The sequence below is a fragment of the Cupriavidus phytohabitans genome (assembly GCF_017815025.1).
Taxonomy (GTDB): domain Bacteria; phylum Pseudomonadota; class Gammaproteobacteria; order Burkholderiales; family Burkholderiaceae; genus Cupriavidus.
Map to the genome: position 1 here is coordinate 56,947 of NZ_JAGIQB010000020.1, position 54,762 is coordinate 111,708.

Here is a 54,762-nt window from a genome sequence, read left to right on the forward strand (position 1 = left end):
CTACGAACGTTGCCGCGCCATGCTCAATGAAGCCGAAGCCGCGCGCGAAGTGATCGAGCAGGCGCGCGAGCAGCCCGGCGGCACACTGCGCGTGAGCTGCCCGGTGGCGATTGCACAGATCCTGCTGGCGCCGGCCATCGGGCATTTCATGCGGGCCAACCCCGCGGTGCGGATCGAGCTGGAGGCCACCAACCGGCGTGTCGACGTGATCGCGGAAGGCTTCGACCTCGCGCTGCGAGTACGCGAGGTGATGGAGGACTCAAGCCTGGCCGTGCGCACCTTCGGCGAGAGCCAGCTGATGCTGGTGGCGAGTCCCGGGCTGCTCGACAGCATCGGCCGGCCGCGCACGCCGCAGGCGCTCGACGGCATGCCCGGCGTGGGCCAGCACCCGCATGACGGCAAGCACGTCTGGACGCTGCGCTGCAAGCCCGGCGAGACCATCCAGATCGCCTACGACCCGCGCCTGGTCACCGATGAATTCGCGCTGCTGCGCGAGGCCGCGATCGCCGGCGTGGGCGTGGCCATGCTGCCGCGCATGTACTGCCGCGACGCCATCGACAGCGGCCAGCTTGAACTGCTGCTGCCCCAATATGAGATGCCGGTCGGCACGCTGCATGCGGTCTTCCCGTCGCGCAAGGGCGTCACGCCGGCGACCCGGCGCTTCCTCGATTTCCTGGGCGAAATCCTGCCCGAGTGCGCGCGCAAGGCCGGCATGGTCGAAGCGAGGCAGCCGGCCATGCACAGGGTGGTCTAGCGCCACCGACTTGCCGGGTACGTCTGGCGCGATCGGCAAGAGCGCGGATGCGGCACCCGGACTATGGCCTTGGGTCATCGGCGCAGCGCAGGTAAGTCTGACAATTGCGGCTTTACCTTCACGCCGGCTCGCACTAAGGTACAGGGGCGGCAGCCAGCGCGTGAGGGTAAAGGCGCATGGAAGCCGGACCGTTCCCGTACAACTCGGCAAGGAGAATGGCCATGGGTGGCTCTCAGGGTTCCCAGGATTTGGGCAAGGCGTTGCTGCGCATCGTGCTTGGCGTGCTGATTCTGATGCACGGCATCGCCAAGGTGACCGGCGCATCCGGCATCGGTTTCGTGTCGAAGGTGGTCGCCGATGCGGGATTGCCGGCCTGGGTCGCCTATGGTGTCTATATCGGCGAGCTGCTGGCGCCGATCCTGCTGATCATCGGGTTGTGGAGCCGGCTGGCGGCGGTCGTCGTCGCCGCCAACATGCTGTTCGCGATGTTCCTGGTGCACAGCAAGCAGTTCGGCATGCTGGCCGATACCGGCGGCTGGGCGCTGGAGCTTCAGGGCATGTACCTCGGCGCAGCACTGGCCGTGGCTCTGCTGGGCGCTGGCCGGCTCAGCGTGGGCGGCATCAGCGGGAAGCTCAACTAGCTCCCTGTGGGGCAGGCGCCGCGCGCAAGCATGACCGTGCCCTCTGGAGACGTATCGTGAAATCCTTCCGGCTGTCCTTTCCGCTGGTGTCAGTGGCGCTGACCGTTGCAGGCTGCGCCAGCGCGCCCGACATCAAGACCGACTACAACCGCTCGACCAACTTCGGCGCCTACCGCAGTTTCGGCTTCGTCGAGCATCCGGGCACCGACCGACAGGGGTACGAGAGCCTGACCACCCAGTACCTGAAGGGCGCGGTGCAGCGCGAGATGACAGCGCGCGGCTACCGCTATGCGCAGCAGTCCCCGGACCTGCTGGTCAACTTCAATGCCCGGTTGCAGGAAAAGGTCCAGGTCAGCCCGGCGCCGGCGCCGATGATGGGCTATTACGGCTATCGCGGCGGCCTCTATGCGCCGTGGCCCGGCTATGGCTTCTACAACGACGTCTATACCTATACCGAAGGCACGCTCAATATCGACCTGGTCGATGCCCGCGAAAAGAAGCTGGTGTGGGAAGGCGTGGCGGTGGGCAGCGTGGATACCGGCGACAAGGCCAATGCGCAGCAGCGCATCGACAAGGTCGTGGGGCAGATCTTCGCCAAATATCCGTTCCGCGCGGGGCAATAGCCCGCGCCAGGCCGCGCTAGCCGGGGCGCGGCGCGCGCTCGATCGCCTCGGCGATAAAGGCGTCAATGGGCTTGGGTGCCGACCACAGGTAGCCCTGGCCGAGCGGGCAACGCAGCGCGCGCAGCGCGGCCCGCTGCGCTTCCGTTTCCACCCCTTCGGCAACGCATTCCAGCCCCAGGTCGCGCGCCATCGCGATCATGTGGCGGCAAATGGCTTCGCGCTGGCCGTGGCCGTCGATCTGCGCGACGAAATAGCGGTCCAGCTTGAGCTGGGTAAAGGGCAGGTCCGCCAGCAGCTTGAGCGTGGCGATGCCGATGCCGAAGTCGTCGATTGCCACGCCGTAGCCCTTCAGCCGTAGCCGGTTCAGCGCGACCGACAGCGCCACCGTGTCGGGCACGGGATAGCCTTCGGTCAGTTCCACCGTCAATGCACGCGGCGGCACGCCGCTGGCCGACACCAGCGTATCCAGCCGTTCCAGCACGTCTGGCCGGCACAGGGTTTGCGCCGAGGCGTTGATGCCCAGCGTGATGTCGATGCCTGCGGCTTGCAGTTGCCGCTGTGCCGCCAGGCACTGGCGCACGACGAATTCAAACACCAGGTGGGCGGCGTCCAGCGCTTCCAGTCGCGGGATAAAGGCATCGGGCCGCAGCAGTCCGTGGACCGGATGGCGCCAGCGCACCAGCGCTTCGGCACCGGCCAGGCGGCCGCTGGCAAGATCGTGCTGCGGCTGCAGCATCACCAGCAGCCCGTCACCGGAGCGCGCCGCGGCGGTCAGCTCGGCATCGTCGGGCAAGCCGGCGGGCATCTGTGCGTCGTCTTTCGGGCCGGGCGCCAGCGCGGCGGCCAGTACCTCTTCCACGGCATCGCGCGACAGCGGCTTGCGCAACGCATGCACGTGCGCAATGCCCGCGGCATGCGCCAGGCTCCGGTTCGATTCCAGGATGTCTTCGGCCAGCGCGGTAACCCAGACCCAGACCGGCGGCGCCGCGGCATACGCGTGTGCGCCGCGGCGATGCAGTTCGGCGATCAGTTCCGGGCCATTGCCGCCGGGCATCTCGATGTCGCACAGCACGGCGTCGAACGGCTGGCGCCCAAGCAGTGCCGCGGCCTGCATGCCGCTCTCCGCCGAAACCACGGTCTGCACGCCCAATTGCCGCAGCAGTCCCTCGGCCGCGAGCCGCTGGAACGGGTGGTCTTCGACAACGAGGATGCGCAGGGTAGCGTAACGGATCGGCATGGCAGGGGAGGGCGCGGCGAGCGCATCCGGGCATGGTAGCGCGGCGTCGGCGTGCCGGCCAGCGGTGGGGCGAGCATGCCGGCGGCGCTACGGATCTGTCGCCATGACGCAGCGAAACCGGCGATAAAAGCCGGTGAAACGCGCTGCGTTACGAATATTTGCGCTTTCCGGTTCAATGACCCGCTGCCATACCCGCTACAATCGCTGCCCGTAGTTTTGAACATGGCATGTCGATAATGGGTTTGGGCTGGTTCGGATTCTCGACTTTCTGGGTGCTGCCGCTGGTCTGGCGGATGGCCGGGCGCTGGCTTGCCGGTGATCGCCGGCTGGCCGGGCCGGGTTCGCTGCGTACCTGGCTCGGTACGCTGGCAGTGCTGTGTGCCAGCGCCTCCCTGGAGGCGCTGACCGGCGGGGCCGATCCGGAGTCCACCGCGGGCGGTTCCGCCGGCCGCGCGCTCGCCGGCATGTTCGGCAACCTGTTCGGTTGGACCGGTGCCTTGCTGCTGATGCTGGGCGTGCTGGCGCTGGCGGCACCGATGGTGTTCGGCGAAACCTGGCGCGGCCTGTTCGCGCGCAAGCCGCGCCGCGCGGCGGCCGCTGATGCCCCGGCGGACGAGCCGGCGCCTGCCTTCACCAACCCGTTCGCCAATACCTTCACGCCGCAGGTGCCGCGCGACGCCGAGCGCCGCGAGGCCGCCACCGCCGCTCAGGGCAACTGGAGCGCGCCGCCCCAGCGCCACCGCAGTTTCGAAGCGGTTTCGGCGCGGCGCCAGCCCGCGTGGCAGCCGCCGCGGCGTACCCGTGAATCGCCGCCGCAGCCGGGCGAGCTCTGGCTGCATGCTGCCGATGCGCCGGCGGCGGGCAAGACCGTGCGCGCCGCGGGAACCTCCGCCGCGATGGGCGCGGCCCAGGCCGTTGTGCAAGCGGTGCCGGTGCCAAGGCCCGCACCGGCGCCGGTTCCGGTGCCGCGCAAGCCGGCAGCGGCTGCAGCGCCGGCACCCTCGCCGGCACCGGCGGCCGCACGTTCTGCGCAAGCCCCGCGCGCGACCGTGGTCAGCAGTCCGTTCCGACAACCGCAGCCACTGGTGCGCTCGTCAATCACGACATTGCCGGAGTCGCAGGCCAAGGCGGTGGCAACTGCGACAGCGGCGCAGTCGGCGGCCCTCACGCCTGCCGCCGCGGCCAGCGTTGTGCAGGCAGCGGTCGAGCCGGCGATTGCCGTCGCCGAGCCGGCGGTGCCGGATACGGCGGTGGCCGAGGCCAGCGTGGATGTCGCAGCTGACGCGGTCGTGATCGAGCCCGACGCCGCGGCGCCGGCTGCCGCGCCGGAGGAGTCGGCTGCGCTGCCAGCCATCGACAAGGACATTGCCGACACCGATGCCGCCACGCTGACAGCGATCCGGCAGGAAGCACTGGAGCTGTTGGCGGAATTGCAGGCCCTGGCGGGCAAGGCCGGCACGCTGCCCGCGCCCGCCCAGGAAGTCGCCGAAGCCCCTGAGAGCCCTGCAGTCACGCCGGCGGTGGCCGACGTTGCCGACGCCACGGCTGTTGTGGCGGAGATCGATGCTGCGCCGAAGGCCGAGGCAGCCGGCCTGGTCCAGGCAGACGAAATACCGCCGGAAATCCAGCCAGTCGGGACATTGCCGTCTGACGACATTCACGATGCCGGTGCCGTGGCACAGGCTGTCGCTATCTCGGCGATGGAGGAGGGGAGCGAGGCTGCTCCGGTTTCGGCCGAAGCTGCCGCTGACCGCGGCGCGGAAGCGCTGATGGACGGCAACGGCCTGGTCGGCGAAGCCGTTGCCGATATGGACGCAGGCGAACTTGCTGCCGAGGCGGAGGTCGTCGAGGCCGTTGAAGCCATTGAAGCCATTGAAGCCATTGAAGCCGCTGAAGCCGCTGAAGTAGTTGAGGTCGCTGAGGTCGCTGAGGTCGTTGAGGTCGTTGAGGTCGTTGAGGCAGTTGAGGCAGTTGAGGCAGTTGAGGCAGTTGAAACAGTCGAGCCAACCGAGGTCATCGAGCCAGAGGAAGAAGTGGCGGCCGCCGCGTTCGAGGCGGCAGCAGGACCTGCGGAAGCAACCGTCGCATCCGAGCCGGCTCCGCCCGTGATCGCCGCGCCCGTGGCCAAGCCCCGCATCGTGCTGCCGGCGGTGGTCGGCCGCACGGTGCCGCTGGCCATGAGCCAGCCCGCTCCCGCTCCCGCACCCGCACCGGTTCCCGAACCGCCCGCGCCGCGCCCGCCGGTCGACTACCGCCTGCCGCCCGCCGACCTGCTGGAAAACCAGCTCGACAGCGCCGAACAGGTGTCGGAAGAGCGCCTTCGTGAAACTGGTGAACTGATCGCGCAGCGCCTGGCCGAGTTCAAGGTGCCCGTCGCCGTGGTCGGCGCCGATGCCGGCCCGGTCATCACGCGTTTTGAGGTGGAGCCCGCCATGGGCGTGCGCGGCGCACAAGTCGTGGGCCTGATGAAGGACCTGGCCCGCGCGCTCGGCGTGACCTCGATCCGTGTGGTCGAGACCATCCCGGGCAAGACCTGCATGGGCCTGGAGCTGCCCAATGCGCGCCGGCAGATGATCCGGCTGTCCGAGATCGTGCAGGCCGCCTCGTTCCAGGCGCACCATTCGCGCCTGGTGCTGGCGATGGGCAAGGACATCACGGGCAATCCGGTGGTCACCGACCTGGCGCGCGCGCCGCACCTGCTGGTGGCAGGCACCACCGGCTCGGGCAAGTCAGTCGCGGTCAACGCAATGATCTTGTCGATGCTGTACAAGGCCACGCCGGAAGATGTGCGCCTGATCATGATCGACCCCAAGATGCTCGAGCTCTCGGTCTATGAGGGCATCCCGCACCTGCTGTCGCCGGTGGTCACCGACATGAAGCAGGCCGCGCACGCGCTCAACTGGTGCGTCGGCGAGATGGAAAAGCGCTACAAGCTGATGTCGGCGCTGGGCGTGCGCAACCTGGCCGGCTACAACCAGAAGATCCGCGCCGCCGAGGCTGCCGAACGCAAGGTGCCCAACCCGTTCTCGCTGACGCCGGATGCGCCGGAGCCGCTGTCGCGGCTGCCGATGATCGTGGTGGTGATTGACGAGCTGGCCGACCTGATGATGGTCGCCGGCAAGAAGATCGAAGAACTGATCGCGCGCCTGGCCCAGAAGGCCCGCGCCGCCGGCATCCACCTGATCCTGGCGACGCAGCGCCCGTCGGTCGACGTGATCACCGGGCTGATCAAGGCCAATATCCCGACGCGTGTCGCGTTCCAGGTTTCGTCCAAGATCGATTCGCGCACCATCCTCGACCAGATGGGCGCCGAGAGCCTGCTCGGCCAGGGCGACATGCTGTTCCTGCCGCCGGGCACCGGCTACCCGCAGCGCGTGCATGGCGCCTTCGTCGCCGACGAGGAAGTGCACCGCGTGGTGGAGCACTGGAAGCAGTTCGGCGAGCCGGATTACGACGAAGCCATCCTGGCCGGCGACCCGGCCGAGGCTGGCAGCACGGACCTGTTTGGCGAAGGCGGCGGCGATGGCGAAGCCGACCCGCTGTACGATGAAGCCGCGTCCTTCGTGCTGACCAGCCGGCGCGCCTCGATCTCGGCAGTGCAGCGCCAGCTGCGCATCGGCTACAACCGCGCCGCGCGCCTGATCGAGCAGATGGAAGTCGCCGGGTTGGTATCGTCGATGGGCCGCAACGGCGCGCGCGACGTACTGGCGCCGGGGCCGGCGGACTGAGTCAACGTAACCTGCGGAGACGGTGATGGCGCTCGAGCATGGAAGCCTGCTGGCCGATGTGCCGGTGAACCAGGCGGAAGAAGTGTTCCAGCCGCTGCTGGCGCGGCCTGGCCTGAAGATCGAGCGGATTGTCTCCAACGGGCAGGCCAGCCCGGCAGGGTTCTGGTATGACAGCGCGGAAGCCGAGTGGGTGCTGCTGGTCAGCGGCAGTGCTGCGCTGGAAGTGGAAGGCGAGTCGGCATTGCGGGTGATGCAGCCGGGGGAATGGCTGCATCTGCCCGCGCATTGCCGGCATCGCGTGGCGTGGACCGATGCGGCGCAGCCTACGGTGTGGCTGGCGGTGCATTACGATGCCGGCGACAAGGCGCCAGCGCCTCAGCCCTTAGCCTGATCCGGAAACACCGGCTCCCCAAGATTCAACATCAACCGGTTCGCCCACGCGAAGATCGCGACCGAGTGGATCAGGTCGAGGATCTCCGCATCCGTCACCCCCGCATCGCGCAGCGGCTTGAGCTGTGCCGCGGTCACCTCCGCCGGCCGCTCCGTCAGCGCGATCGAAAACTGCGCAATCGCCTTTTCCCGCTCGGTAGTGCCGGCGGTGCGCGGGTCCTCGAACACTTCCCTGATCACGTCGTTGCGCTTGGCCAGCTGCTCGAAGCGCTGCGCATGCACCGAGGCGCAGTACACGCAGCCATTGATGCGCGACACTACCGTGGTCGCCAGCTCGCGCTCGGCGCGCGGCATGCCGCCGGGCGCGTACATGATGGCGTTGAAGGCGGTGGAGCGCTGGCGCAGGATCTCGGGCTGGTGCACCAGGAAGCGGTAATAGTCCTGCACCTTGGCCTTGGGATGGCTTTCCTCGAGCACGGCGATTTGCTCGGGCGTGGCCTGGTCCAGTTCGACGATATCGAGCCAGGCCTTCCAGTCCAGCACTTCGTTGGTAAAGCCGTGGGATTGGATGATCTCGCTCATGCCTGGGCTCCTGCGGTGTCGTTCAATGCTTTCAAGGCGTCCAGGCCGGCTACCAGCCGAACCTGGTACGACAGGAAGGCAATCAGCTGCGCCAGCGTGACCACGGCGGGTGTGCTCAGTCCCGCTGCGGGCAGCGCCTGCAACGCGGCCTTGTCGCCTTCGACAGGCTTTTCGATCAGTGTGCGGGTGAATACCAGCATTGCGCGCAGGCGCGGCTCGGTGATGTCCTGAGGCTCGCCTTCGGCTGCGGCGCGCACGTGCGCTGCAGCGGCGCCCAGTTGTTCCAGCCGCGCGCGGTAGTGCGCCGCCAGCGCCGCGGACGGCGTCAGGCGCGCCGCGTACAGCGCGACCAGCAAGCGTTCTTCGAGCGACAGGCCGGGCAAGGCCGGGTCGAACAGGGCGTCATGGCTGCCCTGGGTGGCGGCCACGACCTTGTTGCGCTGGTGGCGCAGCGCATGCGTGGCGCTGCCGGGCGCCAGGCCGGTGAGCTGGTCGATCAGGTCGACCGCGGGGGCGGAGGTCTGTGTCATCGGACTCTCTTGGTTCGGGTATCGGTTCAAAGGTTTACGGTCAGGCATGCGCGGTGCGATGTGCCGGCGGCAGCGCCGGGGTCCATTCGTCGCCGAAGACTTCCGGCTCGGCAAAGGCCTGCAGCGCGGCGTAGTGCAGTTCGACGTCTTCCTGGTACAGCAGCGCGGCGATGCCCTGGCCGAGCCGGCGCGCGCCGTCGCTGATCGCCGGGATATCGCCGGAAATGGTGCCGTGGGACAGCGCCGCCGGGTAGCAGAAGCAGTGGATGCGCGACAGGCCCGGGCACGCGCCCTGGGTCTTTTCCTGGAATTCAAACGCTTCGCCCAAGTCTGGCGAGTCGGACAGCTCGCGGTCTTCCTGGCCTGCCGGCGGCACATAACGGTCGCGCCAGTAGCGGATATGCGGGGCAAAGGCGGCAAATTCCGCCCGGGTTTCCAGGTCGATGCGGAAGCCCGTCGAGAAGATCAGGAAATCGAGTTCGTACGTGCCGCGCGGCGTCCCGATGTGCAGCACATCGCCACACACTTCGACCGATTCCAGCGCCGCGCCCAGATTGAAATGCGCATTGGCGTGGCGCGACACCCGTAGCGTGCTGCCGCGCGGCGGCGGCACCTGCTCGGTGTTGATGTAATTTCGCAGCCGCCATTTCCAGGCATCCGGGAGGCCATAGTGGCCGTGGGTCAGCCCCGGGTTGCCGGCGTCCTTGCTCTTGTTGACGCGCGGGATGTCCTGGCGCCGCACCAGCAGCTCGACGCTGGCCGCGCCGGCTTCGAGCGCGGTGGCGGCGCTGTCCATCGCCGACGCGCCGGCGCCGACCACGCCCACGCGCTTGCCGCGCAGCGTGGCGTAATCCATCTCGTCGGACGAGTGCGCCCACAGGTGGCGCGGCAGCGCCCCCGCCAGCGGCGGCACGTAGGCGCCGCCGAGGCCGTCACGCCCCGTCGCCAGTACCACACGGCGCGCGAGGACAGTCAGCGGGCCTTCGGAGGACTGCATCGACAGTGACACCAGGCCATCGGCGCGCGGCACGATCTGTTCGACACGGTGCTCGTTGCGGATATCGAGGTCCAGTACCTGTCGATACCAGCGCAGGTAGTCCATCCATTGCAGGCGCGGAATCTTGTCCAGCGCCTGCCAGGCGGCCTCGCCGAACTGCGCCTCGAACCAGGCGCGGAAGGTCAGCGCCGGCAGGCCCAGCGCGGGGCCGGTCAGCTGCTTGGGCGAACGCAGGGTTTCCATGCGCGCCGTGGTGGCCCATGGGCCTTCGAAACCAGCCGGCGCGCGGTCAAAGGCGCGCACGCGGATGCCAAGGTGCGCCAGCGTGGCGCTGGCCGCCAGGCCGGCCATGCCGGCGCCGATCACGGCGACATCGAGCACGTCATGGCCGCCGTGGGTACGCGGCATGGTCCACGGCCTGGCGGGCAGGTCCAGCCAGGACAAGTCCTGGCGCAGGCGTGCCTCGAGTCCGGGCAGGCCGGCGGGGGTGGGAGTGGTGCGGTCAGTCATGGCTGGGAAGATCGGTGTCCGGTGAAAACATGTCGGTGCCGGCGCCGGTGTCGCCGTACAGCGATTGCAGCAGTGCGCCGTGCTCGGCCGGGTCGCGCATCAGCAGGTCGGGCAGCAGCGCCGCGGCGGCATCGGCCACCGCCTGCACCAGCGCCAGCACCGCGGTGCTGGCCGGGCGCGCCTGCGGCGTGATGACGCCGAAGTAGAACGGGATATCCGCGTCGATCGGGCGCACCGCGATGTCGGCCAGCGGCAGCCCGCGCGCGGTCACGGGCTCCAGCAGCGCAATGCCAAGGCCGGCGCGGACCAAAGTCAGCGCGTTGATCGAGGTGTTGGTGTCGATCACCCCGGCCGCGGGCACGCCCGCACTGGCCAGCGCCCGGTCCACACGGCGGCGTAGCCGGTAGGGGTTCTGCATGGTGACGATGCGGCGCGCGCGGCAATCCCGCAGCGAGATCGACGCTCGCGCCGCGAGCGGATCGTCGCCGCGCACCGCCGCCACGCATGCCGACTGGCCGATCCAGTGCACGTTCACGCCGCGGTGTTCCAGCGGCAGGCTGTTCAGCCCGATGTCTGCGGCGCCGGTCAGCACGGCATGCACGACCTGTTCCGGCGATACGCCTTGCACGGCCACCCGTTCCGGCGCGCACAGGCCGCGTTCGAAGGCCAGCGCCAGCGCGGGCGGCAGCAGGCCGGCGGCCAGTGCCGGGGTGGCCGCGATGCGCAGTGGCCGGCCGTCGCCGCGCGCCAGCGCCGCAGCCCGGTTGCGGATCTGCTGCATGCCAGCCAGCGTCTGCTCGACCTCGTCGTAGAGCAGGAAGCCCTGTTCCGTCGGACTGACGCGCGGGCCGCTGCGGGTGAACAGCGCAAAGCCGAGTTCGGCCTCCAGCTCCTGGATCAGGCGCGTGATGGCCGGCTGCGAGCGGCCGAGCAGGCGGCCCGCGGCGGTAACGCTGCCGGTGGTCACGACGGCGGCGAAAGCTTCCAGTTGCCGGATTTCCATTGGCGTTGGCGATGTATGTGTAATCTGGATTCTGACGGGTTCATCATGCAAATGGCAAATACTATTTCGGGATAAGGCTATGCCACCGCTATGATGTAGAGATGCCGGGCGCACACCGGCCCTACCAAAAGGACGGATGTGTTGGCCTGGCTCAGTGGCCTCAGTGGCAATCGGCAGATCCATGAAAAACCCACGCTGTGGCGTGTGGTCCTATGGATGCTTGCTGCAGCACTTGTCGGGGCGGAGCCCGCGCAGGCCGCCGACACATTGCGCGTCGGCTCCAAGCGCTTTACCGAGTCCTACATCCTTGGCGAACTGCTGACGCAGGCCGCCGGCCCGCGCGGCACCGCGCAGCACCAGCAAGGGCTGGGCAATACCGCGATCGTGTTCGAGGCGCTCAAGGCCGGCAGCATCGACCTCTATCCCGACTACACCGGCACGCTCGCCGCGGAGATCCTGAAGCTGCCGCCAGGCGCCGGACTGGACGCCATCCAGCGGGCGCTGGCCCCGCTGGGATTGGGTGCCGCGATGCCGCTCGGCTTCGAAAACACTTACGCACTGGCCGTCTCCGACACCCGCCCGCCCAACCTGCGTCGGCTCAGCGACCTGGCCGCGCAGCCGCGGCTGCGGCTGGGCCTGTCGCACGAATTCCTCGGCCGGGCGGACGGCTGGCCCGGTCTTGCCAGCCGCTATCGCCTGCCGCAGCAGCCGGTCGGGCTGGACCACGGCGTTGCCTATGAGGCGCTGGCAGCGGGGCAGGTGGATGCGATCGACATTTATTCGACCGACGCCAAGATCCTCAAGTACCGGCTGCGCGTGCTGGAGGATGACCGGCGCTATTTCCCGCGCTATGACGCGGTGGTGGTGTACCGGCTGGACGTGCCGCAGCGCTTCCCGCAGGCGTGGCAGGCGCTGCAGCGCTTGTCGGGCCGCATCAGCGCGGCTGACATGGTGGCGATGAACGCCGCGGCGGAGATCGACCGCAAGCCGTTCGATGTCGTCGCGCGAGAGTTTCTGGCGCGTGGCTCGAACCCCGGCACGGAACCGGGCGCGGCGCCGGCGTCCGCAGCCGCGGCGGCGGGCAGCAGCGATCGCCGCCTGCTCAGCGCGCTGCTTGGTCCCGACACCAACCGGCTGGCGCGGCGCCACGTCGGCCTGGTGGCCGGCGCGGTCGGCGCTGCCACGCTGGCCGGCGTGCCGCTGGGCATCCTGGCCGCGCGCCGCCGGCGCACCGGGCAAGTGGTGCTGGGCGCCGTCAGCGTGCTGCAGACCGTGCCGTCGCTGGCCTTGCTGGCGATGCTGATCCCGTTGCTGGGCCGCATCGGCGTGTGGCCCGCGCTGGTCGCGCTGTTCCTGTATGCGCTGCTGCCAATCGTGCGCAACACCGCCACCGGGCTGGAGCAGGTGCCGCCGGGCATGCGCGACGCGGCCCGCGCGCTCGGGCTGCGTGGCGGCCAGGTCCTGCGCTACGTGGAACTGCCGCTGGCGCTGCCGGTGCTGCTGGCCGGCGTCAAGACCGCCGCCATCATCAGCGTGGGTACGGCCACGATCGCGGCCTTCGTCGGCGCCGGCGGCTTTGGCGAGCGTATCGCCACCGGGCTGGCGCTCAACGACACCACGCTGCTGCTTGCCGGCGCGATTCCGGCCGCGCTGCTGGCGCTCGCCGTGCAGGCCGCGTTCGAGACGCTCGAATGGGCGCTGCGCCGCCACCGCGACACGCGCTGACAGCGTTCAGGCGGACTGTTGCGCGATCAGCTGCCCAAGCGAGGCGATTGCCGCCTCCGCTTCGTCGTTCCACAAATGCCCATAGTTGAGCCGGATGCAGTTGCGGTAGCCCTGCCGCGCCGAGAAGATCGGCCCCGGCGCCAGTCCGATGCCGGCCTCCAGCGCGGCATGGTGCAGCGCCAGCGCATCGAATCCGGGCGCGAACTCGACCCACAGGAAATATCCGCCATCCGGCCGCGATACGCGCACGCCCTCGGGGAAATGCCGTCCGATGGCGTCGAGCATCTGGCCCTGCTGCATTTCCAGCACATGGCGCAGGCGGCGCAGGTGCTTGTCATAGCCGCCGTGCTGCAGGTACTCGGCCAGCGCCACCTGGGTGGGCACGCCGGCCGAGAGCGTGGTCATCAGCTTGAGCCGCTGGATCGCCTCGCCGAAGCGGCCCGGCGCCACCCAGCCGATGCGGAAGCCCGGCGACAGCGTCTTCGAGAACGAACTGCAGTGCATTACCAGCCCCTGCGTATCGAAGGCCTTGGCCGGCAGCGGGCAGCGGTTGCCGAAATAAAGCTCGCCATAGACATCGTCCTCGATCAGCGGCACCTGATGGCGTGCGAGCAGCGCCACCAGCGCCTTCTTCTTGTCCTCCGACATGCTGGCGCCGAGCGGATTCTGGAACTGCGTCATGAACCAGCAGGCCTTGACCGGGTGGCGCGACAGCGCGTTGTCGAGCGCGCCCAGGTCGATGCCCTCGGCCGGATCGACCGGGATCTCCAGTGCCTTGAGGCGCAGCCGTTCCAGCGCCTGCAGCGCGGCGTAGAAGCCCGGCGATTCGATCGCAACCACATCGCCCGGCTGGGTCACGGCCATCAGGCACAGGTTCAGCGCCTCCAGCGCGCCGTTGGTGACGACCAGGTCCTCGGCCGGCTGCGGCGCGCCCGCGCCGAGGTAGCGCAGTGCAATCTGCCGCCGCAGCGCCGCGTTGCCGGGCGGCAGGTCGTTGACCGAATGCCACGGATCGAGCGCACGTCCGGCCCGCGCCAGCGACTTGCCCAGCCGCTCCCACGGGAACAGTTCGGGCGACGGGAACGCCGAGCCGAACTGCACCAGCTTGCGGTCGCGCGCGCCCTCCAGCACCGCGAACACCAGCTTGGAAATGTCGACCTGGGTCGAGGCCTGCCGCGACGGCCGGGCCTGCGGCTGCGGCAGGTCGCGCCGCGCCGCCCCGGCGACGTAGTAGCCCGAACGCTCGCGCGCGCGCACGAGGCCGCGCTCTTCCAGCCGGTAGTAGGCCTGAAACGCGGTGGAAGGGCTGACGCCGTATTGCGCCACGGTCTTGCGGATCGATGGCAGGCGGGTGCCGGGCGGCAGGCTGCCGTTGCGGATATCGGCGGCCAGGGTTTCGGCGAGGGCTTCGTACCGTTTCATGGGGCGCTGGCGGGGGCGGGGTGCGTCGCGCCATTATCGCCCCGGCCCGGCAACTGATACGTAAATTTTCCGGGTATCTGATGCTGTTATGGCTGGCGGGTGGCCGCCATAATCGCTTGTCGTCGCCAAAGGCTTTTCGTGCAAGGAGAGACCATGAACCCGTTGAGGCTGCTGCGGACCGTGCTGTGGGGCTTCCTTGGCCTGCGCAAGGGCCAGGAACACCAGCGCGACCTGGAGAACCTGCGCCCCGTGCCGCTGATCCTGACCGGCGTGGCCGTGGCCGCCGGGCTGGTGGCCTGCCTGGTGCTGGCCGCCAACTGGGCCGTGTCGAGCGCGTCGGCGGCGAGCGCCGTGCCGGCCATGACGATAGCCTGAGCAGCGGCGTCGCGTTACATTCCCATCACAACAACAAGCTGATCGACCCCATGTCTTGCCCGACCGGGCGGCGTCGCGCCGCCGCTTTGCTGCCGGTGCGACGGCTGCCCTGGCTGCCCTGGCTGTGGCTTTCCCTGGCGCTGCTGGTTGCCGGCCCGCTCCGTCCGGCGCTGGCCGCGGGCACCCCCGAGGCGCAGCAGGTCGAACGCGGCCGCTATCTCGCGCGCATCGGCAACTGCGCCGCATGCCATACCGCCGAAGGCGGCAAGCCGTTTGCCGGCGGGTTGCTGATCCGCACCGCCGTCGGCACCCTCCACTCGACCAATATCACTCCCGACGCCGCCAACGGAATCGGCGCCTATACGCTGGCCGAGTTTGACCGCGCGCTGCGCCAGGGCGTGGCGCGCGACGGCAGGCGCCTCTATCCGGCCATGCCGTACCCCTCCTACGCCCGCATGCGTGCCGACGATGTGGCCGCGCTGTATGCCTACCTGCGCGCGGAGGTCGTGCCGGTGGCGCAGCGCAACCCGGCGCCGCAGTTGCGCTTTCCGTACGGCATGCGCTCGCTGCTATCGGTGTGGAACCTGCTGTTTCTCGATGATGACCCGGTTCGCATCGAGCCCGCGCGCGGCGACGCTTGGAACCGGGGCGCCTACCTGGTGCAGGCGGTGGCCCACTGCGGTGCCTGCCACACACCGCGCGGCCGGTTGTTTGCCGAGAAAGGCCTGGACGAGCGCAGCCGCCACTTCCTGTCCGGCGCCAGCGTGGAAGGCTGGTCGGCGACCAACCTGACCGGCGACCAGGTCACCGGCCTCGGCGCATGGTCGCGCACGGACATTGCCGAGTTCCTGCGCACCGGGCGCAACGGGCACGCGACCTCGTTCGGACCAATGTCCACTGTCATTTCCACCGCCACGCAATACATGAGTCAGGGCGACCTCGATGCCGTGGCGGCCTACCTCAAGTCGCTGCCCGGCGCGCGCGGCGAGGACAAGCCGTTCCGCCCCGATCCGGCCACCGCGCAGCAACTGCACCAGGGCCGCTTCGACCTGCCGGGCGCACGCCAGTATGCGGTGTTCTGCATGCCGTGCCATGGCGCAGATGGCAAGGGCTTTGCACGCGTGTTCCCGCCGCTGGCAGGCAACCCGACCGTGGCCGATCCCGATCCGGCGTCGCTGGTCAACCTGCTGCTCGATGGCGCCGTGACCGCGCGCGTCGGCACCGCCGCCACCGACTACCACATGCCCGGCTACGGCTGGACGCTGGACGACCAGGAACTGGCCAGCGTGCTGACTTTCATCCGGCGCGGCTGGGGCAACCGTGCCGGCCCGGTGACCGAAGCCGACGTGGCCGCGCGGCGCAAGGCCCTGGCGACACAGCCCTGAGACGAAGCGCCCCGGCACGCACCGCATTTTGATGAGCATCCGATGACGATCACGCGCAGAGACTTCCTCAACGGCACGGCGCTGACCATTGCCGCCGGGCTGACACCGGCGCAATGGCTGCACGCGCAGCAGGTCGGGGCGGCAAGCACCGGCTATCCGCCGGCCCTGACCGGGCTGCGCGGCAACCATGCCGGCACTTATACGCTGGCCCACGGCCTGGCGCGCGAGGGTGCCAAGTATCCCGTGGTGCTGGCGCGCGAGGCCTTTGACCTGGTCGTGGTCGGCGGCGGGCTGAGCGGACTGTCGGCGGCGTGGTTCTACCGGCGCCGTTTCGGCGCCGCCCGGCGCATCCTGATCCTCGACAACCACGACGACTTCGGCGGCCACGCCAAGCGCAACGAATTCACCGTCCGCGGCCAGCGGCTGGTCACCTATGGGGGCAGCGCCGAGATGCCGCCCGGCGCGGCCAGCGACACCGCCATGCGCGAGCTGCTGGCCGGCATCGGCCTCGATCCCGCGCGTGCGCCGGCCGCGCCGCCGTCCGACCCTTATGCCGCGCAGGGCATGGGCCGTGCCGTGTTTTTCGATGCCGAGCATTTCGGCCGCGACCAGTGGATCGGCGGCGATCCGTTCGGCGAGCTGGCCGATGCGCGCAATGGCCTGCGCGCGCAGGGTCCCGACGCCGCGGGCCTGCAGCGCTTTCTCGAGCAGGCGCCGCTACCCGCGGCGGACCGCGCCGCGCTGGCCCGACTGGCGGCCGGCACCACCGACTACCTGCCCGGGCTCGACGGCGCCGCACGCGCCGCTGCACTGCGCACCATGCGCTACGCCGCCTTCCTGCGCGACAAGGCCGGCCTCGGCCTGCCGGCGCTGCGTTTCCTGCGCAGCCGCAGCAACGATGCCTATGCGCTCGATGCCGACGGCATATCGGTGGCCGATGCGACCGCGATCGGGCTGCCCGTCGGCGCCAACATGCCCGCGCCGGCGCCGAACCCCCGGCTGGGCAAGTCTCCGGCCTCGCGCCTGTGGTTCCCGGACGGGAATGCCTCGCTGGCGCGGCTGCTGGTGCACAGCCTGGTTCCCGGCGTGGCGTCGATTGCCACCCCCGCCGACGTGGCCGCCGCCGCGTTCGACTACAGCCGGCTGGACCGCGACGGCGCGCCGGTGCGGCTGCGGCTGAACAGCACCGCGATCGCGGTCGAGCCCGATGGCAACATCACTCGCGTGACCTACGGCTGGCGCGGCAACCTGCACCGTGTCGAAGCGCGCCACGTGGTGCTGGCCGGCTACAACATGATGATCCCGTACCTGCTGCCGTCGCTGCCGGTGGCACAGAAGGCGGTCCTGCGCGACGAGGCCAAGGCTCCGCTGGTCTACACCAAGGTGGCGCTCGATAACTGGCAGGCCTTCGCCGCGCTGCGCGCGCGGCGCATTCACGCGCCAGCCATGACGTACACCGACCTGTGGCTGGAGCCGCCCGCGGGATCTCGCCCGTCCGACCCGGCGGTGCTGCACATGCTTTATGTGCCTACCGTGCCCGACAGCGGCATGCGCGCGCGCGACCGCTTCCGAGCCGGCCGGGCCTTCCTGCTCGGGACGCCCTTCGAGGCGCTGGAGCGCGACATCCGCGCGCAGCTGGACCGGATGCTGGGGCAGGCCGGCTTCAGCGCCAGCAAAGTGATCCGCGGCATCACGGTGAACCGCTGGGCGCACGGCTACAGCTATATGCCGGACAGCGTGGCCGGCGAGAACGTGGCGGCCGACGCGGCCTGGCCGAATCTGGCCGGGGTTGGCAACATCAGCATTGCCAACAGCGACAATGCCGGCAGCCCGTCGGTGACGGCGGCGGTCAGCCAGGGCAAGCGGGCGGTGGAGCGGCTGCCGGAGTAAGAGGGCGGCGGAGGGCGGCGGCCGGCTGATGCGCGCGCGGTCAGTCGTCGCGCCGGGTCGTCAGGGCCTCGATCTCGTCGTCCTTGGACTGCCACTGATGCGCCAGCCAGTGGTGGAATTCCGTGCGGAACGCCTTGTCGGTGGTGTAGTCGGCCTCGCAGAACGCCGGTGGCACCTCCAGCTGGTGCATGCGCACCACCACCATGCCGGCGCGGCCGCATGCCAGGTCCCAGAAGCTCGGTATGCCGTCGGGATAGGCGATGGTCACGTCGATCATCGAGCGAAAGCGCGTTCCCATCGCATTCAGCGCCACCGCCAGTCCACCCGCCTTGGGCTTGAGCAGGTGACGATACGGCGACGCCTGCGCGGCGCGCTTGGCCTCGCTGAAGCGCGTGCCCTCGGCAAACACCATCACGCTGGTGGGCACCAGCGAGAATTTCTCGCACGCGCGCCGCGCCGTTTCCTGGTCCTGGCGCCGCAGCGCCGGATTGCGGCGCAGTTCTGTCTTGCCATGGCGCTTCATGAACGGAAAGTCCAGCGCCCACCACGCCAGCCCGATCACCGGCACATAGATCAGCTGCTGCTTCAGGAAGAACTTCAGCAAAGGGATGCGGCGGTTCAGCGCGCGCTGCAGCACAAAGATATCGGCCCAAGACTGGTGGTTGCAGTTGACCAGGTACCAGTCCGCGTAGCGCAGCCCGGTGTTGCCCTGGACATCCCACGGCGCCTGCTGGATGCGCGCGAACCAGCCGGCATTCCAGGAGATCCACCCCGTGGCAATGCCGTTGAGCACCGGATCGATGCGCCGGCGGACCGCGGCGAACGGCAGCACCAGCTTCAGCAGCGCCAGCGGGAACAGCAACAAGCACCAGAACAGGGTGCTGGCAATCAGCACGATCCAGCTGACGATGCCGGTGATCCAAGAAAGACGCCCGCGCGGCAAGGGCAGGGGGCGATGGGACCTGGGCGAGGCGCTGGATTGGCCAGCGTTGCCGGCACGGGGCGTGCCGGATGGCGAGGTAGGAAAAGTCATGGACGACAGTTTGCTAGCGCTCGGCAGATAAGGGCTTGAGCAGAGTCAAGGCGGGCACTACGAACATGGAATCGCACGGTTCAGTGCGGCGGCAGTGCCTAGTGTACGACAGGAAGCGGATCCGGAATGGCCCCGGAGGCACCTGCATCGCCGGGGCAAACCGGATCAGGCTGCGCCTTGCTGAAGACGCAAACCAACGCCGGCGGGAGCGTCTATGCTTTGATAATGGGCATGCCGGACGCAATGCGGGGCTACGCTGGCACCACGGCCCTGCATACGCTCCCCGCCACGCACAACGGTATGGCGGTGACGGCATGAAGCGCGTTTACGCCCTGATCGCGGCCAGCACGATGCTGGCTGCCTGCGTTTCGACGGGCGTCGACGTCCGGCAGGAGCACCTGGAGAACTTCCTGCTCGACTTCTCCACGCTCGACGACGTGACCGCGCAGCTGGGCAAGCCGACCTCGCAGACGACGCTCAGCAACGGCTCGACCATCCTGGTCTATTCCTTTGCTAGCTCCCGGCCGCATCCCGAGAGTTTTATCCCCTTCATCGGGCCGTTGTTTGCCGGCGGGTCCATCAAGTCGTCGATGGTGCTGCTTGAGTTCGACGAGAACGGCGTACTCAGGAGCCAGCGCAGGACCATGTCGACCAGCGCGTCGGGGTTAAGCGTGTTGCCGGCGGATGGGTTGCCTTAAGGGCGTCCTGCATTTCCTGCGGCAGAGGCGAAATATCAGCGTCCGCGGCGCCAGTAGCCGTTGGCAATCCCTTCTATGACATCTGCGCCCAAGAGCCTGATGCGTGGTGGCGCGTAATGAACCCGATTCAGGCCAGCGCGTGCATTGCTTGCCGCCGGGACATGGCCGTCGGCTCGGGCGGGCCGCCGCGGTACCCCGCCGCAAACACCATCCGCCCCGCCGACCACGTATGGGTGACCATTGGCTGGCCGGCCACGCTGGCTACGGCGATCACGTCGGCGCGCAGGCCCGGCGCCAGCCGGCCCCGGTCGCGCAGCAGGCAGGCTTCCGCGGGGTTTGCCGTCACCAGCGCGAGCGCTTCATTCAGCGGCAGTTCGGCCTGCCGGGCGGCGGCATAGGCCGCTGCAATCAGCGTTGACGGCTGGTAGTCCGAGCACAGGATGGTGCCGACGCCGGCGTGGATGGCGTCGATGGCGCGCATCGAGCCGCTCTGGCTCTTGCCGCGCAGCACGTTGGGTGCGCCCAGGATGGTCGGCAGTGCCTGTGCGCACGCGGCTTGCGCGGTCTCCAGGTTGATCGGGAACTCGCTCATGCGCACGCCCAGCGCCTGCATGGCGGCGATGCGCTGCGGCGAATCGTCGTCATGGCTGGCCGTGGGGATGCCGAGGCGGTGCGCCTGTGCCACCAGCCGGTTGACGCGTTCATGCGCGCCGTCCAGCGCGGCAGCTTTCTTGTCGGCGGCGTCGGCGGCTTCCTCGCGGGTCATGCCGTGGTTGCCGATCATGTAGGCGAGGTAGGCGTCCAGCGTCTTGAACTGGCCCTGGCCCGGCGAGTGGTCCATCACCGACAGCAGGTCGACCACATCCTCGGCCATCAGCTTTTCCAGCACCGGCACGGCGCTGGCATCGGTCACTTCATAGCGGCAGTGGATGCGGTTGTCGACCAGGCTATGGCTGCGGAACGCGGCCACGGCGCGCACCAGCGTGGCGGCGGTGTCGACGTTGCGCACGCCGAAGTGGTTGCCGGCAAAGGAGAGCGCATGGTACGGCGTGGTGATGCCGGCCGCGGCGTTGCGGCGGTCGACCTGTGCCACGGCGAAATCCAGCGGGAACAGCACGTTGGCACGCGGTTCCACCTCTTTCTCGATGGCATCGCAATGCACGTCGATCAGCCCGGGCATCACGGTGTGGCCGCGCAGGCCGATCACGTCGGCGTTTGCAGGCGCGGCAGACGGTTCGATGGCGGCGATATGGCCGTCCTCGATCAGCAGCGCGCTGTCGTGCAGCACACGGTCGGGCAGTACCAGGGTGGCGTGCGTCAGGTAGGTTGCGGTCATGTCCGGCTCCGTTGTTCTGGACAGTTACTGGCAGTTGGGGGCGAGGGCAGTGGCGGGCTGCAGCGGCAGCAGGCGCGTGGCCACGGCATCGCGTACCGCCTCGTCGTGGAAGATGCCGATCAGCGCGCGGCCGTCGGCCAGTGCTTCGCGGATCAGCTCGACCACGACCGCGCGGTTGTCGGCATCGAGCGAGGCGGTCGGCTCGTCGAGCAGCAGGATCGGGTGCCCGCCGATCAGGCCGCGGGCGATGTTGACGCGCTGCTGCTCGCCGCCGGAGAACGTTGCCGGTGGCAGTTCCCACAGCCGGCGCGGCAGGTTGAGCCGTTCCAGCAGCACCTCGGCGCGCGCGCGCGCTTCTTCATGGCTGGTGCCGCGCTGCTGCAGCGGATCGGCCACCACGTCCAGCGCCGACACGCGCGGGATCGCGCGCAGGAACTGGCTGACATAGCCGATCACGTCGCGGCGCAGCTTCAGCACGCGCTGTTCGGGGGCGCTGTTCAGTTCGACCCACGGCTCGCCGTCGGCGCTGGTGTCGCGCAGGCGGATGCTGCCTTCGGTGGCCAGGTAATTGCCATAGAGGCAGCGCAGCAGCGTGCTCTTGCCGGTGCCGGAAGGGCCCGACAGCACCAGGCATTCGCCGCGCGCGGCGTCGAAATCGATCGCGTTCAGCACCGGCAGGCGGATGCCGCCCTGGTTGTGCAGCGTAAACATCTTGCCGAGGCCGCGCACCTCAACCAGCTTCTTCAGCTTCTGTGCATTGTCTGCTTGCATTGTTGTCAGCCTTGCAGGATGGAAGAGACCAGCAGCTGGGTGTAGGGGTGCTGCGGGTCGTCGAAAATCTGGTCGGTCAGGCCTTGCTCGACCACGCGGCCGCCCTGCATCACCAGCGTGCGGTGCGCCAGCAGGCGCGCGACGGCGAGGTCGTGCGTGACCAGCACGGCGGCCAGGCCGAGATCGGAGACCAGCCGGCGCAGCAGATCGAGCAGGCGCGCCTGCACCGAGACATCGAGCGACGCGGTGGGCTCGTCCATGAACACCAGCCGTGGATGCGTGACCAGGTTGCGCGCGATCTGCAGGCGCTGCTGCATGCCGCCGGAGAACGTGCCGGGGACATCGTCGAGGCGGGCCAGGTCGATCTCCATTTTTTCCAGCCAGCTGCCGGCGACTTCGCGCAGGTTGCCGTAGTGGCGCTCGCCCACCGCCATCAGGCGCTCGGCGATATTGGCGCCCGCGCTGACCTGCATGCGCAGGCCGTCGCGGGCATGCTGGCGCACGAAGCCCCAGTCGGTGCGTGCCAGCAGCCGCATGCGTGCGCTCGACAGCGTGGCCAGGTCGGTCAGGCCGGACTCGCGCATGTCGTAGCTGACGCTGCCGCGCTGCGGCGGCGCCTGCATCGACAAGGCCTGCAGCAGCGTGCTCTTGCCCGAGCCGGATTCGCCGACCACGCACAGCACTTCGCCGGGATAGAGGTCGAAGCTGACGTCATGGCAGCCATGCAGGCCGTCCCAGGTGCGCGTCAGGTTGCGCACCGACAGCAGCGGGGTCGTGCTCATCGTGCACCTCCCGCGGCGTGCTTGACCGCTTGCCCGGCCTGGCGGTCGGCGCAGTACTCGGTGTCCGAGCAGACGAACATGCGCGTGCCCGCATCGTCGGTGATGATCTCGTCCAGGTAGCTGTCGGTGGCGCCGCATTGCGCGCAGCAGCTCGTCCACTTCTCGACCGTGAACGGATGGTCGGCGAAATCCAGGCTCTTTACCGAGGTGTACGGCGGCACGGCATAGACGCGCTTCTCGCGCCCTGCGCCGAACAGCATCAGCGCGGGGCTGCGGTCGAGCTTGGGGTTGTCGAACTTGGGAATCGGCGACGGCCGCATCATATAGCGCTGGTTGACGATCACGGGATAGTCGTAGGTGGTGGCGATATGCCCGTGATGGGCGATGTCTTCATAGAGCTTCACGTGCATCGCGCCGTACTCGGACAGCGCATGCATGGTGCGGGTCTCGGTCTCGCTCGGCTCCAGCCAGCGCAGCGGCTCGGGGATCGGCACCTGGAACACCATGGTCTGGCCCGCGCGCAGCGGCGTTTCCGGAATGCGGTGGCGGGTCTGGATGATGGTCGCCTCGGCGGTGCGCTCGGTGGTCTGCACGCCGGTCACGCGGCCGAAGAAGCGGCGGATATTGATGGCGTTGGTGGTGTCGTCGGAACCCTGGTCGATCACCTTGAGCATGTCGGGCTTGCCAATGATGGCGGCGGTGACCTGGATGCCGCCCGTGCCCCAGCCGTAGGGCAGCGGCATTTCGCGGCTGCCGAACGGGACCTGGTAGCCGGGGATCGCCACGGCCTTGAGCAGGGCGCGGCGCAGCATGCGCTTGGTCGATTCGTCGAGGTAACCGAAGTTGTAGTGCTCGTCGCGGGCGATGCCCGTGGCGGCGGATGCGTTCGCGGCGGTCATGCCAGCGTCTCCTCTTGCGGCCGGGGCTGTGGATGCGATGCGGGTTGCATGGGTTGCATGGATTGCGAATCGGCCGGCGCGGCGGCGGCATTCGTGCCTTCCTGTTCGCCCCGCAGGCGACGCAGCAGTTCCAGGTTGGCCTGGAAGTCGACGTAGTGCGGCAGCTTCAGGTGCTGCACGAAGCCGGAGGCCTCGACATTGTCGCTGTGGTACAGCATGAATTCGATATCGTTGGCCGGGGCGTCGCCGGCCTCGCCGAGTTCGGCGGCGCGCATGGCGCGGTCGGTCAGCGCCATCGACATCGCCTTGCGCTCGTTGTAGCCGAACACCAGGCCGTAGCCACGCGTGAAGCGCGGCGCTTCGTCGGCGTTGCCGGTGAACTGGCTGACCATCTGGCATTCGGTCAGCTCGATTTCGCCGATCGACACGGCGAAGCCGAGTTCCTCGACGAACAGCTCGACCTCGGCGCTGCCAAAGCGGATTTCCGCCGCGAACGGATGCGAGTTGCCATAGCCGCGCTGCGTCGAATAACCCATCGACAGCAGGAAGCCTTCATCGGCGCGCGCCAGGTTCTGCAGGCGCGCGGCGCGGCTGGCCGGAAAGGTCAGCGGTTCGCGCGTCAGGTCGGGCGGGGCGGGGTCGCCGGCAGTGATCTCGTCGGCTTCGACCAGTTGTTCCGCCTCCAGCAGGCCGGTCACGCGCGGCATGCTGGCGGGCAGCGGCTCGGCCGAAGGCGGCAGCGGTGCGGGATCGCGGCCGGCTTCGAGCGAAAAGTCCAGCAGGCGCTGCGTGTAGTCGTAGGTCGGCCCGAGTACCTGCCCGCCGGGGACGTCCTTGAACGTCGACGAAATCCGGCGCTGCAGGCGCATCGCGCCGGTATCGACCGGCACGGTATAGCCAAAACGCGCCAGCGTGGTCCGGTACGCGCGCAGCAGGAACACTGCCTCGATCTGGTCGCCGGCGGCCTGCTTCAGCGCCAGCGCGGCCAGGTGCGGGTCGTACAGCGAGCCCTCGGCCATCACGCGCGACACCGCCAGCGGCATCTGCTCGCGGATCTGCGCCAGCGTCAGCTCGGGCAGTGCGGTGTCGCCGCGGCGATAGGCGTCGAGCATCTGGTAGGAATTCAGGATGGCACGTTCGCCACCTTTGACGGCTACATACATATCAGGCCTCCATCTGCGTGGTGCGCGTCAGCGCGCAGAACCGGTCGCCGCTGGCGAGCAGCAGGTCGACGCCCAGCGGAAAGCGGTCGTTGTTGGCGCGCCAGGCGCCGCGGAAGTCGGCCTCCAGGCCGGCCACGCGCAGCGTCTGCGTGTGTTCGATACCGGGGCCGCGCAGCGTGAAGATGTCGCCGTCGCCGAGCGACGCGACTTCCACCAGCAGCGTGGCCGAACGGTCCGGGAACGCGGGCTCGCCCTGCGCGCAGTCGGCCAGCGCCGGCATGGCGTGGCCGGCGGGCACGCATACAAAGGTGGCGGCGCGCAGGTCGTCGGTCAGCGGGCAGCCGCAATGGAAGCGCAGGAAAGCGCGCGCGGCGGCGGGTACGCCCGCCGGCAGCCACACCGGGGTGTCGGGATCAGCCAGCGTCAGGAGCAGCGCGGCAAGCGCCGGCGACAGGCCGTCAGGCAGGCCGGTGGTCGCGGGCAGTGACTGGACTTGTCCGGGATGGGCAAAGGCATGCAGCGTGGCGCGGAAAACCTGCTGGGCGTCGTCGACCGGGTTGTCGAAGCCCGGCACCAGCGAAGTGGCGGCGGAAGGCATCGGGGTGGCGGATGTCCTGGTGGAAATCATGTCAGTCCTCTCCCCGGACCATGGTGAAGAACTCCACGCGCGTTTGCGCGGCGGTAGCTGCCTGCTGCGCCGCCCGAGCGGCATGGGCATCGGCCAATGGCGCCAGCACGGCGTCGTGCACGCGCTGGTGCCAGGCCGGCCGCTGCAGCAGCGCGTCCAGCACCGCCGCCTGCTGCGCGTGTTGCGTGCTGCGGCCCTGCACATAGGCGACGCCTACCGTGCCGCCGGCAGCGCCGTCATCCAGCACGATGGCGCAGCGCGTGACCGTAATTTCGCCGAGGTTGAACTGCGCTCCGGTGCCGCCGGCACGCGCGCGCACCATCGCCATGCCGGATTCAGGCTTGCGCAGCAGGCGCCACGCGGGCAGGGCCGCTGCCTGGCCCAGCCGGGCATAGGCAGCATCGAGCGCCTCGGTTGGCGCCATTGCCAATATCCGCAGCCACGCAGCGCGGGCCGGGTTCGCATCGGTCATTGCCGGACCGGCGGTTTCGCTTTGCATCATCACCCCTATACGTCTATACGTTTAGATGTCACAACGTGAACACGCCGCTACTAGACCACAGGCAGATGAACGTTTCATGACGCTGCCCGGCATTAGTCGGGCTCCCTGCCATGCCGGCATAACTCGGGCACAATCGCATGGCACCAATGAACGCTTGATGACAAGAGGGCAGGATGTCTGATCGGGAAGTAGAACGGGGTTCCGGCGTGGCCGTGTGGCGCCAGATCGGCGAGGCGCTGGCGGATGACATCCGCAACAAGCTGTACCAGCCCGGCGAGCAGCTGCCGCCGGAGCCGGAGCTGGCGACACGCTTTGCCGTGAACCGGCACACCATCCGGCGCGCCATGGGTGAACTGGAGCTGAGCGGACTGGTGCGCATCGAGCAGGGCCGCGGCACCTTCGTGCAGGAGCATGCGATCGACTACGCGATCGGGCGGCGCACGCGCTTTTCGCAGAACCTGGCCGCGCAGGGCATGCGCGGACATATCGAGATCATCGGCTGCCAGGAACTGCGCGCGGCGGAGATCGCGCGCCACCTGGGCCTGGCGCGCACGGCGCCGGTGCTGCACGTGCAGATGCTCGGGCGGGCAGAGGCGCGCATCATCGACGTTGCCGAGCATTATTTCGATCCGAAGCGCTTTCCTGGCATCGAGGAGGCGCTGCGCGCGCAGCAGTCGGTGTCGCGTGCGCTCGCGCAGTTCGGCATCGCTGACTACACGCGCAAGTGGTCGCGCATTACCGCCGCGATGCCGAGCGCCCCGGTGGCACGGCTGCTGAATCAGCCCAAGACGCGGCCGGTGCTGCAGGTGGAGGCGCTCAATGTCGATATCGATGGCGTTCCCGTGCAGTACAGCGTGACGCGCTTTGCCGGGGACTGGGTGCAGCTGACGGTGTCGGACAGCGACTGAGGCGCATCGAGGCCGCGCGCATTGGTCTAGACATCTGTTTGTCATTTGTCCGCGCTAACGTGCATGTCCATGCATACGATCATTCCTACCCAAGCGCCGCAGCTGAGCGGCATCACGGGGCGCCGCGTGCTTGGTGCGGCGGGCCTGGGGCCGGCTACGCTTGGCTGGCGCGATGGCACTGTCGCCCAGCATGCGCCTGCATCCGGCTTATGGCTTGACGCGGGCGACCTGCTGGTGCTGCCCGGCATCGTCGATATCCATGGCGATGCATTCGAGCGCGCCGTCATGCCGCGCCCGGGCGTCAGTTTTCCGTATGCGGGTGCGCTGCTCGACATGGACCGCCAGCTGCTCGCAAACGGCATCACCACCGAGTTCCATGGCGTGACCCTGTCGTGGGAGGGCGGGCTGCGCGGCGAAGCCTATGCGCTGCGCATGTTCGAAGCGCTCGCGCAGCTGCGCCCCATGCTTGGCGCCGAGCACAAGGTGCATCTGCGCTTCGAGGCATTCCACCTCGCCGGCGTCGATACCGCGCTCGCCTGGATCGCCGATGGGCGCATTGGCCTGCTCGCCATCAACGACCATTTGCCGATGATGGCGCGCCGCATGGCCGACGAAGGCAAGCTGCGGCAGTACGCCGAACGCGCAGAGTGCGACGTCGAGACCTTCCGCCGGCGCCTGCGTGCGGCCAGCGCCAATGCGCAGGAAGTGCCGGAGGCGATGGCGCGCCTGATCGCCGCCGCGCGCGCGGCCGGCCTGCCGGTGGCTTCGCATGACGACCCGGACGTGGTTACGCGCCAGCACTACCACCGCCGCGGCTGCCGTATCGCCGAGTTTCCGCTGACCATCGACGCCGCCACGCTGGCGCGCCAGCTGGGCGACGACATCGTGTTCGGCGCGCCCAACGTGGTGCGCGGCACCAGCCACACCGGCGCGCCCAATGCGACCGAGATGGTGGCCGCCGGCCTGTGCACGGTGCTCGCTTCCGACTACTACTACCCGGCGCCGCTGCAGGCGGCGCTGCGCCTGGCGCAATTGGGCGTGCTCGATCTGCAGGGCGCGTGGCACCTCGTGTCGCGCAATCCTGCGCGTGCCGCCGGACTGCGCGATCGCGGCACGCTGGCAGCGGGCCTGCGCGCCGACGCGATCCTGGTCGACGACAGGCAGCCCGGTGCGCCGCGCGTCTGCGCCACCATCGTCAATGGCGAACTGAAGCATGCCGCGGCGATGCCGCCGCTGGTCGATCTTGCCGACGCCGGTACACTGGCGGCATGACCATGCATGCTCACCGTTACGCGATCTACCTGGCGCCGGGCGAGCCGTTCCGTGCCTTCGGCAGCCAGTGGCTTGGCCGCGATGCCGATACCGGTGCGGCCATGCCCATGCCGTCCGGGTTCACGGCGCCGCCCTTAGAGCGGGTGCGGGCGCCGGCCCACTATGGCCTGCATGCCACGCTGAAGCCGCCGTTCCGGCTTGCCGCCGGCACCGACGGCGCGCAGCTCGACGCCGCGGCACGAGAATTTGCGCGCGGCCGCGAAGCGTTCGACGCGCCGCTGGCGTTGCGCTCGCTGCGGGGCTTTGTCGCATGGTGCCTGGCCGAAGCGTCACTGCCGATGCAGGCGCTGGCCGATGCCAGCGTGGTGGCATTCGAGCGCTTCCGGGCGCCGCCGGCCCAGGCCGAACTGGCACGACGCAGGCCGGAGCAGCTGAGCGCGGCACAGCGCCGCATGCTCGATGCCTGGGGCTATCCGTACGTGTTCGAGACCTTTGTCTTCCATATCACGCTGACCGGCATGCTCGATGCCGCCAGCGAGGCTGCCGCGCTGGCACGGCTGTCGGCGGATAGCGGCAAGCTGCTGGAAACGCCGCTGCATGTCGATGGCATCAGCGTATTCGTGCAGCCGCGCGCTGGCGACGACTTTATCGTCGGTCGCCACTATGGCTTCGATGGCAGTATCAACGATGGCGCCGGCGCGGCGTACCTGGACGCATGAGTACGGGAATCAAGTCTGACGGCAGTGGCCTGTTCTACGTAATGGGGCCGTCCGGCAGCGGCAAGGATTCGCTGCTGCGCGCGCTGCGCGAGCGGTTGGGGCTCGACGATCGCGTCGTGGTGGCGCATCGCTATATCACGCGCGAGGCCGATGCCAATGAAGCATCGGTGGCCCTTAGTCCCGATGAGTTCCAGCGCCGCCAGGCGCTTGGATGCCTGGCGCTGAACTGGCACAGCCATGGGCTGCACTATGGGATTGGGGTCGAGATCGAGCAGTGGCTGGCTGCAGGATTGACGGTGATCGTCAATGGATCGCGGGAGTACCTGCCGCAGGCGGTGGCGCGATATCCGAAGCTTTGCGCTATCCATGTACGGGTCAAGCCGGAGGTGCTGGCGGCGCGGTTGCGTCAGCGTGGGCGTGAGTCAGATGAGTCGATCGCGCGGCGGCTGGTGCGTGCGGGGCAGGTGTTTGATGTTCCGGATGGCTGCATGCTGGTGGAGATCGATAACAGTGGGGCGTTGCGGGCGTCGGCGGATGCTTTGGCGCGGGTGGTGGGGGTGGGGGATGTGTAGCTGAGCTTTTGTTGCCGTTGTCGCTGGTGGTGGCATGCTGTCGGCTGTTTAAGCGGCCGCTGTCGCCGTTGATGACATGCTGTCGGCTGTTGAACCGCCTGATTCCGCCCTCCTGGGCGGGTCACTTTTTGCCCGAGCGGCAAAAAGTAACCAAAAAGCGCGTTTACGGCCCTGCGGGCGGCCACTCTTATCGTAGTGGGCCGCGGCTCTCGTACGGGGTCTGGCTTCGTCGCAGAGCAAGACTGCCTGACGCCTTGGTGCGCCACGGTGGCTCGGGATTGACGCGATGTTTGAACGAGCCCAGAGCTGTGGGTGGCCCCTGCTGCTGGCGGCATGGTAGGAACGCCTACGGCTGCGCTGCGCGCCGGCCCTAGGGCAGCGCAACCGCCCACGTCCTCGTCCGGCTTCAGGCCCGAAGACACTCACGACGGCGCTGTGCGAGCGCAGCGACGCACTCCGTGCCGGAGCCCCCGACCTACGATACTGAGCGCGCGCAGCGCAGCCGTAGGCGTCCTCGCGTTGACGCCGGCAGCAGGCGGCCTACGCCCGGCATGGGGATCGTTCAATAGTGGATCGACGCAGCCTCTATCCCAAACTCACCTGGCGTAGCAGGTTCGAACCACTAGCCACATCGAACGGAATCACCACCGCCCGAACCACTCACACCGCCAACTTGATAGCCAGCCGCTCAGGCGACGCGTTTTTTGGTTACTTTTTGCCGCTCGGGCAAAAAGTGACCCGCCCAGGAGGGCGGAACCAGGCGCGTCAACGGCCGACAGCATGTCACCAGCCGCGACAGCCGCGCTCAAAGCCCAACACTAAAACTAACCCCATGCTCAACAAATCCCAACCCCCGATAAAACCGATGCGCCTGCAGCCTCCGCGCATTTGACGACAGCGCCAGCTTTCCAGCCCCAGCCTCCCGCGCCAGCCGCATGGCCTCCCGCATCATCGCCTTGCCCACACCCATGCCGCGCGCGTGCGGCGCCACCACGACGGCTTCGACGATGGCCTCAGGCCGCCCGTCGTGAACCATCACAGGAAACACCAGCAGGCTGAAGGTGCCAAGCGGTATCCCGTCAGCATCCACCATCATGTAGCAACGATAGTCCGGATAGCGCCGCATGGTCGCATACCGCTCGCGCATCGTTTCCAGCGACAGCGGCGGCTCATCATCCATGGCGGCAAGCAGCGCCGACAGGTGCCGCAATTCGGCGTCGGAACCACGCACCTCGCGTAGCGCCAGCACGGCTTCGGCCGTTCCCTGCGATCCGTTCATGCCATTCACAAAGGAGCGCGCGCGCAGCGCGCGGCGATAGCGAGATAGTGTGCCAGCGGTGGCGTGGCCATGTCGACCACCTTGGCCAGGTCGTCGTAGCGGCGCAGGCGCACCGCGGCGTCGGCATGGGCGCTGGCGGCAAACGCCTCGGCGCGGGCTGCGTCATAGGGCCCGCCCTGCAACGCGAGGCTCTGCACCGAAGCGGGCGACAGTGTGTCGAAGTAGGAGCGGTCGACCGCGCACAGGTAGCGCTTGGCGGCGACGTGCAGCCGCGCGGGCTCGGTGACATCCTCGCCGAACAGCGCGGCGAGCGCGTCGGCGGCGGCCTCCTGGTGGCGCATGTCGGTGGTGGTGCTTTCGGCCAGCATCAGGTGGCCGATGTCGTGCAGCAGGGCCGCCACGACCAGCGCATCGGGCTCGCCGGCCTGTTCGGCCAATTGCGCGCACTGCAGCGCATGGGCGGTCTGGCTGATGGATTCACCGCCATACCATTCGGTGCCATGGCTGGCGAAGAGGGCTTCGATGCGTTCGATCGTCAGCATGTCGCTCACACCAACACCTTGCGGATCTGCGCGGAAATAATGTCGATGGCCGACACAAACAGGATGATGATGAGCATCACCGCACAGGTCTGCCCATACTGGAAGCTCCGGATGATTTCCCACAGCACGGAGCCGATGCCGCCGGCGCCGACGATGCCCACCACCGACGCCGAACGCACGTTCGACTCGAAGCGGTACAGCGCAAACGACAGCCACAGCGGCAGCACCTGCGGAATCACGCCATAGACGATCTCTTCGACCGGGCTGGCGCCGGTGGCGCGCACGCCTTCAACCGGCCGCGGGTCGATTGCCTCGACCGCTTCCGCAAACAGCTTGGCAAGCACGCCGGTAGTGTGGATCCAGATTGCCAGCACGCCAGCGAACGGCCCCAGCCCGACGGCGACGATGAACAGCATCGCGAACACCATCTCATTGATGGCCCGGCAGGCGTCCATGACGCGGCGCGCCGGCTGGTAGATCCACGCCGGCACGATATTGGCCGAGCACAGCAACCCCAGCGGCACCGCCATCGCGACCGCCATGGCGGTACCCCACAGCGCGATCTGCACGGTGACGAGCATTTCGTCCAGGTAGTGACGCCAGTCGCGGAAATCAGGCGGGAAGAATTCCGCGGCGAATTTCGCCATGTTGTCGGAATCGCGCAGCAGGTCCAGCGGGCGCATGTCGGCGCCTTGCCAGGACAGGCCGAGCAAGGCCAGTACGACCGCCCAGGTCAGCATCATGGCAAGGGACGTGCGCGGCGGCCTGACAGGGTTTCGAGACGACGGGGGCAGGCCGGGCGTGGCAGTGGCGGTCATGGGCAATCCGGATTGAAGCAGGGAGTGAGGAAATGGCACGGGGCCGGCGACAGGCCGGCCCCGTGCAAGGCGCAGCTTACTGCGCGGTGGTGGCCGCGGCGGCCTTGTCCAGCTCGGCCAGGCGGCGCGAGACGTCGGCCAGGCGCTTGTCCTTGTCGGCAGCGGCCAGCGTGGTGTCGGTCTCGATCTTGGCCTTTTCGCGGGCCAGCTCGATCTGGCGGATCGGCACCAGCTGCGCATCGCTGGAGGGGCGGAAGCCCTGGTAGGTCAGCGCGGCCAGCACCTGCTTCTCGCGTGCGGCGTCGGCGCCCTTGCCGTAGTTGACGAAGAAGGTCTGGATCTTCTTCTTCAACTCAGGCGACAGGTCCTTGCGGTAGACCATCGGGTCGGCCGGGATCAGCGGCGACTTCCACAGCACGCGCACCTGGTCAAAGGGATTCTTGCCCGTGTTGATGCGGTAGCGTTCCATGTTTTCGGTGTTGTTCACCGCCACGTCCACCTGCTTGTTCAGCACCGACAGCAGGTTGGCTTCATGGTTGCCGATGCGCACGGCCTTGAACAGCGTCTTCGGATCGACCTTGTTGGCGGTCCACAGGTAGTAGCCCGGCACCGCGGTGCCCGAGGTCGAATTGGGATCGCCGGCGCAGTAGCTCAGCTCCTTGCCGCGCTTGATCACGTCCCCGACGCTCTTCAGGTCGCTGTCCTTGTTGATGATCAGCAGAGACCAGTAACCCGGGTTGCCGTCCTTGTCGATCACCGAGGCGAACACTTCGCCGCTGGCGCGGTCCACCGCTTCCATGGCGGACTTGTTGCCGAACCAGGCGATCTGGACCTTGTTGAAGCGCATGCCTTCGATGATGCCCGCATAGTCCGAGGCGAAGAACGGCTTGACCGTGACGCCCAGCGTCTTGCTGAGATCGTCGATCAGCGGCTGCCAGGCGGCCTTCAGGTTCGACGACGATTCCGTCGAGATAAAGCCGATGTTCAGGCTCTTGGCGTCCTGGGCAAAGGCGGGCAGGGCCGGCAGGGCGACGAGGCCGGAAGCAACGACGGCGACAAAGGTTCTGCGAAGCATGGACAACTCCGATTGGGAAAGCTTGGGAGGAAGACTGCGGGTAAGGGCGGCGCTCAGGCCGCGGCCAGGTTCATGGTGACCATCGCCGGCGCGGGCATTGCCGCGGCGGGTTCGTCCGCATCCGTTGCGGCATCGTGCAGCAGCTCGTCGGCCTCGGTGCCGTACAGGTCGCGCAGCATGGCCGACGTCAGCGCCGCCGACGGGCCGTCATAGACCACCTTGCCGTGGCGCAGCGCCACCACGCGCGGGCAGTAGCGCATGGCCACGTCCACCTGGTGCAGCGATACCACCACCGCCACCTTGCGCGTGCGGTTGATCTGCGTGAGCAGCGACATCACGCGGCGCGACGATTCCGGGTCGAGCGAGGCGATCGGTTCGTCGGCCAGGATCACGCGCGCGTTCTGCACCAGCGTGCGCGCGATTGCCGCACGTTGTTGCTGGCCGCCCGACAGCGTCGACGCGCGCTGAAACGCATAGTCGTCTATACCAACCTGGGCGAGTGCATCGAGGCCGGCGCGCAGTTCATCGGCCTTGAAGATGCGGAACAGGCTGCGCCATTTCGGGATGCGCGCCAGCATGCCGACCAGCACATTGGTGATGACCGGCAGCCGGCCCACCAGGTTGAACTGCTGGAAGACGAAGCCGATCTCGCCGCGCACATGGCGCACGTTGCGGGCCAGGCGGCCATCGCGCTGCACCGGGCGGCCGTTGACGAGGATCTCGCCTGCATCGGCGGTGACAAAGCCGGCCATATGCCGCAGCAGCGTCGACTTGCCCGATCCCGAGGCACCCAGCAGGGCAACCATTTCGCCGGGGGCAACGCTCAGCGTGACCTCGTCAAGCGCCTTGCGGTCCGCGCGGAACGATTTGGAAAGCCCGCGGACTTCAATTGTTTGGGTCATGACGACTCCGTGGCTTGAATGACGTCACGGATTCTGGCGGGCGTATATGTCAGACAGATGAAGGCCGGGTGCGCCGTACTTCCGTGCTACAGGCCGCCAAGAGCGTTCACGGTGAACGCCAGGATCCCCATGTTGAACAGGAACGCAGCCATGCAGTGCGCCAGCGCCACCCTGCGCATATGCGCGCCGTGGATGGTGATGTCCGATGTCTGGAAAGTCATGCCCAGCGTGAAACTGAAATACAGGAAGTCCCAGTAGCTGGGTTCCCTCACGCCGGGCACCTCCAGCCCGCGCCGGTCGCCGGTGGGGGACTGCAGGTAGAAGAGGTGTGCATAGTGCAGCGTGAACACGGTATTGGCGAAGAGCCAGGACAGGATCAGCGTCGCGACGATCAGCGCGACGTCGAGCCAGTGCGGCGTCCCGGGGCGCGCGACCAGCGTGCCGATCGCTACCAGGATGACCATCGACAGCAGCACGGTGATGGCCAGCAATGCGGGCCGGTTGGCGTCGTTGAGCTCGGCGGTGCGCCGCATCGCGGCGGCATCGGCGCGCAACAGCGGCAGCGCGGCGCCAAGGAAGACCAGTGCGGCGATATCGAAGCCGATCAGCAGCGCGATGCGCAGCTGCGCGCCGAGCGCTGCCGCCGCGCCTGTCGCGACGATCAGGATCGCGGCGCACACCAGGAAGCGCGGCGGCGCGAGTCGTTTGCCGATGGCAACGGAGGGAGTCGTGTGCATGGCTGAGGCGGCTGTCTGTCATAGGTCCTGGCCGTCGGCGTTCCGTGGGCGCGGCGGTAAATCGCATACCGGCCAACCGGTCGGACATAGCCGCTGCGTCGGCATGTTGCGCTGCGACGCGCGAGCGCCGATGGGCAGGGCAATGTGAGGATAATGCACCGGCCCGCCATCCTGCATCTGGCATTGAACAGTCTCGGGTGACCGACTAAGATGAACACTCGCGGCGCAAACCGTAAGTGTCGCGATCCAATCTCAAGCACCCCCGGACAACAGGGTCTGCACCACCAGACCGGCCCTCGGAGGGCGCTAGCGCAGTCCCGTTGCAACACACTACCCATGTTTGCCGAGGAGACGCCTGTGCTGAGTCATCACGAATTTGCCACCCTGGTCCTTGTCAACGACAGCAGCGACCCGCCCGAGCTGGACCGGACCGATGTGGAAGCGCTGCTCGCGCACCAGCTGATTACGCTGGAACGGGTCGGCCCCAGCGTCAGCCGGCCGCAGGTCACGCTCCAGGGTTACCGTTTCCTCAAGGCACTCGGGCGCATCCGCGCGAAAGAGCCCCGCGCCTGCCAGTGACACCCTGACATGCGCGGCTTGCCGCCGCGGCATGCTTGCCAGTCCTTCGATGTCTGCCGGACATTCTGTTTTGCCATATGGCCCGTTCGGGAAATCCAAATAGCCAGCCGTAACCTTGTCCTGCAATCTGGCGGCCGATCGATAACAGACCGGCGCGCACACGTGCCGGCAGCATGGAGACGGCAACGATGGTGACGCAGGCAGTGCAGGGCAAGGGTTGGCAATGGATGGTGGGCGCGGCGCTGGGCCTGGCGCTCGCCAGTGGGGCGCTGGCTGCGGATGCCTATCCGTCAAAGCCGGTCACGCTGGTGGTGCCGTTCTCGGCAGGCGGACCCACCGATGTCGTGTCGCGCGCACTCGGGCAGGCGATGGCCAGGGAGCTGGGGCAGAGCGTGGTGGTGGAAAACCGCCTCGGCGCCGGCGGGACGGTCGCGGCGGCGTTCGTCGCGCGCGCGCAGCCCGATGGCTACACCATCCTGATCCACCACAACGGCATGGCCACGGCGCCGGCGCTGTACAAGAAGCTGTCGTACAGCCCGCTGAAGGATTTCGAATATGTCGGCCAGGTTGCCGATGTGCCGATGACGTTGCTCGGCCGCAAGGATCTGCCGCCCGGCAACGCGGCTGAACTGGTGAAGTACGTATCGCAGAACAAGGACAAGGTGTCGCTGGCCAATGCCGGCCTCGGCGCGGTGTCGCAGTTGTGCGGTCTCCTGTTCGAGGAAGCGGTGAACGTCAAGATGACCTCTGTCCCGTACCAGGGCACGGGGCCTGCGATGACGGCCCTGCTGGGCGGCCAGGTCGACCTGTTGTGCGACCAGACTACCTCCACGCTACCGCATATCAACGCCAACCGCGTCAAGCTGTATGGCGTGACCACGCCCAATCGCATCAAGGCGCTGCCCAATGCGCCGACGCTGCAGGAAGGCGGGATGAAGGGCTTTTCCATGAAGGTCTGGCATGGTGTCTACGCGCCCAAGGGCACGCCTCCGGCAGTGGTGGCGCGGCTGACCAAGGCATTGCAGCAGGCGCTGAAGGATCCGGTGGTAGCCAAGCGCCTCGATGACCTGGGCGCCGAGATTGTGCCCGCCGACAAGCAGACGCCGGAGGGGCTGAAGACCTGGCTCAAGGCCGAAAGCGACAAGTGGCAGCCGCTGCTGAAGACGATGAAGGTCGAGGCCGACTGATCCCGCGCGGCCGCGGCCAGCGCACGCAGGTAACCAGCATGCCGCACGGCGAAGGCCGTGCGGCATGTTTGCCTTGGCGGCCTGCTGGCGCACCGCCGCGAAGCACGCCAGCACGTCTGCCGAGATGCTGCAGGCGTATTAACATGGGAATGAGCGGATGTGCTGCTGACCGCGCTGATGACGTCCACGCCGCGATCTTCTGCGCGATGGGAGAAAAACATGGCAACTTACGAGTTCAAGGACAAGGATCTCCAGTTCCTGGCCCAGGGCGCTGACTCCTGTTTTGCGTCGCCTGACACGGCTTTCGTTGAATGCGCTGACGGCCATCCGGCGTTCACGGTGACATGGCCGGAGAGCGGATCGACGATGATGAGCCTCAAGGTGCAGATTCGGGAAAGCCAGTACGCCAGTTACCTGACGGATCCATTTAGGGGACGAGAAGTCCTGCGCAAGGCAGTCGAAGATCGTCTCGCGCTGATCCACACCGTGAAAAGCGGACTCCTGCTTGCTCCCGATATCTAGGGAGTACCCAACAAAAAAGCACCTTGCTCGGTGCTTCCAGCCATTTGGGGGCGTCCGAACCGGGTCAGCAACTCATGATCCGGCTCGGACCTGCAGGCATATGTCGCCTGCACGATCACGCTTCAACCAGTAAACCATCTGGGGAACATGATCATTTCGCTGACCTACCTCCGCTCTATGAAAGCGTGTCTCAGCCAGCACTTTGATTATAGGGCGGCCGACGAACAGGTCAACCTGAATCCGGCCGTGCCGCCCGCCGCGCGAGCCGCCTGAACCATCGATCCGCGCTACAGGGGCCACCTACAGGGACCACCTACAGGGGCCACCTACAGGGGCCACCTACAGGGACGCGATGAACTTGTCCCACGGCGTCGCTTGCAGCGTCTCGGTCGCGGCGTGGCCGTAGCCTCGGATGATCAACGCCGCACGCTCCAGTTGCTTCAGGTCGTCCGTCTCGACAATGTCCACCACGTCAAAGCGTCCGAGTGTCAGATAGCTGTCTTTCCAGGTGACGGCAGGGCATTCGGTCTTGATCTTCTCGGCCACCGTGGCGGCGAGTTTCTTCATGTCCTTGGGATCCGTGAACGCGTCAGGAGCGAGACGGCTGAGGATGACGTACGTAGTCATGGCATACCTCCGTGCGAGAAGTTGCACCGCAATCCCGCACGGCAGTCATGCGGGACCAACCGGCCGCGCGTTATGCAGAAGCGTAGTCGCGCGTCTGCCATCGCCGTTAGCCCGCGTCAACGTTGTCATGGACGTTGCATGGTTGCAAAGCGGCACCAGGCACGCGACGGACAGTCATTTAGTCTATGTCATCGTCGCTCGCCTGCTGCCGGGCCCCGTCAACCAGTTCGGTGCGGCCTGGCTTTGGCCAGCGATGTGCTTACGAATGCAGTTCCACCACGTCTCGATCGGCCACCGGATGATCGGCGCCCACCTGCTGTCCGCTGAACTTGCCGCTCCCCCAGATGCGAGCAAATTTGAACGTCCGCGCGAGATCCGGGTGCACCCGCAGGGCGACGTCCAGTACGGTGTCGCCGCGGCGCATCGTAAAAGGCCGACTCTGGTCGACCGGTTTCCCGGGTGCCTTGGTGTAGACACGCACGATGCTCAGGGCTCTGAAAAGAAACGGCCCGATCTCGGCCAGTCCTTGTCCGCGGGTTGCCGAGGTCGCGAGCGCCGGAAAATGTACGCCGAGGAGGTCTTCGAGCACCGCTGCATCCTCCGGGTTCGCGAGATCGGCCTTGTTGGCCAGCAACAGCGCAGGGAGGTGGACACTGAACAGGCCAGCCGCCGCCGATGCTGCAGGGCTGTCCGCCTGACCCGGCCAGCGCTCCAACAGGTTTATCCTTGCTTCGGCGAGTCGCCGGAGAATCAGTGCCAGCTGTTCAGTACAATCCGGCGCGCTCAGGTCGACCACGAGTAGTACGCCGTCTGTCACCCGCACTATGTCGGTGAGCCCGGGTTGCATGAATTCGGCTGAGACAGGTGGCAGATCCACCAGCTGAAATGCAATGTCCTCGAACGGCAACATGGCGGGAACCGGTAACTGGGTCGGGTGGGGATAGGCCCCGCCCTCGCTGCCCGATCCTGTCAGCCGCGCATGCAGGCTGGATTTTCCCGCACCGGACGGGCCGATCAGGCAGAGCTGGGCAGCGCCTTCGGGATGCACCGCATGTGACGGCCCCCTGTGGGCCGCCTTCCCGTGGGCCGCAGATTCCTGCGTCAGTTCCCTGATCCGCGACTTGATATCGGCCTGCAGACGCTCGGTTCCCTTGTGCTTGGGGATGACACGGAGCATCTCCTTCAGGCATTCGAGCTGCTCGCGCGGCTGGCGTGCCAGCCGATAGGCCTGTTCGGCCTGCTTGTACTCCGGAGTGAGGTTTGCTGGCATGGGCCGTCAGCGCTGCACGATGGGTTACGTTCCGATGTGCACGGGAATACGGCGCCGCCCGAAGTGATGCTCGAAATGCCCGAAACAGCCGGCAACCGGTTCAAAGCAGTCGGGGCAGGTTCCGGTGGGCGTGAGGCGATAGCTCTCGATCGCATGCCAGTCGCGCACGATCAACGGTGCACGGCAGGCGGGGCAATAGGTGGTTGCGCCTTCAGTGTCGTGGACATTGCCGGTGTACACGTAACGCAGCCCCTCGTCGATCGCGAGCCTGCGGGCGTGCGCCAGCGTGGAGAACGGCGTCGGCGGCACGTCGCGCATCTTGTAGTCGGGATGAAACCCCGTAAAGTGCAGCGGGATGTCGGTGCCAAGTTCCCTCGCGATCCACCGGGCCTCTGCGCGGATCTCCTCATCGCTGTCATTCTTGCCGGGAATGAGCAGGGTTGTGATCTCGAACCAGACTTTGGTTGCGTGCTTCAGGTACAGGAGCGTATCCAGCACTGGCTGCAGGTGTGCGCCGGTGAATGCCACATAGAACGCGTCGGTAAAGCCCTTCAGGTCGACGTTTGCCGCGTCCATCCGGCTATAGAAATCGCGCCGCGCCTGCTCGCCGATATACCCGGCGGTTACTGCCACCGCAAGGATGCCCAGTTCGCGGCAGGCATCGGCAACGTCCATTGCGTACTCGGCGAAAATCACCGGGTCGTTATAGGTGAAAGCCACGCTCTTGCAGTGGTGGGTCGCAGCCGCTTCGGCAATGGCTTCGGGCATGGCTGCCACGGCCAGTGTTTCCATTTCACGTGACTTGCTGATGTCCCAGTTCTGGCAGAACTTGCAGGCCAGGTTGCAGCCTGCCGTGCCGAACGACAGCACGGCGCTGCCCGGGTAGAAGTGGTTGAGCGGCTTCTTTTCGATCGGGTCGATGCAGAATCCGGATGAGCGGCCATAGGCGGTCAGCAGCATCCGCCCGCCAAGCCGCTGACGCACGAAGCAGGCCCCGCGCTGCTCCTCATGCAGGCGGCAGTGGCGCGGACACAGGTCGCACTGCATGCGGCCGTCGTCCAGGAAATGCCAGTAGCGGCCGGGATATGTTCCCGGAGAGGGCGTTTCGATTGCCGTCATGGCCTATCCCTCCTGAGGCGCGATTCCAGGCAAGTAACGCGCGCACGCGCAGCAACCTCGCCATCGTGCCAACACCTGGAAGCGGACAAGGCGATTCATTCGCCAAAGGGCAGTTTCATTCTAGGCCGCAGTGCGCGTGCCTACCCGCTAGCGGGTCCGGCAGTGGCGGCGACGTACCTGGTTTCCAGCCCCACCATTCGCTCGGCGCGCAAGGCGGCCCGCCGCCCGCGCACGGTGTTGACCCCGCACAGCAGCACCAGCCCGACGACGAAGTAGCTGCCCGTAACCAGCAGCGCCTGGCGGTGATCGCCACCCGTCAGCCAGCTTGCCATGCCATAGGTCAGCGGCCCGGCGATCGAGGCCAGCTTGACCGCAAGCCCCCAGAGCCCAAAGAACTCGGCCGCGCGCGAGGGCGGGGCCAGCAGTCCGACCATGGCCCGTCCGGCGGACTGGGCGGCGCCCAGGCACAGGCCGGCCACATTGGCGGCGAGCCAGAACAGCGGCGCTTCGCGCGCGGCATACGCCAGCAGGATGGTCAGGATCCAGCCCAGCAGCGTCAGGGCAATGGCGCGCACGTGGCCGATGCGGTCCTGCACAGGCCCGAACAGGAAGGCGCCGGCCGCTGCCGTCAGGTTGACCACCAGTACCAGCGTCAGGGTCTGCTGCATGGTGAAGCCCATGGCCTGGTTGGCGTAGATGGCGGTCAGCGTGATCACTGCCTGGATGCCGGCCTGGTAGAACACGGTGCACAGCAGGAAGCGGCGCAGGTCGCGAAACTGGCGCAGCTGGCCGAGGCGTTGCCAGACTCTGGCCCAGGCCGTGCCGATGGCCTGTTCGCCAGCCGGCGCGGCCGCCGCAGCGACCTGCGGCACGCCACGGTCGCGCAGCAGCAGGAAGGTCGGCAGGCTCGCCAGGGCAAAGATGGCGGCCGTGATCAGCATGGTGACGGGCACGAACTGGCTGGCGGCGTCGCCGCGCGCGCTGGCCCAGTTGACATAGAGCAGGCATGCGCCCAGCGTGACCAGGCCCCCGATATAGCCAAGGCTCCAGCCCCAGCCGGACACCCTGCCCAGGGCGCGGGCGGTGGAGAGCGACGGCAGGAAGGCGGCGATCAGGTTTTCGCCGCTGCCGAAGAACAGGTTGGACAGGACCACGCACGAAATAGCCAGGACAAGTGTTCCGGGCTGCGCGAAATAGAGCAGCCCGGTGAATACCACGCAACCTGCGGTCGTCACGGCAAGCAGTGTTTTCTTGGCGGCGCGCAGGTCAGCGTAGGCGCCGACGAAGGGCGCGGTGAGCACCACCAGCGCATAGGAGAGGGAAAGCGCCCCGGTCCAGGCCAGCGTGGCCCACGGGGCATTGCCGGCCACGACGGCGACGAAATAGGCATTGAACAACGCGGTGATGACCACCGTGGTATAGCCCGAGTTGGCAAAGTCGTACATGGCCCATGCCCAAACTTCGCGCGGCCGTACGTCGGCGCCCAGCATTGCGGGCACGCGCGGCGCGTGCGCCTGGCCACGCGATTCGGACACGGTCATGTTCCTTCCTCCACGAGGCGGCGCCGCTTCAGCCGGAGCACGACGCCATAGACGGCCAGCGCGGCGATCACGTGCTTGAGCGTGTGCCCGCTAACCAGTCCCGTCAGCGCAGCGATCTGGTGGTCCAGTACATCGCAAACCAGGGCCAGCACATAGCAGCCGGTGATGGCCAGCACATCCCGGTCGCCAGTGTAGCGCGGTGCATAGAGGCAGAGCAGCAGCGGCACCACCACGATGGCGCAGGCCTGGATCAGCAGGTAGGGGCGCAGGTCGCCGCTGCCGCGGGCTTCGCTCCATGCCCAGTAGCCGACGCTGGCCGGCCCCACGATCAGCAGCAGCGGCAGCAGCCGCAAGCCGGCCTTCAGGCTGGCGCGCTCGCACACGTTGGCGCCCAGCCAGGCCATCAGCGCGAGCGCCAGCGGAGCCCGGTCCCACACCAGCCGCTGGTTGTCCGGTGCCAGGTGGTAATAGGCCGAGCCCAGGCCCACGAGGAAGACCGCGAGAAAAAGCACCCGGTAGGGCCAGGCCTCGGCCGGTGCGATAAACGCACGACTGCCGGTGGAGGTGGCCAGATAGCGCAGGCCAGCCGCGCCCGCGAGCAGGAACAGCAGGTTCGAGCCGATGTCGAGGCAGTGGGGCATGCCGAAGCAGACATAAGGATCGGCAAAACGATGATATTGCGGCGGCTGCGCGATGCGCGGCAGCAGCCAGGCCCCGGTGGCCATGACGGCCACCAGCAACCAGACCGCGGCAACCCTGGCGGCAGGGCGGGCTTGCCGGCAGGCGCGCATTCTTAGTGCAGCAGGTAGAGAGTCTGCGGCCCCTCGGCATAGAGCGCCATGGCCATCTTCAGGATCTCATTGCGATGCCGGTCAAAGGAGGCCAGCATCCCAGCTTCGTCAGAGCCGAGTGCGGCGTCGAAATTCATCAGTACGCGGTCGTCCACAAGGAAGGAGATTTCGCGTGCGTTGTCATAACCCCAGAACCACACGCCATGCCTGGACTCATCATAGCTGCGGCTGGGGTTGGGGAAGCTTAGTGCCATGTTGTCGTCCTGCGCTCTACGCCCTTGACCGGACCGGGCTGCTACGCTCACTACCTGCGCGGAGCGTTCGGCTAGTGCGTATTCCCTTTCATGCTCTCGGCTTCCATCGCGGCATGCAATTCCTCAAACGCCTCGATTGGCTCCATGTCCTGGTCGACGAACGCGGCCGCGCGCTCTGCGGCGGCCACTGCGTCGCGCGGGATGTCGCTCCGGCTGTCGTCCTCGGTTCTCGGCGGCAGCAGCATGTCCTCAAGCATCCCGCGCAGCTCAGGGGTATTCCATGGCTTGCCCAGCCTGGCCTTCCTCTTCAGGTAGTGACGAATTTCCGCGTCTTGCTCGGCAGTGAGCGGAAGCCCGCGAAAAGTGGGGTCCGTGTTGTAATGGATCATGATGCGCCTCCCGAAGCGGTCTGCGCTTTCAATGTGGAGATATCAAATCAATTCCTTTTGGTGAACATTACAAGTTGCGTGTCATCACTGTGCCGCGTATCCGCGGCCAACTGATTTACGTCTTCTTCTTGGCGACGCCTTCGTTCCCAACCCTCGAATGGACCGTGCTGAACGGGGTTGCCGGCACTGCCGGCTTCTTGGGCTGCTTGGGCTTTTTCGGTTCGCGAGTGCTGCGTAGTTGACTCTTGGCCATGGAGTGCTCCTGGTGCGTTGCTTGCCAAGGTGGCAGTTCCAGCATACGCGCTTAGATGCATTAACAACATGACTTTCATGCCTGTCCGCATGAAAGCGGCACTCGGCGATTGATCACTGCCCGACCACGGCCCGGATTTCACAAAGCGCCACATCGTCTGTCGTGGCGATATCGCGGATGCCTGAGGGCTGCTCTGTTCACGGCGGGTCAGGGCCACCTCTGCCGAGCATGTGACATTGCGCTCAGTCCGCGCACCGTTGAATGAGCCGCGTAATGGCCGGCAGGATGGATTGCCGGAATCCCTGGCCGGCGAACGTCCCGTAGTGACCCACGCCGTCAACGACCAGGTGTTCTTTCCTGTCGGCGGAAAGTCCTGCGCAGAGCGCGTGGGCCGCTTCGGTCTGGCCGCGGCCGGTGATGTCATCCTCGCCGCCTTCGATCGTCAGCAGTGAAACATTGGTGATGGCTTCGGGGTGGACACGGCGCTGGCCGACTTCCATGCAGCCGCGGCACAGGTGATGCTCCAGGAAAACCTTCTGGATGGTTTCCAGGTAGTACTCGGCCGGCACGTCGAGCACGGCGTTGTACTCGTCATAGAACTGGCGATGCCGGGCGGCCTCGTGCTGCCTGCCGTCGACGAGGTGGCGGTAATAGTCAAGATGCGCGCCGGCGTGGCGTGCGACGTTCATCGAGACGAAGCCAGCAAGCTGCAGGAAGCCCGGATAGACCCGTCGTCCGCGTCCGGGGTAACTGTCGGGTACCCGTTCGATGACATTCGATTCGAACCAAGGCAGCGAATATTTCTGCGCGAACTGGTCGACCGCCGTCGGGCTGACGCGGGTGTCGATCGGCGCGGCGATAAGCGTCATGGAGCGGGGCTGGGCGTGCTCGTCGTCCTCGGCCATCTGGGCGACCGCGCAGAGCAGCGGGACCCCCGGCTGGCATACCGCCACGACATGCGTGCCGGCGCCGAGGTATCGGATGAATGTCTTGAGGTAGTCGACGTAGCCGCCAAGGTCAAAGCCGCCGGCGTCGAGCGGGACCATGCGCGCATCGGTCCAGTCGGTGATGTAGACATCATGCCCGGGCAGCAATGCTTCGACCGTCGGGCGCAGCAGCGTGGCGTAGTGGCCAGAGAGCGGCGCCACCAGCAGCACGCGGGGACCGGGGCATGGCATGTCCTTCCTGAAATGCAGCAGCCGGCAGAAGGGCGCCTCGATCAGCACGGTTTCGGTGACGGCCACCCGGTGCCCGCACGCGATGATCTCGCCGATGCCGAAGCCGGGCTTCCCATAGGACTTGGTCAGCCGGGTGAACAAATCAAGCGCGGCGCCGGCCTCGCGCATCCCTGGCAGCCAGGCGATGGACTCGCCCCAGAAATCGATGGCACGCTGACCCGCTTCGATCATGGCCCCGAACGGTCCGACCGAATGCAGCGTGAGTTCACGCAGAGCATAGAGCGCCATGGCATTCCCCGCCTTTTGAAATAATGGTTGCTGCGTTGTTCCGAGGCCGGGACCGCAACCCGGACAGGCCTCTTGTTGGTGCTTGTTGGCGCGATCGCTTCAGCGCACGAGGTGCGCCGGACAGCGGCAGGACCGACTTCGCTCAAGGTGGATGGGCGGACGGCAGGCTTGTAACGGGGGTCGGCCGGAGGGAGGCGGACCGTGCTGCGCCGGCAGGTGCTGCGCACGGCCGAGATGGCGTCGATGTCGAATTGCCTGAGCGCCGGTAGCGTGCGTCTTGCCGGCACGGCCGTTCCGGCTGCTGTGGCCGGATGCCAGCGTACGGCTCAGGCCGCACGTGAATCGATTGGAATGCTGCATGACGTCCCCACTACTCAGGGCTACCGGCATCGCATCGCGATGCCAGCGGAACCACGTGCATCCAAGTTACGTGATTTACATTCAGTAACACATTCGATCAAACCCTACTGCAACGCCTTGCATACCTGTTTAGCGATTAAAGTGACTGGAGCAGCATCGTGTATCGCAGTCATCGGTTAAAGGCCACCTGTCAAGTGATGTTTGATTTCCAGCGCGCCGCCGCAGCTGGCGCTGGCCGCGGTGCAATTTGTAAATCTTTGCAAACAGAGCCAGGGATGACGGCGACAGCCAGGGCGCCACGCCGCCGCCGCGCGCCGGCGCGACCCATCTTTCCGGCGACGGCAAGACCACCATCCTGGGAGTGCAGAACGAGCGCGAATGGGAGGCCTTCTGCCGTGTGGTGCTGGATCTCTACATCCGGTACACCAGCCCCACCCAGACGCTGCGCGGCGCCCCTGGCGCCACGAACAACGCCGTCGCGGCATCGCCGGGCGCCACGTGCGGCTGCACCAGGCTGCCGCCGGGAAACACGTTGTTCGCCACTTGCCCGTAGGTCTCGTAGCGCCGGTCGAACAGGTTGGCCACGCGCGCATAGACCTCGAAGCGCTTGTTCACCTTGTACGCGGCGCGCAGGTTGACGGTGGCGTAGCCGGGCACGTGCCAATCGGCGGTTTTGGGCGGCTGGCCCGGCTGCGGATCGCTGCGCAGGCCGTCCTCGTTGCCACTGGCGATGCTGCCGGACACGGCGACCAGGTCGGCGCCGAGCGTCAGCCCGGCCAGCGCCTGCCAGTCGGCGCCGAGCTTGAGCGTGTGGCGCGGCAGGCCGGCCATGCGCATGCCGGGCTGGACCTCGATGGTGCGCTCGCCAACCGCCAGCTGGCCGGCCGCCTGGTAGGTGGCCTGCAGGTAGCTGTAGGCCAGCCGCAGCGTGACGTCGCCAACCCGCTGGCGCGCGCTCAGGTCGAGCCCCTGGTTGCGGGTGCGGTCGAAGTTGGCGAAATAGCCAAGCCGGGTGTTGGGCGCGCGCAGGAACAGGATGTCGTCGTGGTTGTCGATGCGGTAGAGCGTGGCGGTGAACTCGGTGTCCTTGCCGGGGCGCCAGCGCACGCCGGCTTCATAGGCGTGCGAGACCACCTGCTTCAGGTAGGGGTCGGCCTGCAGTCCGGCCGGCAGGCGGCACGGGCGCGTGGGGTCGGCGCAGCCGAGCTCGAGCACGGTGGGCACGCGGTTGTTCTGCGCGTAGCCGCCGAATACCGTGACGCCGCCGCCCAGCTTCTGCGCCAGCCCCAGCGCGGGATTGAGGCGGCGGTAGGTGAAGGATTCGCGCGGCTGCTCGCTGCCGTCGCTGTTGCGCAGCGTATTGCTGACGGTCGCCAGATTCCATCTCGCCGACGCCGTCAGGAAGGTGCTAGCCGTCAGCGACCAGGTGTCGGACAGGTAGGCGCCGAAGGTGCGCGCGTTGCCGCTGACCCCGGAGAACAGCGCATTCGGCTCGGCCGGGTCGGCCACGGCGCCGCGGTCGGCGGTGAACGTGCCGGGCTGCTCGAACTGCGAATAGGTCAGCCGGCTGCGGTCCAGGCTGACGCCGGCGTTGAGCACGTGGCGATCGGTCTCCCTGGCGAGGCTGAGCGCCATGCCGACGGTCTGCTGGCGCATATGGGTGGTGTTGACCACGGCGGGATGCAGCGCCGCCCCTTCGGCGCGGGTCAGCCCGCAGTCGCCGCCGCGCGGGCTGCCGTCGTCATTGAAGCCGTCTTCGCAGTCTTCGGCATAGGCCTCGTATCCGGGGTTGACGTCGCCGTTGGTGGTGTCGCGGCGGCTGTTGCGCACATAGGCGAGTGCGGCCGCGCTGGTCTTGTCGTCGAACCAGTGGCGGCCGTTGACGGCGACCTGGGTCACCTGGTTGCGGGTCTGGTCCGGGTGGGTATACACGGCGCGGCGGTTCGACTGGTAAATGTCGGGCAACGTCGCGCTGCCGTCGGCCCGGTAGGACGGCACCAGCCCGTTGCCGGTCAGCGTGCTGCGGCCGTGCAGCAGCGAGACATTGACGCTGTTGGCCTCGCCCTCATAGCCGGCCTTGGCGAAGACGTTGCCGAGCCGCCCCGACGAATGGTCGCGCCAGCCGTGCTCCTGGAACAGGGTGCCGGCGGCGAAGGCGTGCCAGCCACCTTCGCTGCGCACGCCGGCCGACAGGTCTGCGCGCTTGCGGCTGCCGCTGCCATAGGACAGGTCGCCGCTGACGCCCGGCGAGTCCAGCCCGGAGCGGGTGGTCATCGCCAGCGCGCCGCCCAGGCTGTTCAGGCCATAGGCCGGGTTGGCGCTGGAGACCAGCGATACGCTGGCGAGCGCGGCCTCCGGGATCATGTCCCAGCTGATCACGTCGCCAAACGGCTCGTTGATGCGGATGCCGTCGAGATAGACCGAGAGCCCCTGCGGCACGCCCGGGATCGATGAGGCGCGGAAGCCCCGGTAGGTGATGTCGCTCTGGAACGGGCTGCCCTGGATGTCGTTGACGTTGACGCCGGCCAGGTTGCGGGCCAGGTAGTCGGCCAGGTTGCCGGCGCGGCTGCCGTCCAGCTCATCGCCGCGCACGGTCTGCACGGTGTAGGGCACCAGGTCGCTGGCGACGCCGATACCCGGCAGCGGCGCCGCGGCGACTACCAGCACTTCGGGCAGGACCGTGCTGTCCTGTTTTTGAGCAGCGGTGTCCAGTTGTGCAACAGCGGGCCGCTGCACCAGCATCGCCGCGGCCATGGCGATGGACGTGGCAACCCGGCGGCGGCGGGCCGCGGCATGGCGGAAAGCCTGCTCTTGCGGGGCAGGGAACGGGCTGGCTGGCATCTTGCATCTCCTCGGGCATACGCGGGGCCGCCTGCATCGGGCGGCACCTGAAATCGAACTGGCTGAGGAAGGAGCAGGTTCCGTACCTCGGGCATCGGGAAGAACTCCCGGCCTTGGCCGGAACCCCGACCACCAACGCAGACCACATCCCCCCAGGAGCATGGCTTTGGCTGACATCACCGCTACCCAGGCGCCGCTGGCGCTGCGCTGCGAGGCCGTGCGCAAGGCGTTCGGCGCCCGCGTGGCGCTGGACGGGGTCTCGCTCGCGGTGCGGCGCGGCGAGTTCGTGGCGCTGCTCGGTCCCAACGGGGCGGGCAAGACCACGCTGTTCCAGATCCTCAGCGGCCTGTTCGTCGCCGATGCCGGACGCGTGACGGTGCTGGGTAGCGATATGCGGCGCGATCCGGTGCGCGCGCTGGCGCGCCTCGGCATCGTGTTCCAGCAGCCCGCCATCGATCTCGACCTGCCGGTGCTGGCCAACCTGCGCTTCCATGCGGACCTGCACGGGCTGCCGCGCCGCGTCGCCGCTCAGCGCATCGTCCGGCTGCTCGATGCGTTTGGCCTGGGCGCGCGGGCGCGCGCCCCGGTGCGCGAGCTGTCCGGCGGCAACCGGCGCAAGGTGGAGCTGGCGCGCGCGCTGCTGCACGAGCCGGCACTGCTGCTGCTGGATGAGCCTACCGTGGGGCTCGATCCGGCTTCGCGGGCGCAGATGGTCAGCGATGTCAGGCGGCTGACCGCGCAGGCGCAGGCCGGTGTGCTGTGGGCCACGCACCTGGTGCAGGAGGTGGAGCATGCCGACCGCGTGATCGTGCTGGACCGCGGCACCGTGCGCTTCGACGGCACGCCGGCGGCGCTGCGCGGCGTGGCAGGGCGCGGCGATCTCGAGAGCGCTTTCCTGGCCATGACGCGGGCTCCTGCCGCTTCTGCCAGCAACACCGAAAGGAGCATGCCAGCATGAACGAGATGCCATCGCCAAAGTGGTTTGCCATCACGCTGCTGCTGGTGACGGCACTACTGGTGGGCGCCGGACTGGCCGAAGCGGCGCGCGTGGCCAGCGGCCACGTATTCGTGTCGAGCGAGAAGGATGATGCAATCGCCGCCTTCGATGCGCGCAGCCGGCAACTGCTGGCTGTGTGGCGCCAGTGCAAGCGGCCGCGCCACCTGCAGCTCTCGCCCGATCGCGCGCGCCTGTATGTGGCATGCAGCGATGATCACCGCGTCGACGTGGTCGACGTGGCCAGCCGCAAGACGCTGGCTTCGCTGCCGGTGGGCGACGACCCGGAGCTGTTCGACCTGAGCCGGGACGGCCGCATGCTTTATGTCTCGAACGAAGAGGATGGCCTGCTGTCGGCCTACGACACCGCTTCGGGCAAGCGCGTGTTCGCCGTCAAGGTGGGCGAGGAGCCGGAGGGCGTCAAGGTCAGCGCGGATGGCAGGCGGGTATACGTGACCTCGGAGGTGGCCAACCTGGTCCATGTGATCGACGTGGCCACGCGCAAGGTGGTCGGCAATATCCAGGTCGGCAACCGGCCGCGCCGGCTGCTGCTGTTGCGCGACGGCAAGGAGCTGTGGGTCTCGAACGAGCTGTCCGCCAGCGTCAGCGTGATCCATACCGATACGCTGGAGGTGGCCCATACCATCCACTTCGCGCCGCGGGGCTTCCGCGCCGGGGATGTGACCCCGGTGGGGATGGCGGCCAGCAGCGACGGCACGCGTGCCTATGTCGGGCTAGGGCGCGCCAACCACGTGGCGGCGGTGGACGTGGCGTCGCGCCGGGTGCTGGACTATGTGCTGGTGGGCCGGCGTGCATGGGGGCTGGCGCTGAGCCGCGACAACGCCAGGCTCTATGTCGCCAACGGCCTGTCAGACGACGTCAGCGTGGTGGATACCGCCAGCAGCAAGGCGACGGCAACCCTCAAGGCGGGCCGGGTGCCGCACTCGGTGGCGATCGATGACTGAACGCCTGCGTTGCTGCCTGTCGCTGGTTGCCGCGCTGGGCCTGCTTGCGAGTGTGGCTGACGCTGCCGCTGCCGCCGAGGTGCGTATCGCATTGGTGTCGCTGGCTGGCGACCTGCGCCATGAGGCCCGCCGCCTTGCGCAGCGCTACCCGGGGCAGCCGCAAGGGCGCGCCCTCGACGGCGCGCAGGTGGCGGCAGCGGAGGCACGCTTCGCGCTGGAGGCAGCGGGCCAGTCGCTCAGGCTCGATGCGCAGGAAGCGCGCAACGAAGCGGAAGTCGGGCCGATGGTTGCGGCACTGGCGCGGCAGGGCACGCGCTTTATCCTGCTTGACCTGCCAGCCGCGGCAATCAGGCAGGCGACGGCCGCCGTCAAGCCGGGCGAGGCCCTGCTGTTCAACGTCTCGGCCGATGACGACGGCCTGCGCGGCGCCGCCTGTTCGCCCGTGCTGCTGCACACGCTGCCCAGCCTGCGCATGCGTGCCGACGCACTGATGCAATACCTGGCGCTGCGCAAGTGGCGCCGCGCGCTGCTGCTGAGCGGCCCGTCGACGGGCGACGCGGCGCAGCGCGACGCGCTGGTCCAATCCGCGCGGCGCTTCGGCATCGCGTGGTCGGCGCAACGGACGTTCAGGCTGTCCAACGATCCGCGCGAACGCGACCAGGCCAACCTGAACCTGCTGTCCAGCGGCACCGACCATGACGTGGTGGTGGTCGCCGATGCCGACGGCGAATTCGCCCGCGGCGTGCCCTATGCCACGCAGCTGCCGCGCCCCGTGGTGGGCGCCAGCGGCCTGGGCGCGCAGGCCTGGCACTGGGCCTGGGAGCGCAATGGTGGCCCGCAGCTCAACCGGCGCTTCACGCGCGCGGCGGGGCGCCCGATGACGGGCTACGACTGGGCCGCGTGGGTGGCCGTCAAGGCGATTGCGGAAAGCGTCGCAAGGCAGCCGAAGGCCGGTTTTGCCGCGCAGGCACAGGCGCTGGTCACCGGCAAGGTGGTGGTGGACGGCTTCAAGGGCCCGCCGCTGTCGTTCCGGCGCTGGGACCGCCAGTTGCGCCAGCCGGTCATGCTGGCTCACCCGGACGGCGTCGTTGCCGTGGCGCCGGTGGAAGGCGTGCTGCACCCGAAGAACAACCTCGATACCCTGGGCGCGGACGAGGCCGACACCCCGTGCCGCGCCCCGTCCTCGTAAGGAACCCATGGCCACCGTGCCGATCCATCGCTGGCGCGCGCTGCGCGCCGTCTGCGGGCGCGAGCTGCGCAAGTACCTGCGCCAGCCCGGGCGCCTGCTGTCGTCGCTCGCGCGGCCGCTGCTGTGGCTGCTGGTGTTCGCGGCCGGCTTCCAGAACGCGCTCGGTGTCGCGATCGCGCCGCCGTATGAGACCTACATCGAATACAAGGTGTACGTCGCGCCCGGCCTGCTCGGCATGATCGCGCTGTTCAACGGCATGCAGTCGTCGCTGGCAATGGTGTACGACCGCGAGATGGGCGTGATGCGCCTGCTGCTGACCGCGCCGTTGCCGCGTGGCTGGCTGCTCGGCTGCAAGCTGGCCGCCGGCATGGTGCTGTCGCTGCTGCAGATGGCCGCGTTCCTGCTGGTGGCGATGGCCTTCGGCATCCGCTTCGAGCCGTTGCACCTGCTGGCCGCGAGCGGCGCCATGGCGCTGGCGGCGCTGATGCTGGGGGCGCTGGGACTGTTGTTGTCGGTCCATGTGCGCCAGCTTGAGAACTTCGCCGGCACGATGAACTTCGTGATCTTTCCGATGTTCTTCGTCAGCTCGGCGCTGTATCCGCTGTGGAAGCTGCAGGAATCGGGCGCGGAGATCGTCTATCAGCTCGCGCGCTTCAACCCCTTCACGCATGCGGTCGAGGCCATCCGCTTCGCGCTGTACGGGCAGGCGGCCCCGATGAGCCTGGCGGTGGTGGCAGGCTGTGCGGCGGTGTTCTTCGCGCTGGCGCTGCACGGCTATGACCCGCAGCGTGGCATGGCCCGCCGGGGGCAGGCTTGAACCAGGCCGCGACCCGCATGGATGGCTGTTCAGATCTGGAGCAGATGCAACGCAGTGTTGCGTGCTGACACGGCTGCCAGCGCGCAATGCGGCCGCGTCCTGACGTCGCACGCGGCAATCCTATTGGCATGGGAATTGCCAAGTGCGTGTCTGGTGCGTGTCTGGTGTATGGCGCGTTGGCGCACCGGTGGGAAACCAAAACAATAGAGGAGAAGACAATGAGGACGTTACGAGCAGTGATGGCGGTCGCGGCAATCGCGGCTGCCGCGGCCAGCGTGGCCGCGCAGGCGGCGGTGACCGATGCCATGATCGAGAACGACGCAAAGACCCCCGGGGACGTGCTGTCGTGGGGCATGGGCCCGCAAGGGCAGCGCTATTCCGCGCTGACGCGCATCAATACGAAGAACATCGGCAACCTCGTGCCGGCGTGGTCGTTCTCGTTCGGCGGCGAGAAGCAGCGCGGCCAGGAGGCGCAGCCGCTGGTCCACGACGGCAAGATGTTCGTGACGGCATCGTATTCGCGCATCTACGCGCTCGACCTGAAGACCGGTGCCAAGCTGTGGAAGTACGAGCACCGCCTGCCCGAAGGCATCATGCCATGCTGCGACGTGGTGAACCGCGGCGCGGCGCTCTACGACAACCTGGTCATCTTCGGCACGCTGGATGCGCAGCTGGTGGCGCTGGACCAGAAGACCGGCAAGGTGGTGTGGAAGGAGAAGCTGGAGGACTACGCCGCCGGCTACTCGTACACGGCTGCGCCGCTGATCGTCAAGGGCATGGTGCTGACCGGCATCTCGGGCGGCGAATTCGGCGTGGTCGGCCGCGTCGATGCGCGCGATGCCAGGACCGGGCAACTGGTGTGGTCGCGCCCGGTGGTGGAAGGCCACATGGGCTACAAGTACGACAAGGACGGCAACAAGACCGAGATCGGCGTGACCGGCGCCGAGAACGCCAGCTGGCCTGGCGAGACCTGGAAGACCGGCGGCGCCGCCACCTGGCTGGGCGGCACCTATGATCCGGCCACCGGGCTGGTGTACTTCGGCACGGGCAACCCGGGGCCGTGGAACAGCCATATCCGCAAGGGCGACAATCTCTACTCCGCGTCGACGGTGGCGATCGATCCGGCCACCGGCAAGATCGTCTGGCACTACCAGAACACCCCGAACGACGGCTGGGATTTCGATGGGGTCAACGAGTTTGTGACCTTCGACCTCGACGGCAAGCGCATGGGCGGCAAGGCCGACCGCAATGGCTTCTTCTACGTCAACGACGCGCGCAGCGGCAAGCTGGTCAATGCCTTTCCCTTCGTTAAAAAGATCACCTGGGCCAGCGGCATCGACCTGAAGACCGGGCGGCCCAACTTCATCAGCGAAGGCCGTCCCGGCGACCCGGCCGCCGGCACCGACCCCAAGAAGGGCAAGTCGGTGTTCGCCGCGCCCGGCTTCCTCGGCGGCAAGAACCAGCAACCGATGGCCTACAGCCCGCAGACCGGCCTGTTTTATGTGCCGGCCAACGAGTGGGGCATGGATATCTGGAACGAGCCGGTCAGCTACAAGAAGGGCGCGGCGTTCCTGGGCGCGGGTTTCACCATCCAGCCGCTGAACGAGGACTACATCGGCGCGCTGCGCGCGATCGATCCCAAGACCGGCAAGATCGTCTGGGAGGCGAAGAACGGCGCGCCGCTGTGGGGCGGTGTGATGACCACGGCCGGCGGCCTGGTGTTCTGGGGCACGCCGGAGGGCTATCTGAAGGCAGCCGACGCCCGCACCGGCAAGGAGCTGTGGAAGTTCCAGACCGGCAGTGGCGTGGTAGCGCCGCCGGTCACCTGGGAAGACAACGGCGAGCAGTACGTGGCGGTGGTGTCGGGCTGGGGCGGCGCGGTGCCGCTGTGGGGCGGGGAAGTCGCCAAGCGGGTGAATTTCCTGGAGCAGGGCGGATCGGTGTGGGTGTTCAAGCTGCACAAGAGCTGAACCCGGGCCGGTCGATGGGCGGGCACGCTGGCATCCTGATGCCAGCGTGCCGCAAAAACCAGATAGCGAGACAAGGTATGAAGAAGGAATGGATGGCGCTGGCGGCGGCGGTGCTGCTGCCTGGTGCGGCGCAGGCGGGCACGGCGGCCGATATGCAGGCACTGGCTGACAAGAACGGCTGCTTCGCCTGCCACGGCATGCAGTCGAAACTGGTGGGGCCGGGCTTCGCCGAGGTGGCGGCCAAATACAAGGGAGATAGCCAGGCAGCCGGTCGGCTGGCCAAGAAGATCCGCGAAGGCGGCAAGGGGGCGTGGGGGCCGGTGCCGATGCCGGCGCATGGGAACCTTGGCGAGGCGGATGCGAAGCAGCTCGCGGAGTGGGTCTTGAGTGCAGGGTAGGAACGCGGCAGGAACGCGCAAGAAACGCGAGAACAGCGGCGCCCGGGAGCCCGGCTGGCGTGAGCCAGGCCGGGCTTTCTTACTTGCGCCCAGCGCTCAGGCGCAGCGAGTTGCCATCGCTGCGAAACACCATCGGCTGGACTTCTTCGCGCGCCTGCAGGGCTGCAAGCCGGCCCTGCAGCACGATCTCGCTGACCTTGCCGTGGTCGGCGGAGCGCTCGCAGACCGGGTCCGTTGCGGCGGGGTCGCCGGTCAGCAGGAAGGCCTGGCAGTGGCAGCCGCCGTAGTCCTCCTCCCGGTGGTCGCAGGACCGACACGGGTCCTGCATCCATGCCGTGCCGCGAAAGCGGCGGAATGCCTCGCTGTCGCGCCAGATCTCGCGCAACCCTTGCGTTGTCACATTCGGCAGCGCCAGCCCCGGCAGCATGCGCGCCGCGTGGCACGGCAGCGCAGTCCCGTCGGGCGCCACGCCAAGGAAGGTCGTGCCCCAGCCATTCATGCACTTCTTGGGTCGGGCCTCGAAGTAGTCGGGCACCACGAACAGGATCTGGGACCGCTTGCCGATGCGCGCCCGGTACTCCCTGACCACGGCCTCGGCCTCCAGCAACTGCTCGCGCGTGGGCAGCAGCGCAAGCCGGTTCTCCCACGCCCAGCCGTAGTACTGGGTATTGGCCAGCTCCAGGTACTCCGCCCCCATCTGCAGCGCCATCTCGATGATGGTGCCGACATGCGGCAGGTTATGCCGGTGCAGCACGCAGTTCATCACCATCGGGTAGCCGTGCGCCTTGATCATCCGGGCCAC

Annotated in this window: 54 protein-coding genes (2 of these 54 cut by a window edge); 23 read left to right on the forward strand and 31 right to left on the reverse strand. The window is 67.7% G+C overall.

The annotated features are described in order from the left end of the window. The 3 genes from J8I34_RS15850 to J8I34_RS15860 all read left to right on the forward strand — a co-directional run. On the forward strand, positions 1–754 hold the 3' portion of the coding sequence (locus J8I34_RS15850; protein WP_209776025.1) for a LysR family transcriptional regulator. It extends 194 nt beyond the left edge of the window; only the last 754 of its 948 coding nucleotides appear in the window; the start codon falls outside the window, past its left edge; its stop codon occupies positions 752–754. A gap of 221 nt (positions 755–975) precedes the next feature. Further along, on the forward strand, positions 976–1,395 hold the full coding sequence (locus J8I34_RS15855; RefSeq protein WP_029048228.1) for a DoxX family protein: 420 nt from the start codon (positions 976–978) through the stop codon (positions 1,393–1,395). A gap of 56 nt (positions 1,396–1,451) precedes the next feature. Continuing rightward, complete coding sequence (locus tag J8I34_RS15860; RefSeq protein ID WP_209806410.1) at positions 1,452–2,018, forward strand: DUF4136 domain-containing protein; 567 nt, start codon at positions 1,452–1,454, stop codon at positions 2,016–2,018. 16 nt (positions 2,019–2,034) lie between these two features. On the opposite strand, the gene J8I34_RS15865 is transcribed toward J8I34_RS15860, so the two are convergent. Further along, the gene (locus J8I34_RS15865; RefSeq protein ID WP_209806411.1) at positions 2,035–3,255 is read right to left on the reverse strand and encodes an EAL domain-containing response regulator; all 1,221 of its coding nucleotides are present in this window, start codon (positions 3,253–3,255) and stop codon (positions 2,035–2,037) included. Between the two features lie 236 nt (positions 3,256–3,491). Here J8I34_RS15865 and J8I34_RS15870 point away from each other — a divergent pair, with 236 nt between their 5' ends. Then, a complete protein-coding gene (locus tag J8I34_RS15870; protein ID WP_209806437.1) occupies positions 3,492–6,983 on the forward strand; it encodes an FtsK/SpoIIIE family DNA translocase in 3,492 nt (1,163 codons plus the stop codon). A gap of 25 nt (positions 6,984–7,008) precedes the next feature. Then, entirely contained in the window at positions 7,009–7,374 is a 366-nt protein-coding gene (locus tag J8I34_RS15875; protein ID WP_209776022.1) for a cupin domain-containing protein, read from the forward strand. On the opposite strand, the gene J8I34_RS15880 is transcribed toward J8I34_RS15875, so the two are convergent. Genes J8I34_RS15880 through J8I34_RS15895 form a run of 4 tightly spaced genes read right to left on the reverse strand, consistent with a single transcriptional unit; the run spans position 7,359 to position 10,995 of the window. Continuing rightward, a complete protein-coding gene (locus J8I34_RS15880) occupies positions 7,359–7,955 on the reverse strand; it encodes a peroxidase-related enzyme (RefSeq protein WP_209776021.1) in 597 nt (198 codons plus the stop codon). The genes J8I34_RS15875 and J8I34_RS15880 overlap by 16 nt on opposite strands. Beyond that, positions 7,952–8,485 carry a CMD domain protein gene (locus tag J8I34_RS15885; protein WP_029048233.1) on the reverse strand — a complete coding sequence of 178 codons (534 nt, stop codon included), beginning with the start codon at positions 8,483–8,485 and terminating at the stop codon, positions 7,952–7,954. The genes J8I34_RS15880 and J8I34_RS15885 overlap by 4 nt, the downstream gene beginning before the upstream one ends. A gap of 40 nt (positions 8,486–8,525) precedes the next feature. Then, positions 8,526–9,992 carry an FAD-dependent oxidoreductase gene (locus J8I34_RS15890; RefSeq protein ID WP_209806412.1) on the reverse strand — a complete coding sequence of 489 codons (1,467 nt, stop codon included), beginning with the start codon at positions 9,990–9,992 and terminating at the stop codon, positions 8,526–8,528. Then, entirely contained in the window at positions 9,985–10,995 is a 1,011-nt protein-coding gene (locus J8I34_RS15895) for a LysR family transcriptional regulator (protein WP_209806413.1), read from the reverse strand. Before J8I34_RS15895 ends, J8I34_RS15890 begins: the two co-directional genes overlap by 8 nt. 216 nt (positions 10,996–11,211) lie before the next feature. Here J8I34_RS15895 and J8I34_RS15900 point away from each other — a divergent pair, with 216 nt between their 5' ends. Next, positions 11,212–12,720: a glycine betaine ABC transporter substrate-binding protein gene (locus J8I34_RS15900; protein WP_209806414.1), complete on the forward strand. Its 1,509-nt coding sequence runs from the start codon at positions 11,212–11,214 to the stop codon at positions 12,718–12,720. Positions 12,721–12,726: 6 nt separating this feature from the next. On the opposite strand, the gene J8I34_RS15905 is transcribed toward J8I34_RS15900, so the two are convergent. Then, positions 12,727–14,142, reverse strand: coding sequence for an aminotransferase-like domain-containing protein (locus J8I34_RS15905; protein ID WP_209776018.1), 1,416 nt, complete (start codon positions 14,140–14,142; stop codon positions 12,727–12,729). Positions 14,143–14,295: 153 nt separating this feature from the next. Here J8I34_RS15905 and J8I34_RS15910 point away from each other — a divergent pair, with 153 nt between their 5' ends. From J8I34_RS15910 to J8I34_RS15920, 3 genes are read left to right on the forward strand one after another with little or no spacing between them, the layout of a single operon-like run. Next, positions 14,296–14,517 carry a DUF2970 domain-containing protein gene (locus J8I34_RS15910; RefSeq protein WP_209806415.1) on the forward strand — a complete coding sequence of 74 codons (222 nt, stop codon included), beginning with the start codon at positions 14,296–14,298 and terminating at the stop codon, positions 14,515–14,517. A gap of 50 nt (positions 14,518–14,567) precedes the next feature. Continuing rightward, on the forward strand, positions 14,568–15,902 hold the full coding sequence (locus J8I34_RS15915) for a cytochrome c (RefSeq protein WP_245175952.1): 1,335 nt from the start codon (positions 14,568–14,570) through the stop codon (positions 15,900–15,902). A gap of 42 nt (positions 15,903–15,944) precedes the next feature. Next, the gene (locus J8I34_RS15920; RefSeq protein WP_209806416.1) at positions 15,945–17,792 is read left to right on the forward strand and encodes an NAD(P)/FAD-dependent oxidoreductase; all 1,848 of its coding nucleotides are present in this window, start codon (positions 15,945–15,947) and stop codon (positions 17,790–17,792) included. 40 nt (positions 17,793–17,832) lie between these two features. On the opposite strand, the gene yihG is transcribed toward J8I34_RS15920, so the two are convergent. After that, positions 17,833–18,735 carry a 1-acylglycerol-3-phosphate O-acyltransferase, YihG family gene (gene yihG / locus J8I34_RS15925; RefSeq protein WP_245175958.1) on the reverse strand — a complete coding sequence of 301 codons (903 nt, stop codon included), beginning with the start codon at positions 18,733–18,735 and terminating at the stop codon, positions 17,833–17,835. A gap of 404 nt (positions 18,736–19,139) precedes the next feature. Here yihG and J8I34_RS15930 point away from each other — a divergent pair, with 404 nt between their 5' ends. After that, positions 19,140–19,523, forward strand: coding sequence for an META domain-containing protein (locus tag J8I34_RS15930; RefSeq protein WP_029048242.1), 384 nt, complete (start codon positions 19,140–19,142; stop codon positions 19,521–19,523). A 127-nt stretch (positions 19,524–19,650) separates the two neighbouring features. Here the strand turns inward: J8I34_RS15930 and J8I34_RS15935 are convergent, their stop codons facing one another. From J8I34_RS15935 to phnG, 7 genes are read right to left on the reverse strand one after another with little or no spacing between them, the layout of a single operon-like run. Continuing rightward, positions 19,651–20,859, reverse strand: a complete 1,209-nt coding sequence (locus J8I34_RS15935) for an alpha-D-ribose 1-methylphosphonate 5-triphosphate diphosphatase (protein WP_209806418.1) — start codon at positions 20,857–20,859, stop codon at positions 19,651–19,653. Between the two features lie 24 nt (positions 20,860–20,883). Next, positions 20,884–21,630, reverse strand: a complete 747-nt coding sequence (phnL, locus tag J8I34_RS15940; protein WP_209806419.1) for a phosphonate C-P lyase system protein PhnL — start codon at positions 21,628–21,630, stop codon at positions 20,884–20,886. Positions 21,631–21,635: 5 nt separating this feature from the next. Further along, positions 21,636–22,412: a phosphonate C-P lyase system protein PhnK gene (phnK, locus tag J8I34_RS15945; RefSeq protein WP_209806420.1), complete on the reverse strand. Its 777-nt coding sequence runs from the start codon at positions 22,410–22,412 to the stop codon at positions 21,636–21,638. Continuing rightward, the gene (locus J8I34_RS15950; protein WP_029048246.1) at positions 22,409–23,311 is read right to left on the reverse strand and encodes an alpha-D-ribose 1-methylphosphonate 5-phosphate C-P-lyase PhnJ; all 903 of its coding nucleotides are present in this window, start codon (positions 23,309–23,311) and stop codon (positions 22,409–22,411) included. Before J8I34_RS15950 ends, phnK begins: the two co-directional genes overlap by 4 nt. Beyond that, positions 23,308–24,474 (reverse strand): carbon-phosphorus lyase complex subunit, encoded by a 1,167-nt coding sequence (locus J8I34_RS15955; protein WP_209806421.1) that lies wholly within the window; start codon positions 24,472–24,474, stop codon positions 23,308–23,310. The genes J8I34_RS15950 and J8I34_RS15955 overlap by 4 nt, the downstream gene beginning before the upstream one ends. Position 24,475: 1 nt before the next feature. Beyond that, complete coding sequence (gene phnH, locus J8I34_RS15960) at positions 24,476–25,102, reverse strand: phosphonate C-P lyase system protein PhnH (RefSeq protein WP_209776011.1); 627 nt, start codon at positions 25,100–25,102, stop codon at positions 24,476–24,478. A gap of 1 nt (position 25,103) precedes the next feature. Continuing rightward, positions 25,104–25,604 (reverse strand): phosphonate C-P lyase system protein PhnG, encoded by a 501-nt coding sequence (gene phnG, locus J8I34_RS15965; RefSeq protein WP_209776010.1) that lies wholly within the window; start codon positions 25,602–25,604, stop codon positions 25,104–25,106. Positions 25,605–25,777: 173 nt separating this feature from the next. Between phnG and phnF the strand changes: the two genes are divergently transcribed. The 4 genes from phnF to phnN all read left to right on the forward strand — a co-directional run bounded on the left by phnF (position 25,778) and on the right by phnN (position 29,075). Then, complete coding sequence (gene phnF / locus J8I34_RS15970) at positions 25,778–26,512, forward strand: phosphonate metabolism transcriptional regulator PhnF (protein ID WP_209806422.1); 735 nt, start codon at positions 25,778–25,780, stop codon at positions 26,510–26,512. Between the two features lie 69 nt (positions 26,513–26,581). Further along, complete coding sequence (locus J8I34_RS15975) at positions 26,582–27,784, forward strand: alpha-D-ribose 1-methylphosphonate 5-triphosphate diphosphatase (protein ID WP_209806423.1); 1,203 nt, start codon at positions 26,582–26,584, stop codon at positions 27,782–27,784. Beyond that, on the forward strand, positions 27,781–28,503 hold the full coding sequence (locus tag J8I34_RS15980; protein ID WP_209806424.1) for a DUF1045 domain-containing protein: 723 nt from the start codon (positions 27,781–27,783) through the stop codon (positions 28,501–28,503). The genes J8I34_RS15975 and J8I34_RS15980 overlap by 4 nt, the downstream gene beginning before the upstream one ends. Next, positions 28,500–29,075, forward strand: a complete 576-nt coding sequence (gene phnN / locus J8I34_RS15985) for a phosphonate metabolism protein/1,5-bisphosphokinase (PRPP-forming) PhnN (protein WP_209806425.1) — start codon at positions 28,500–28,502, stop codon at positions 29,073–29,075. Before J8I34_RS15980 ends, phnN begins: the two co-directional genes overlap by 4 nt. A gap of 805 nt (positions 29,076–29,880) precedes the next feature. Here the strand turns inward: phnN and J8I34_RS15990 are convergent. The 6 genes from J8I34_RS15990 to J8I34_RS16015 all read right to left on the reverse strand — a co-directional run bounded on the left by J8I34_RS15990 (position 29,881) and on the right by J8I34_RS16015 (position 34,428). Further along, entirely contained in the window at positions 29,881–30,354 is a 474-nt protein-coding gene (locus J8I34_RS15990; protein ID WP_029049295.1) for a GNAT family N-acetyltransferase, read from the reverse strand. 5 nt (positions 30,355–30,359) lie between these two features. Continuing rightward, positions 30,360–30,896 (reverse strand): phosphonate degradation HD-domain oxygenase, encoded by a 537-nt coding sequence (locus J8I34_RS15995; protein ID WP_209806426.1) that lies wholly within the window; start codon positions 30,894–30,896, stop codon positions 30,360–30,362. 5 nt (positions 30,897–30,901) lie between these two features. Beyond that, positions 30,902–31,714, reverse strand: a complete 813-nt coding sequence (phnE, locus tag J8I34_RS16000) for a phosphonate ABC transporter, permease protein PhnE (RefSeq protein ID WP_029049297.1) — start codon at positions 31,712–31,714, stop codon at positions 30,902–30,904. Between the two features lie 76 nt (positions 31,715–31,790). Next, positions 31,791–32,789 (reverse strand): phosphonate ABC transporter substrate-binding protein, encoded by a 999-nt coding sequence (gene phnD / locus J8I34_RS16005; RefSeq protein WP_209806427.1) that lies wholly within the window; start codon positions 32,787–32,789, stop codon positions 31,791–31,793. Positions 32,790–32,842: 53 nt separating this feature from the next. Next, positions 32,843–33,691, reverse strand: coding sequence for a phosphonate ABC transporter ATP-binding protein (gene phnC, locus J8I34_RS16010; RefSeq protein WP_209806428.1), 849 nt, complete (start codon positions 33,689–33,691; stop codon positions 32,843–32,845). Between the two features lie 86 nt (positions 33,692–33,777). Then, positions 33,778–34,428, reverse strand: coding sequence for a DUF1345 domain-containing protein (locus J8I34_RS16015; RefSeq protein ID WP_209777334.1), 651 nt, complete (start codon positions 34,426–34,428; stop codon positions 33,778–33,780). A 357-nt stretch (positions 34,429–34,785) separates the two neighbouring features. On the opposite strand from J8I34_RS16015, the gene J8I34_RS16020 reads away from it, so the two are divergent. The 3 genes from J8I34_RS16020 (at position 34,786) to J8I34_RS16030 (ending at position 36,716) form a co-directional block, all read left to right on the forward strand. Continuing rightward, the gene (locus J8I34_RS16020; RefSeq protein ID WP_029049301.1) at positions 34,786–35,007 is read left to right on the forward strand and encodes a hypothetical protein; all 222 of its coding nucleotides are present in this window, start codon (positions 34,786–34,788) and stop codon (positions 35,005–35,007) included. Between the two features lie 227 nt (positions 35,008–35,234). Continuing rightward, entirely contained in the window at positions 35,235–36,194 is a 960-nt protein-coding gene (locus J8I34_RS16025; RefSeq protein ID WP_209777373.1) for a tripartite tricarboxylate transporter substrate-binding protein, read from the forward strand. Between the two features lie 219 nt (positions 36,195–36,413). Beyond that, the gene (locus J8I34_RS16030; RefSeq protein WP_209777337.1) at positions 36,414–36,716 is read left to right on the forward strand and encodes a hypothetical protein; all 303 of its coding nucleotides are present in this window, start codon (positions 36,414–36,416) and stop codon (positions 36,714–36,716) included. A 339-nt stretch (positions 36,717–37,055) separates the two neighbouring features. Here J8I34_RS16030 and J8I34_RS16035 read toward each other — a convergent pair whose 3' ends face one another. The 10 genes from J8I34_RS16035 to J8I34_RS16080 all read right to left on the reverse strand — a co-directional run bounded on the left by J8I34_RS16035 (position 37,056) and on the right by J8I34_RS16080 (position 47,627). Then, entirely contained in the window at positions 37,056–37,343 is a 288-nt protein-coding gene (locus tag J8I34_RS16035; protein WP_029049304.1) for a GYD domain-containing protein, read from the reverse strand. 259 nt (positions 37,344–37,602) lie between these two features. Then, positions 37,603–38,613, reverse strand: coding sequence for a TGS domain-containing protein (locus J8I34_RS16040; RefSeq protein ID WP_029049305.1), 1,011 nt, complete (start codon positions 38,611–38,613; stop codon positions 37,603–37,605). Between the two features lie 24 nt (positions 38,614–38,637). Beyond that, entirely contained in the window at positions 38,638–39,732 is a 1,095-nt protein-coding gene (gene amrS, locus J8I34_RS16045) for an AmmeMemoRadiSam system radical SAM enzyme (protein ID WP_209806429.1), read from the reverse strand. A 140-nt stretch (positions 39,733–39,872) separates the two neighbouring features. Further along, positions 39,873–41,273, reverse strand: a complete 1,401-nt coding sequence (locus J8I34_RS16050; RefSeq protein WP_029049307.1) for an MFS transporter — start codon at positions 41,271–41,273, stop codon at positions 39,873–39,875. After that, complete coding sequence (locus J8I34_RS16055; RefSeq protein WP_232232501.1) at positions 41,270–41,998, reverse strand: hypothetical protein; 729 nt, start codon at positions 41,996–41,998, stop codon at positions 41,270–41,272. The genes J8I34_RS16050 and J8I34_RS16055 overlap by 4 nt, the downstream gene beginning before the upstream one ends. A 68-nt stretch (positions 41,999–42,066) precedes the next feature. Beyond that, positions 42,067–42,318, reverse strand: coding sequence for a DUF1488 family protein (locus J8I34_RS16060; protein WP_029049309.1), 252 nt, complete (start codon positions 42,316–42,318; stop codon positions 42,067–42,069). Positions 42,319–42,389: 71 nt separating this feature from the next. Beyond that, entirely contained in the window at positions 42,390–42,707 is a 318-nt protein-coding gene (locus J8I34_RS16065) for a hypothetical protein (RefSeq protein ID WP_029049310.1), read from the reverse strand. Between the two features lie 115 nt (positions 42,708–42,822). Then, positions 42,823–42,960, reverse strand: a complete 138-nt coding sequence (locus J8I34_RS16070) for a hypothetical protein (RefSeq protein WP_209806430.1) — start codon at positions 42,958–42,960, stop codon at positions 42,823–42,825. Positions 42,961–43,202: 242 nt separating this feature from the next. Next, positions 43,203–44,426: a polyhydroxyalkanoate depolymerase gene (locus J8I34_RS16075; RefSeq protein ID WP_029049311.1), complete on the reverse strand. Its 1,224-nt coding sequence runs from the start codon at positions 44,424–44,426 to the stop codon at positions 43,203–43,205. A 771-nt stretch (positions 44,427–45,197) separates the two neighbouring features. Beyond that, positions 45,198–47,627 carry a TonB-dependent receptor gene (locus J8I34_RS16080; protein WP_029049312.1) on the reverse strand — a complete coding sequence of 810 codons (2,430 nt, stop codon included), beginning with the start codon at positions 47,625–47,627 and terminating at the stop codon, positions 45,198–45,200. A 160-nt stretch (positions 47,628–47,787) separates the two neighbouring features. Here J8I34_RS16080 and J8I34_RS16085 point away from each other — a divergent pair, with 160 nt between their 5' ends. From J8I34_RS16085 to J8I34_RS16110, 6 genes are all read left to right on the forward strand, one after another. Continuing rightward, the gene (locus J8I34_RS16085; protein WP_209806431.1) at positions 47,788–48,585 is read left to right on the forward strand and encodes an ABC transporter ATP-binding protein; all 798 of its coding nucleotides are present in this window, start codon (positions 47,788–47,790) and stop codon (positions 48,583–48,585) included. Then, entirely contained in the window at positions 48,582–49,586 is a 1,005-nt protein-coding gene (locus J8I34_RS16090) for a PQQ-dependent catabolism-associated beta-propeller protein (protein WP_209777346.1), read from the forward strand. The genes J8I34_RS16085 and J8I34_RS16090 overlap by 4 nt, the downstream gene beginning before the upstream one ends. Next, positions 49,579–50,775, forward strand: a complete 1,197-nt coding sequence (locus J8I34_RS16095; RefSeq protein WP_209806432.1) for an ABC transporter substrate-binding protein — start codon at positions 49,579–49,581, stop codon at positions 50,773–50,775. The genes J8I34_RS16090 and J8I34_RS16095 overlap by 8 nt, the downstream gene beginning before the upstream one ends. Before the next feature lie 7 nt (positions 50,776–50,782). Further along, positions 50,783–51,592 (forward strand): ABC transporter permease, encoded by an 810-nt coding sequence (locus J8I34_RS16100; RefSeq protein ID WP_209777351.1) that lies wholly within the window; start codon positions 50,783–50,785, stop codon positions 51,590–51,592. 218 nt (positions 51,593–51,810) lie between these two features. Then, positions 51,811–53,562, forward strand: a complete 1,752-nt coding sequence (locus tag J8I34_RS16105) for a PQQ-dependent methanol/ethanol family dehydrogenase (RefSeq protein WP_209806433.1) — start codon at positions 51,811–51,813, stop codon at positions 53,560–53,562. Between the two features lie 77 nt (positions 53,563–53,639). After that, entirely contained in the window at positions 53,640–53,960 is a 321-nt protein-coding gene (locus J8I34_RS16110) for a c-type cytochrome (RefSeq protein ID WP_209777356.1), read from the forward strand. Between the two features lie 79 nt (positions 53,961–54,039). Here the strand turns inward: J8I34_RS16110 and pqqE are convergent, their stop codons facing one another. Next, on the reverse strand, positions 54,040–54,762 hold the 3' portion of the coding sequence (pqqE, locus tag J8I34_RS16115) for a pyrroloquinoline quinone biosynthesis protein PqqE (protein WP_209806439.1). The gene runs 456 nt beyond the window's last position; 723 of the gene's 1,179 nt are visible here — the last part of the coding sequence; its start codon lies beyond the right edge, outside the window — the gene reads right to left on this strand; its stop codon occupies positions 54,040–54,042.

Bases quoted from the DNA above. Each gene is read 5' to 3' on its own strand.
- J8I34_RS16100 (WP_209777351.1), top strand. From the start codon at position 50,783: ATGGCCACCGTGCCGATCCATCGCTGGCGCGCGCTGCGCGCCGTCTGC.
- phnN (WP_209806425.1), top strand. From the start codon at position 28,500: ATGAGTACGGGAATCAAGTCTGACGGCAGTGGCCTGTTCTACGTAATG.
- J8I34_RS15865 (WP_209806411.1), bottom strand. From the start codon at position 3,255: ATGCCGATCCGTTACGCTACCCTGCGCATCCTCGTTGTCGAAGACCAC.
- J8I34_RS15870 (WP_209806437.1), top strand. From the start codon at position 3,492: ATGGGTTTGGGCTGGTTCGGATTCTCGACTTTCTGGGTGCTGCCGCTG.
- J8I34_RS16040 (WP_029049305.1), bottom strand. From the start codon at position 38,613: ATGCCAGCAAACCTCACTCCGGAGTACAAGCAGGCCGAACAGGCCTAT.
- J8I34_RS15895 (WP_209806413.1), bottom strand. From the start codon at position 10,995: ATGGAAATCCGGCAACTGGAAGCTTTCGCCGCCGTCGTGACCACCGGC.
- J8I34_RS16090 (WP_209777346.1), top strand. From the start codon at position 48,582: ATGAACGAGATGCCATCGCCAAAGTGGTTTGCCATCACGCTGCTGCTG.
- J8I34_RS16025 (WP_209777373.1), top strand. From the start codon at position 35,235: ATGGTGGGCGCGGCGCTGGGCCTGGCGCTCGCCAGTGGGGCGCTGGCT.
- J8I34_RS15955 (WP_209806421.1), bottom strand. From the start codon at position 24,474: ATGTATGTAGCCGTCAAAGGTGGCGAACGTGCCATCCTGAATTCCTAC.
- J8I34_RS15880 (WP_209776021.1), bottom strand. From the start codon at position 7,955: ATGAGCGAGATCATCCAATCCCACGGCTTTACCAACGAAGTGCTGGAC.
- J8I34_RS16095 (WP_209806432.1), top strand. From the start codon at position 49,579: ATGACTGAACGCCTGCGTTGCTGCCTGTCGCTGGTTGCCGCGCTGGGC.
- J8I34_RS15910 (WP_209806415.1), top strand. From the start codon at position 14,296: ATGAACCCGTTGAGGCTGCTGCGGACCGTGCTGTGGGGCTTCCTTGGC.
- J8I34_RS15930 (WP_029048242.1), top strand. From the start codon at position 19,140: ATGAAGCGCGTTTACGCCCTGATCGCGGCCAGCACGATGCTGGCTGCC.
- J8I34_RS15975 (WP_209806423.1), top strand. From the start codon at position 26,582: ATGCATACGATCATTCCTACCCAAGCGCCGCAGCTGAGCGGCATCACG.
- phnG (WP_209776010.1), bottom strand. From the start codon at position 25,604: ATGATGCAAAGCGAAACCGCCGGTCCGGCAATGACCGATGCGAACCCG.
- J8I34_RS15935 (WP_209806418.1), bottom strand. From the start codon at position 20,859: ATGACCGCAACCTACCTGACGCACGCCACCCTGGTACTGCCCGACCGT.
- phnK (WP_209806420.1), bottom strand. From the start codon at position 22,412: ATGAGCACGACCCCGCTGCTGTCGGTGCGCAACCTGACGCGCACCTGG.
- J8I34_RS16055 (WP_232232501.1), bottom strand. From the start codon at position 41,998: ATGGCCACCGGGGCCTGGCTGCTGCCGCGCATCGCGCAGCCGCCGCAA.
- J8I34_RS16110 (WP_209777356.1), top strand. From the start codon at position 53,640: ATGAAGAAGGAATGGATGGCGCTGGCGGCGGCGGTGCTGCTGCCTGGT.
- J8I34_RS15980 (WP_209806424.1), top strand. From the start codon at position 27,781: ATGACCATGCATGCTCACCGTTACGCGATCTACCTGGCGCCGGGCGAG.
- J8I34_RS15915 (WP_245175952.1), top strand. From the start codon at position 14,568: ATGTCTTGCCCGACCGGGCGGCGTCGCGCCGCCGCTTTGCTGCCGGTG.
- phnC (WP_209806428.1), bottom strand. From the start codon at position 33,691: ATGACCCAAACAATTGAAGTCCGCGGGCTTTCCAAATCGTTCCGCGCG.
- J8I34_RS16065 (WP_029049310.1), bottom strand. From the start codon at position 42,707: ATGATCCATTACAACACGGACCCCACTTTTCGCGGGCTTCCGCTCACT.
- J8I34_RS16080 (WP_029049312.1), bottom strand. From the start codon at position 47,627: ATGCCAGCCAGCCCGTTCCCTGCCCCGCAAGAGCAGGCTTTCCGCCAT.
- J8I34_RS15900 (WP_209806414.1), top strand. From the start codon at position 11,212: ATGCTTGCTGCAGCACTTGTCGGGGCGGAGCCCGCGCAGGCCGCCGAC.
- phnF (WP_209806422.1), top strand. From the start codon at position 25,778: ATGTCTGATCGGGAAGTAGAACGGGGTTCCGGCGTGGCCGTGTGGCGC.
- J8I34_RS16035 (WP_029049304.1), bottom strand. From the start codon at position 37,343: ATGACTACGTACGTCATCCTCAGCCGTCTCGCTCCTGACGCGTTCACG.
- J8I34_RS16070 (WP_209806430.1), bottom strand. From the start codon at position 42,960: ATGGCCAAGAGTCAACTACGCAGCACTCGCGAACCGAAAAAGCCCAAG.
- phnE (WP_029049297.1), bottom strand. From the start codon at position 31,714: ATGACCGCCACTGCCACGCCCGGCCTGCCCCCGTCGTCTCGAAACCCT.
- J8I34_RS15920 (WP_209806416.1), top strand. From the start codon at position 15,945: ATGACGATCACGCGCAGAGACTTCCTCAACGGCACGGCGCTGACCATT.
- J8I34_RS15875 (WP_209776022.1), top strand. From the start codon at position 7,009: ATGGCGCTCGAGCATGGAAGCCTGCTGGCCGATGTGCCGGTGAACCAG.
- J8I34_RS15990 (WP_029049295.1), bottom strand. From the start codon at position 30,354: ATGAACGGATCGCAGGGAACGGCCGAAGCCGTGCTGGCGCTACGCGAG.
- J8I34_RS16050 (WP_029049307.1), bottom strand. From the start codon at position 41,273: ATGACCGTGTCCGAATCGCGTGGCCAGGCGCACGCGCCGCGCGTGCCC.
- phnL (WP_209806419.1), bottom strand. From the start codon at position 21,630: ATGCAAGCAGACAATGCACAGAAGCTGAAGAAGCTGGTTGAGGTGCGC.
- J8I34_RS15885 (WP_029048233.1), bottom strand. From the start codon at position 8,485: ATGACACAGACCTCCGCCCCCGCGGTCGACCTGATCGACCAGCTCACC.
- phnH (WP_209776011.1), bottom strand. From the start codon at position 25,102: ATGATTTCCACCAGGACATCCGCCACCCCGATGCCTTCCGCCGCCACT.
- J8I34_RS16015 (WP_209777334.1), bottom strand. From the start codon at position 34,428: ATGCACACGACTCCCTCCGTTGCCATCGGCAAACGACTCGCGCCGCCG.
- J8I34_RS15995 (WP_209806426.1), bottom strand. From the start codon at position 30,896: ATGCTGACGATCGAACGCATCGAAGCCCTCTTCGCCAGCCATGGCACC.
- J8I34_RS16060 (WP_029049309.1), bottom strand. From the start codon at position 42,318: ATGGCACTAAGCTTCCCCAACCCCAGCCGCAGCTATGATGAGTCCAGG.
- J8I34_RS15950 (WP_029048246.1), bottom strand. From the start codon at position 23,311: ATGACCGCCGCGAACGCATCCGCCGCCACGGGCATCGCCCGCGACGAG.
- J8I34_RS16075 (WP_029049311.1), bottom strand. From the start codon at position 44,426: ATGGCGCTCTATGCTCTGCGTGAACTCACGCTGCATTCGGTCGGACCG.
- J8I34_RS15905 (WP_209776018.1), bottom strand. From the start codon at position 14,142: ATGAAACGGTACGAAGCCCTCGCCGAAACCCTGGCCGCCGATATCCGC.
- J8I34_RS16030 (WP_209777337.1), top strand. From the start codon at position 36,414: ATGGCAACTTACGAGTTCAAGGACAAGGATCTCCAGTTCCTGGCCCAG.
- J8I34_RS15890 (WP_209806412.1), bottom strand. From the start codon at position 9,992: ATGACTGACCGCACCACTCCCACCCCCGCCGGCCTGCCCGGACTCGAG.
- amrS (WP_209806429.1), bottom strand. From the start codon at position 39,732: ATGACGGCAATCGAAACGCCCTCTCCGGGAACATATCCCGGCCGCTAC.
- J8I34_RS16105 (WP_209806433.1), top strand. From the start codon at position 51,811: ATGAGGACGTTACGAGCAGTGATGGCGGTCGCGGCAATCGCGGCTGCC.
- J8I34_RS16085 (WP_209806431.1), top strand. From the start codon at position 47,788: ATGGCTTTGGCTGACATCACCGCTACCCAGGCGCCGCTGGCGCTGCGC.
- J8I34_RS15855 (WP_029048228.1), top strand. From the start codon at position 976: ATGGGTGGCTCTCAGGGTTCCCAGGATTTGGGCAAGGCGTTGCTGCGC.
- phnD (WP_209806427.1), bottom strand. From the start codon at position 32,789: ATGCTTCGCAGAACCTTTGTCGCCGTCGTTGCTTCCGGCCTCGTCGCC.